56 protein-coding genes and 3 tRNA genes (2 of these 59 cut by a window edge) are annotated in these 56125 nt (G+C 56.5%); 32 read left to right on the top strand and 27 right to left on the bottom strand.

All coding sequences use genetic code 11. The features are described from left to right. The 3 genes from ACMYSP_RS23610 to rnt form a co-directional block, all read left to right on the top strand. On the top strand, window positions 1–197 hold the 3' end of the coding sequence (locus tag ACMYSP_RS23610; RefSeq protein WP_434584481.1) for an alkene reductase. The gene continues 901 nt to the left of window position 1, outside the view; 197 of the gene's 1098 nt are visible here — the last part of the coding sequence; the start codon falls outside the window, past its left edge; the stop codon is at window positions 195–197. Between the two features lie 226 nt (window positions 198–423). After that, window positions 424–831 (top strand): lactoylglutathione lyase, encoded by a 408-nt coding sequence (gene gloA, locus ACMYSP_RS23605; protein ID WP_434584480.1) that lies wholly within the window; start codon window positions 424–426, stop codon window positions 829–831. A 106-nt stretch (window positions 832–937) separates the two neighbouring features. After that, the gene (gene rnt / locus ACMYSP_RS23600; protein WP_032687390.1) at window positions 938–1585 is read left to right on the top strand and encodes a ribonuclease T; all 648 of its coding nucleotides are present in this window, start codon (window positions 938–940) and stop codon (window positions 1583–1585) included. 51 nt (window positions 1586–1636) lie between these two features. On the opposite strand, the gene ACMYSP_RS23595 is transcribed toward rnt, so the two are convergent. Then, a complete protein-coding gene (locus ACMYSP_RS23595) occupies window positions 1637–1984 on the bottom strand; it encodes a Grx4 family monothiol glutaredoxin (RefSeq protein WP_123754599.1) in 348 nt (115 codons plus the stop codon). Window positions 1985–2318: 334 nt separating this feature from the next. Between ACMYSP_RS23595 and ACMYSP_RS23590 the strand changes: the two genes are divergently transcribed. Together ACMYSP_RS23590 and sodB are read left to right on the top strand one after the other, a co-directional pair. Next, a complete protein-coding gene (locus ACMYSP_RS23590; protein WP_434584479.1) occupies window positions 2319–3200 on the top strand; it encodes a C40 family peptidase in 882 nt (293 codons plus the stop codon). A gap of 303 nt (window positions 3201–3503) precedes the next feature. Further along, window positions 3504–4085 (top strand): superoxide dismutase [Fe], encoded by a 582-nt coding sequence (gene sodB / locus ACMYSP_RS23585; protein WP_434584478.1) that lies wholly within the window; start codon window positions 3504–3506, stop codon window positions 4083–4085. 43 nt (window positions 4086–4128) lie between these two features. On the opposite strand, the gene ACMYSP_RS23580 is transcribed toward sodB, so the two are convergent. Beyond that, the gene (locus tag ACMYSP_RS23580) at window positions 4129–5292 is read right to left on the bottom strand and encodes an MFS transporter (protein ID WP_434584477.1); all 1164 of its coding nucleotides are present in this window, start codon (window positions 5290–5292) and stop codon (window positions 4129–4131) included. Window positions 5293–5454: 162 nt separating this feature from the next. Then, window positions 5455–5544: a YnhF family membrane protein gene (locus tag ACMYSP_RS23575; RefSeq protein ID WP_004862736.1), complete on the bottom strand. Its 90-nt coding sequence runs from the start codon at window positions 5542–5544 to the stop codon at window positions 5455–5457. A gap of 295 nt (window positions 5545–5839) precedes the next feature. On the opposite strand from ACMYSP_RS23575, the gene purR reads away from it, so the two are divergent. Beyond that, a complete protein-coding gene (purR, locus tag ACMYSP_RS23570; protein ID WP_434584476.1) occupies window positions 5840–6865 on the top strand; it encodes an HTH-type transcriptional repressor PurR in 1026 nt (341 codons plus the stop codon). A gap of 18 nt (window positions 6866–6883) precedes the next feature. Here the strand turns inward: purR and punR are convergent, their stop codons facing one another. Then, window positions 6884–7795, bottom strand: a complete 912-nt coding sequence (gene punR, locus ACMYSP_RS23565) for a DNA-binding transcriptional activator PunR (RefSeq protein ID WP_434584475.1) — start codon at window positions 7793–7795, stop codon at window positions 6884–6886. Between the two features lie 111 nt (window positions 7796–7906). Here punR and punC point away from each other — a divergent pair, with 111 nt between their 5' ends. Together punC and cfa are read left to right on the top strand one after the other, a co-directional pair. Continuing rightward, on the top strand, window positions 7907–9091 hold the full coding sequence (punC, locus tag ACMYSP_RS23560; RefSeq protein WP_434584474.1) for a purine nucleoside transporter PunC: 1185 nt from the start codon (window positions 7907–7909) through the stop codon (window positions 9089–9091). A gap of 295 nt (window positions 9092–9386) precedes the next feature. Beyond that, window positions 9387–10535, top strand: coding sequence for a cyclopropane fatty acyl phospholipid synthase (gene cfa, locus ACMYSP_RS23555; RefSeq protein WP_434584473.1), 1149 nt, complete (start codon window positions 9387–9389; stop codon window positions 10533–10535). A gap of 116 nt (window positions 10536–10651) precedes the next feature. Here the strand turns inward: cfa and ACMYSP_RS23550 are convergent, their stop codons facing one another. Further along, the gene (locus tag ACMYSP_RS23550; protein WP_434584472.1) at window positions 10652–11287 is read right to left on the bottom strand and encodes a riboflavin synthase subunit alpha; all 636 of its coding nucleotides are present in this window, start codon (window positions 11285–11287) and stop codon (window positions 10652–10654) included. A 228-nt stretch (window positions 11288–11515) separates the two neighbouring features. Here ACMYSP_RS23550 and mdtK point away from each other — a divergent pair, with 228 nt between their 5' ends. The 6 genes from mdtK to ACMYSP_RS23520 all read left to right on the top strand — a co-directional run bounded on the left by mdtK (window position 11516) and on the right by ACMYSP_RS23520 (window position 14944). Further along, the gene (mdtK, locus tag ACMYSP_RS23545; protein ID WP_434584471.1) at window positions 11516–12889 is read left to right on the top strand and encodes an MdtK family multidrug efflux MATE transporter; all 1374 of its coding nucleotides are present in this window, start codon (window positions 11516–11518) and stop codon (window positions 12887–12889) included. Between the two features lie 194 nt (window positions 12890–13083). Further along, window positions 13084–13506: an acid resistance repetitive basic protein Asr gene (gene asr, locus ACMYSP_RS23540; RefSeq protein ID WP_434584470.1), complete on the top strand. Its 423-nt coding sequence runs from the start codon at window positions 13084–13086 to the stop codon at window positions 13504–13506. Between the two features lie 383 nt (window positions 13507–13889). After that, window positions 13890–13966 (top strand) — tRNA-Val (locus ACMYSP_RS23535). Between the two features lie 4 nt (window positions 13967–13970). Next, window positions 13971–14047 (top strand) — tRNA-Val (locus ACMYSP_RS23530). Window positions 14048–14051: 4 nt separating this feature from the next. After that, window positions 14052–14128 (top strand) — tRNA-Val (locus ACMYSP_RS23525). A gap of 249 nt (window positions 14129–14377) precedes the next feature. Next, window positions 14378–14944, top strand: a complete 567-nt coding sequence (locus tag ACMYSP_RS23520; RefSeq protein ID WP_434584469.1) for a DJ-1/PfpI family protein — start codon at window positions 14378–14380, stop codon at window positions 14942–14944. Window positions 14945–15103: 159 nt separating this feature from the next. Here ACMYSP_RS23520 and ACMYSP_RS23515 read toward each other — a convergent pair whose 3' ends face one another. Further along, window positions 15104–15739 carry a carbonic anhydrase gene (locus tag ACMYSP_RS23515; RefSeq protein WP_123754612.1) on the bottom strand — a complete coding sequence of 212 codons (636 nt, stop codon included), beginning with the start codon at window positions 15737–15739 and terminating at the stop codon, window positions 15104–15106. Window positions 15740–15876: 137 nt separating this feature from the next. Next, the gene (locus tag ACMYSP_RS23510) at window positions 15877–16647 is read right to left on the bottom strand and encodes a DeoR/GlpR family DNA-binding transcription regulator (protein WP_434584468.1); all 771 of its coding nucleotides are present in this window, start codon (window positions 16645–16647) and stop codon (window positions 15877–15879) included. Between the two features lie 92 nt (window positions 16648–16739). Between ACMYSP_RS23510 and ACMYSP_RS23505 the strand changes: the two genes are divergently transcribed. Further along, a complete protein-coding gene (locus ACMYSP_RS23505; protein WP_434584467.1) occupies window positions 16740–17123 on the top strand; it encodes a VOC family protein in 384 nt (127 codons plus the stop codon). 237 nt (window positions 17124–17360) lie between these two features. Here ACMYSP_RS23505 and ACMYSP_RS23500 read toward each other — a convergent pair whose 3' ends face one another. Beyond that, a complete protein-coding gene (locus ACMYSP_RS23500) occupies window positions 17361–17864 on the bottom strand; it encodes a DUF1543 domain-containing protein (protein WP_434584466.1) in 504 nt (167 codons plus the stop codon). Window positions 17865–18073: 209 nt separating this feature from the next. Then, on the bottom strand, window positions 18074–18982 hold the full coding sequence (locus tag ACMYSP_RS23495; protein WP_434584465.1) for a DUF535 family protein: 909 nt from the start codon (window positions 18980–18982) through the stop codon (window positions 18074–18076). A 428-nt stretch (window positions 18983–19410) separates the two neighbouring features. Here ACMYSP_RS23495 and ACMYSP_RS23490 point away from each other — a divergent pair, with 428 nt between their 5' ends. Next, a complete protein-coding gene (locus ACMYSP_RS23490; protein ID WP_434584464.1) occupies window positions 19411–19551 on the top strand; it encodes a hypothetical protein in 141 nt (46 codons plus the stop codon). A 46-nt stretch (window positions 19552–19597) separates the two neighbouring features. Here ACMYSP_RS23490 and ACMYSP_RS23485 read toward each other — a convergent pair whose 3' ends face one another. Further along, window positions 19598–20491: a LysR substrate-binding domain-containing protein gene (locus ACMYSP_RS23485; protein WP_434584463.1), complete on the bottom strand. Its 894-nt coding sequence runs from the start codon at window positions 20489–20491 to the stop codon at window positions 19598–19600. A gap of 143 nt (window positions 20492–20634) precedes the next feature. Between ACMYSP_RS23485 and ACMYSP_RS23480 the strand changes: the two genes are divergently transcribed. From ACMYSP_RS23480 to cspF, 8 genes are all read left to right on the top strand, one after another. Then, window positions 20635–21342, top strand: a complete 708-nt coding sequence (locus ACMYSP_RS23480; RefSeq protein WP_434584462.1) for a CoA transferase subunit A — start codon at window positions 20635–20637, stop codon at window positions 21340–21342. Between the two features lie 2 nt (window positions 21343–21344). After that, window positions 21345–22001 (top strand): CoA transferase subunit B, encoded by a 657-nt coding sequence (locus ACMYSP_RS23475; RefSeq protein ID WP_434584461.1) that lies wholly within the window; start codon window positions 21345–21347, stop codon window positions 21999–22001. Window positions 22002–22010: 9 nt separating this feature from the next. After that, window positions 22011–23192 carry an acetyl-CoA C-acetyltransferase gene (locus tag ACMYSP_RS23470; RefSeq protein ID WP_434584460.1) on the top strand — a complete coding sequence of 394 codons (1182 nt, stop codon included), beginning with the start codon at window positions 22011–22013 and terminating at the stop codon, window positions 23190–23192. 11 nt (window positions 23193–23203) lie between these two features. Next, window positions 23204–24127 carry a 3-hydroxyacyl-CoA dehydrogenase family protein gene (locus tag ACMYSP_RS23465; protein ID WP_434584459.1) on the top strand — a complete coding sequence of 308 codons (924 nt, stop codon included), beginning with the start codon at window positions 23204–23206 and terminating at the stop codon, window positions 24125–24127. A gap of 43 nt (window positions 24128–24170) precedes the next feature. Continuing rightward, window positions 24171–25565 (top strand): GntP family permease, encoded by a 1395-nt coding sequence (locus ACMYSP_RS23460; protein WP_434584458.1) that lies wholly within the window; start codon window positions 24171–24173, stop codon window positions 25563–25565. A gap of 36 nt (window positions 25566–25601) precedes the next feature. Then, window positions 25602–26372, top strand: coding sequence for a 3-hydroxybutyrate dehydrogenase (locus tag ACMYSP_RS23455; RefSeq protein WP_434587277.1), 771 nt, complete (start codon window positions 25602–25604; stop codon window positions 26370–26372). Window positions 26373–26427: 55 nt separating this feature from the next. Further along, the gene (locus tag ACMYSP_RS23450) at window positions 26428–26712 is read left to right on the top strand and encodes a YnfU family zinc-binding protein (protein WP_434584457.1); all 285 of its coding nucleotides are present in this window, start codon (window positions 26428–26430) and stop codon (window positions 26710–26712) included. Between the two features lie 196 nt (window positions 26713–26908). Continuing rightward, a complete protein-coding gene (gene cspF, locus ACMYSP_RS23445; protein ID WP_123754639.1) occupies window positions 26909–27121 on the top strand; it encodes a cold shock-like protein CspF in 213 nt (70 codons plus the stop codon). An 88-nt stretch (window positions 27122–27209) separates the two neighbouring features. Here the strand turns inward: cspF and ACMYSP_RS23440 are convergent, their stop codons facing one another. From ACMYSP_RS23440 to ACMYSP_RS23420, 5 genes are all read right to left on the bottom strand, one after another. After that, window positions 27210–28280, bottom strand: coding sequence for an ABC transporter ATP-binding protein (locus tag ACMYSP_RS23440; RefSeq protein ID WP_434584456.1), 1071 nt, complete (start codon window positions 28278–28280; stop codon window positions 27210–27212). Beyond that, window positions 28273–30042: an ABC transporter permease gene (locus ACMYSP_RS23435; protein WP_434584455.1), complete on the bottom strand. Its 1770-nt coding sequence runs from the start codon at window positions 30040–30042 to the stop codon at window positions 28273–28275. Before ACMYSP_RS23435 ends, ACMYSP_RS23440 begins: the two co-directional genes overlap by 8 nt. A 95-nt stretch (window positions 30043–30137) precedes the next feature. Further along, window positions 30138–31226: an ABC transporter substrate-binding protein gene (locus ACMYSP_RS23430; RefSeq protein WP_434584454.1), complete on the bottom strand. Its 1089-nt coding sequence runs from the start codon at window positions 31224–31226 to the stop codon at window positions 30138–30140. A 393-nt stretch (window positions 31227–31619) separates the two neighbouring features. Continuing rightward, on the bottom strand, window positions 31620–32444 hold the full coding sequence (locus ACMYSP_RS23425; protein WP_434584453.1) for a phytanoyl-CoA dioxygenase family protein: 825 nt from the start codon (window positions 32442–32444) through the stop codon (window positions 31620–31622). A gap of 201 nt (window positions 32445–32645) precedes the next feature. Then, complete coding sequence (locus ACMYSP_RS23420) at window positions 32646–33560, bottom strand: LysR substrate-binding domain-containing protein (protein ID WP_434584452.1); 915 nt, start codon at window positions 33558–33560, stop codon at window positions 32646–32648. Between the two features lie 499 nt (window positions 33561–34059). Between ACMYSP_RS23420 and ACMYSP_RS23415 the strand changes: the two genes are divergently transcribed. The 4 genes from ACMYSP_RS23415 to ACMYSP_RS23400 are packed head-to-tail and all read left to right on the top strand — an operon-like array spanning window position 34060 to window position 38048. Beyond that, on the top strand, window positions 34060–35580 hold the full coding sequence (locus ACMYSP_RS23415; RefSeq protein WP_434584451.1) for an amino acid ABC transporter permease/ATP-binding protein: 1521 nt from the start codon (window positions 34060–34062) through the stop codon (window positions 35578–35580). A 23-nt stretch (window positions 35581–35603) separates the two neighbouring features. Continuing rightward, window positions 35604–36476, top strand: a complete 873-nt coding sequence (locus ACMYSP_RS23410; protein ID WP_434584450.1) for a phytanoyl-CoA dioxygenase family protein — start codon at window positions 35604–35606, stop codon at window positions 36474–36476. A gap of 20 nt (window positions 36477–36496) precedes the next feature. Then, window positions 36497–37312, top strand: coding sequence for a transporter substrate-binding domain-containing protein (locus ACMYSP_RS23405; protein ID WP_434584449.1), 816 nt, complete (start codon window positions 36497–36499; stop codon window positions 37310–37312). Window positions 37313–37316: 4 nt separating this feature from the next. Continuing rightward, complete coding sequence (locus tag ACMYSP_RS23400) at window positions 37317–38048, top strand: class II aldolase and adducin N-terminal domain-containing protein (RefSeq protein WP_434584448.1); 732 nt, start codon at window positions 37317–37319, stop codon at window positions 38046–38048. 44 nt (window positions 38049–38092) lie between these two features. On the opposite strand, the gene ACMYSP_RS23395 is transcribed toward ACMYSP_RS23400, so the two are convergent. The 8 genes from ACMYSP_RS23395 to nqrC all read right to left on the bottom strand — a co-directional run bounded on the left by ACMYSP_RS23395 (window position 38093) and on the right by nqrC (window position 46709). After that, window positions 38093–38584 (bottom strand): TlpA family protein disulfide reductase, encoded by a 492-nt coding sequence (locus ACMYSP_RS23395; protein ID WP_434584447.1) that lies wholly within the window; start codon window positions 38582–38584, stop codon window positions 38093–38095. Continuing rightward, window positions 38571–39266, bottom strand: coding sequence for an ABC transporter ATP-binding protein (locus ACMYSP_RS23390; protein ID WP_434584446.1), 696 nt, complete (start codon window positions 39264–39266; stop codon window positions 38571–38573). Before ACMYSP_RS23390 ends, ACMYSP_RS23395 begins: the two co-directional genes overlap by 14 nt. Window positions 39267–39270: 4 nt before the next feature. After that, a complete protein-coding gene (locus tag ACMYSP_RS23385; protein WP_434584445.1) occupies window positions 39271–40401 on the bottom strand; it encodes an ABC transporter permease in 1131 nt (376 codons plus the stop codon). After that, window positions 40391–41674, bottom strand: a complete 1284-nt coding sequence (locus tag ACMYSP_RS23380; protein WP_434584444.1) for an ABC transporter permease — start codon at window positions 41672–41674, stop codon at window positions 40391–40393. The genes ACMYSP_RS23385 and ACMYSP_RS23380 overlap by 11 nt, the downstream gene beginning before the upstream one ends. A gap of 2 nt (window positions 41675–41676) precedes the next feature. After that, a complete protein-coding gene (locus tag ACMYSP_RS23375; RefSeq protein ID WP_434584443.1) occupies window positions 41677–43056 on the bottom strand; it encodes a Fe-S-containing protein in 1380 nt (459 codons plus the stop codon). A 245-nt stretch (window positions 43057–43301) separates the two neighbouring features. Further along, entirely contained in the window at window positions 43302–43829 is a 528-nt protein-coding gene (locus ACMYSP_RS23370) for an iron transporter (RefSeq protein ID WP_434584442.1), read from the bottom strand. A gap of 30 nt (window positions 43830–43859) precedes the next feature. Beyond that, on the bottom strand, window positions 43860–45800 hold the full coding sequence (locus ACMYSP_RS23365; protein WP_434584441.1) for an FTR1 family iron permease: 1941 nt from the start codon (window positions 45798–45800) through the stop codon (window positions 43860–43862). 150 nt (window positions 45801–45950) lie between these two features. After that, window positions 45951–46709: an NADH:ubiquinone reductase (Na(+)-transporting) subunit C gene (gene nqrC, locus ACMYSP_RS23360; protein ID WP_434584440.1), complete on the bottom strand. Its 759-nt coding sequence runs from the start codon at window positions 46707–46709 to the stop codon at window positions 45951–45953. A gap of 363 nt (window positions 46710–47072) precedes the next feature. Here nqrC and ACMYSP_RS23355 point away from each other — a divergent pair, with 363 nt between their 5' ends. Further along, window positions 47073–48032: a helix-turn-helix domain-containing protein gene (locus ACMYSP_RS23355; protein WP_434584438.1), complete on the top strand. Its 960-nt coding sequence runs from the start codon at window positions 47073–47075 to the stop codon at window positions 48030–48032. Between the two features lie 28 nt (window positions 48033–48060). Here ACMYSP_RS23355 and ACMYSP_RS23350 read toward each other — a convergent pair whose 3' ends face one another. Beyond that, entirely contained in the window at window positions 48061–48180 is a 120-nt protein-coding gene (locus ACMYSP_RS23350; protein ID WP_148060390.1) for a small membrane protein, read from the bottom strand. 234 nt (window positions 48181–48414) lie between these two features. On the opposite strand from ACMYSP_RS23350, the gene ACMYSP_RS23345 reads away from it, so the two are divergent. Beyond that, on the top strand, window positions 48415–49497 hold the full coding sequence (locus ACMYSP_RS23345; RefSeq protein ID WP_434584436.1) for a malate/lactate/ureidoglycolate dehydrogenase: 1083 nt from the start codon (window positions 48415–48417) through the stop codon (window positions 49495–49497). Between the two features lie 241 nt (window positions 49498–49738). After that, complete coding sequence (gene fdhF / locus ACMYSP_RS23340; RefSeq protein ID WP_434584434.1) at window positions 49739–51889, top strand: formate dehydrogenase subunit alpha; 2151 nt, start codon at window positions 49739–49741, stop codon at window positions 51887–51889. A gap of 65 nt (window positions 51890–51954) precedes the next feature. Here fdhF and ACMYSP_RS23335 read toward each other — a convergent pair whose 3' ends face one another. After that, window positions 51955–53112, bottom strand: coding sequence for a M20 aminoacylase family protein (locus tag ACMYSP_RS23335; RefSeq protein ID WP_434584432.1), 1158 nt, complete (start codon window positions 53110–53112; stop codon window positions 51955–51957). 310 nt (window positions 53113–53422) lie between these two features. Between ACMYSP_RS23335 and ACMYSP_RS23330 the strand changes: the two genes are divergently transcribed. After that, window positions 53423–54628 (top strand): MFS transporter, encoded by a 1206-nt coding sequence (locus ACMYSP_RS23330; RefSeq protein ID WP_434584430.1) that lies wholly within the window; start codon window positions 53423–53425, stop codon window positions 54626–54628. A gap of 27 nt (window positions 54629–54655) precedes the next feature. On the opposite strand, the gene ACMYSP_RS23325 is transcribed toward ACMYSP_RS23330, so the two are convergent. Then, window positions 54656–55555 carry a MurR/RpiR family transcriptional regulator gene (locus ACMYSP_RS23325; protein WP_434584429.1) on the bottom strand — a complete coding sequence of 300 codons (900 nt, stop codon included), beginning with the start codon at window positions 55553–55555 and terminating at the stop codon, window positions 54656–54658. After that, window positions 55552–56125: the 3' portion of an iron-siderophore ABC transporter substrate-binding protein gene (locus tag ACMYSP_RS23320; protein ID WP_434584427.1), read on the bottom strand. The gene runs 380 nt beyond the window's last position; the window shows 574 of its 954 coding nt (coding positions 381–954); the start codon falls outside the window, past its right edge; its stop codon occupies window positions 55552–55554. The genes ACMYSP_RS23325 and ACMYSP_RS23320 overlap by 4 nt, the downstream gene beginning before the upstream one ends.

Raw genomic sequence — 56125 nt, 5'->3', positions numbered from 1 at the left:
CCGGCGCCTATACCGTGGAAAAAGCCAACGATCTGATCGGCAAAGGGTTAATCGACGCGGTGGCCTTTGGCCGCGACTATATCGCCAACCCGGACCTGGTGGCTCGTTTGCAGCATAAAGCGCCGCTGAACCCGCAGCGCCCGGAAAGCTTCTACGGCGGTGGCGCAGAAGGTTATACCGATTATCCGACACTGTAATCTCCCGGGCTAACGCGGCGGTTTCCCGCCGCCATGCTCCCTTTTGCCCGCTCAGCGTGCGCATTGGGGAGCCGAACGGGATGAGATTGTCAGGGCCGCCTGAAATGGCGGCTTTTTTGCGTTATAGTGCCTCAGTGCTAGCAACACCCTGGCCGTGTTCTGGCACTATTCTGACCATCGTATATACGGCTTCTGTCTGGAGGCTGTAATAAAGGAGTATAAAATCATGCGCTTACTTCACACCATGCTGCGCGTTGGCGATCTGCAGCGTTCTATCGAGTTTTACACCAACGTGCTGGGCATGAAGCTGCTGCGCACCAGCGAAAACACCGAGTATAAATATTCGCTGGCCTTCGTTGGTTACGGTGAAGAAACCGATACCGCCGTCATCGAATTGACCTACAACTGGGGCGTCGACAAGTATGACCTCGGTAACGCCTACGGCCATATTGCGCTGAGCGTAGAGAACGCAGCCCAGGCCTGTGAGCTGATTCGCCAGAACGGCGGCAACGTCACTCGCGAAGCCGGCCCGGTCAAAGGCGGCACGACGGTCATCGCCTTTGTTGAAGATCCTGATGGTTACAAAATCGAACTGATTGAAGAGAAAGACGCTGGCAAAGGTCTCGGTCACTAACCGGCTTCGGGCGCATCGGCGCCCGCTGTTTTCTCCCCCTTCCTGCTGCAAGGCACGGCAAAATTTGCCATAATGCGCGCTACTTTTTTCCAGTGAAGAGAATCTGATGTCCGAGAACGTTCAACTTAATGGTCTGTGCGACCGTTTTCGTGGTTTCTACCCCGTGGTTATTGATGTAGAAACCGCCGGATTTAATGCGAAAACCGATGCCCTGCTTGAGATCGCCGCCATTACCTTAAAAATGGATGAGCAAGGCTGGTTGATGCCGGACGAAACGTTGCATTTTCATGTTGAACCTTTCGAAGGCGCCAATCTTCAGCCTGAAGCGCTGGCCTTTAACGGCATCAATCCGAACGATCCTGAGCGCGGCGCGGTAAGCGAATACGACGCCCTGCACGCCATTTTCAAAATGGTACGCAAAGGGATTAAGGATAACGATTGTAATCGTGCCATCATGGTGGCGCACAACGCCACTTTCGATCTCACCTTTACGATGGCTGCCGCCGAACGTGCCGGACTTAAGCGTAATCCGTTTCACCCGTTTGTGACCTTTGACACCGCAGCGCTGAGCGGCCTGGCGCTGGGTCAGACGGTGCTCTCCAAAGCATGCCTGGCCGCCGGGATGGCGTTTGATGGCAGCAAAGCGCACTCGGCGCTGTACGATACCGAGCAAACCGCTCAGCTGTTTTGTGAAATCGTCAATCGCTGGAAACGGCTTGGCGGCTGGCCGCTGCCGCTCGCCGGGCAAGAATAAAAGACAAAAAAAAGCGACTTCCACGGAAGTCGCTTTTTACTGTTTGCAGGGTTATTCTGCTTTCGGCGCTTCGCTGTTGTACTTAGCCGCCGTTTCTTTGATCAGCTGCTGCAGTTCGCCGCGCTGATACATTTCAATCACGATGTCGCAACCACCAACCAGCTCGCCATCCACCCACAGCTGCGGGAAGGTCGGCCAGTTCGCGTATTTCGGCATTTCCGCGCGAATATCCGGGTTCTGCAGGATATCAACGTAAGCAAAACGTTCGCCACATGCAGAGAGTGCCTGCACTGCCTGGGCGGAAAAACCGCAGCTTGGCAGTTTCGGGGACCCTTTCATGTACAGCAGGATCGGGTTTTCAGCGATTTGACGTTGGATTTTTTCTACAGTCGTGGTCATTGTCATGCTTCCTTAACTTCTATACGGCAGTAATTTTCATTGTAGCGTCCTGGACGCAGGACAGATAATAACATTTTTTTCACTCGCGACAGTTTATCTTCTGTGGCCAGAAGTTGCTTTATAAATATCACTTTGGCACCGCAAATGCAGTAGTGCTGTACATTTCCCGTACAAGGTGGTTAATGTCTGAGATAATTTTTTGCAATTGTTAATCAAACGACACTTTAGATACAAAAGAGTATTAACTATCCCGGTTTTTATGCTTTAGAATCGTTGAGTTTTGTCATTCACCGTCAGGTATGTATATATCTGTCATTAATCAGGGGATTGCTCAGTGGCGCGGCTAAACAAAATCGCGATTTCGCTCTGTGCATTACTGTTTACATCGATCTCATTTACACCACTGGCGCATGCTTCAGGGCATACGCACAGCTCCGCTACGCCAAAAGCGCATCCGGACAAAGGCACGACCGAACGTAAGAAAAAAGCCAGCAGTCAAAAATCCAGGTCCACCACGAAAACCACCAGCAAGCAAACCGCCACCACGTCCCGCAGCAGACACCCTACCCGTACCACCAGCGCCAGCCAAACGGCATTAACCCGCCAGGCCGCCGGTAGCAGCAAAAAATGCGTCCTGCGTAAGGGGTATAAAAAACAATGCGCCAAATCGGTGACGTCGAGCGCAGAGCCGGCACCGGTCATGGCCAGCCTGCAGACTAAATGTGTGGTGCGTAAAGGCTACAAAAAACGCTGTAAACCGGTGACTGAAGCGCAGCCGCTGACGCTGGCGGACGCCCATAAGGCCCGGGTGCAGAAAGCGCAAAGTACCGCCATGTCGAAGCTGATGGATCAGATTGGCAAACCGTATCGCTGGGGTGGAACCTCACCGCGTACCGGTTTCGATTGCAGCGGTCTGGTTTACTACGCCTATAAAGATCTGGTGAAAATTCGCATTCCACGTACCGCCAATGAAATGTACCACCTGCGCGACGCCCGTCCGGTTGACCGCGGTGAACTGCAAAGCGGCGATCTGGTCTTCTTCCGCACCCGTGGGCGCGGCACCGCCGACCACGTTGGCGTCTATGTCGGCAACGGCAAGTTTATCCAGTCACCGCGTACCGGCCGCGATATTCAGATAACCTCATTAAGTGAGGATTACTGGATCCGCCACTACGTCGGCGCTCGCCGGGTCATGACCCCGAAAACCATTCGCTAACCCCCCCTGCCGCGTCTGCGGCAGGTTGCCGGTGGTGCGCAATGAGCATCACATTCCTCCCTCGCCCGCCATGTTTATGTGACCGCCCTTTCCCCGCGACAGGCCGAGGTTTCCTTGATCGTGTTTGTTAAATATACCCTTTATTAATGCAAGGCTTTTAACTCTCTCCGGCAAGTGTTAGCATCCTGATCACAATAAAAACCTGTGGTTTTCGCGACGGCAATCCACAGTACATGCTGTATCCGGATGGTCATACATCCTTTAAATGTGAGAATAAATCAAGAAGTTATAAGGAGAGTAACAATGTCGTTTGAATTACCTGCATTACCATATGCAAAAGACGCCCTGGCGCCGCACATTTCCGCTGAAACCCTGGAATACCACTACGGCAAACATCACCAGGCCTATGTCACTAACCTTAATAATCTGATTAAAGGCACCGGGTTTGAGGGCAAATCGTTAGAAGAGATCGTCCGCACTTCCGAAGGCGGCATCTTCAACAACGCCGCTCAGGTCTGGAACCACACCTTCTACTGGAACTGCCTTGCACCAAATGCTGGCGGTGAGCCGGAAGGTGCTCTGGCAGCAGCCATCAACAACGCTTTCGGCAGCTTTGCTGATTTCAAAGCGAAGTTTACCGATGCCGCTGCGAAAAACTTTGGCGCCGGTTGGACCTGGCTGGTTAAGAATGCCGATGGCAGCCTGAGCATTGTCTCCACCAGCAACGCTGGCACGCCGCTGACCGGCGACGCCACCCCGCTGTTGACGGTGGATGTCTGGGAACATGCTTATTACATCGACTACCGTAACGCCCGCCCTGAATATCTGGCGCACTTCTGGGCGTTGGTAAACTGGAAGTTTGTTGCTGAAAATCTGGCGGCATAAAACGATATCGCAGAAGGGGTAAACCCTTCTGCAAATAGCATCACTACCCGACGAGCACCTCTTCCGGCTGCGAACGGCTACCCACCACTACCAATAGCAGAGCCAGACCGGCGATGATCGCCCCCATCACCGGAACAAACGCGTAACCCAGGCCACCTGAAATCACCGCCCCGCCGGCGGCCGCCCCCAGCGCATTACCCAGATTAAACGCCCCGATGTTGACCGACGAAGAGAGGCCCGGCGCCTCATGTGCCACGCGCATCACCCGCATCTGTAACGGCGGTACCACGGCAAAGGTCGCAGCTCCCCACACCACCATACTGATAGCGGCCCCCAGTTGCGTCTGCGCCAGTAACGGAATCGCCAGCATAATCACCATCAACAACAGCAGAAAGCCCTTCAGCGTCCCAGAGACCGAGCGGTCGGCAAATTTGCCTCCCAGATAGTTGCCCAGCGAAAAGCCCACGCCAATCAGCACCAGCATCGCGGTGACAAACAGCGGCGACGCATGGGTTATGGTATGCAGCACCGGAGAAATGTAGGTATAGAGGGTAAACATTGCCCCCGCGCCAAGCACCGTGGTCAGCAGGGCAGAAAGCACCTGCGGACGCACCAGTACCGACAGCTCCTGTTTAACATTCGGACGCTCGCCGGCGCTGCCTTTAGGCAGAGAGAACCACAGGCTGACCATCGCCACCACGCCCAGTCCGGCGGTGGCAAGGAACGACATCCGCCAGCCGATAGTCTCGCCAAGCCAGGTTGCCGCCGGCACGCCGCCGATATTGGCGATCGTCAGCCCCATAAACATGGTGGCCACCGCGCTGGCCTGCTTGTCTTTCGGAACGACGCTGGCGGCTACCACCGAACCGAGGCCAAAGAAAGCACCATGGTTAAGGCTGGTAATAATGCGTGAAATCAGCAGCGTGGTGTAATCCGGCGCCATGGAAGAGAGGACGTTACCGAGGGTAAAGATAGCCATCAGGAAAATCAGCGCGTTTCTTCGCGCGCGATGAGACAGCAGCAGCGTCATCAGCGGCGCACCAACCATCACACCGATCGCATAGGCGCTGATCAGCATTCCCGCAGCCGGAATAGACACGTCGACGCCTTTGGCAATGACCGGCAGTAATCCCATCGGGGAAAACTCCGTCGTACCAATACCAAATGCGCCTATCGCCAGCGCGAGCAGGGGAAAGTTGATTTTCATTGCATGACTCCACCAGACCGTCATCAGCGACGGTATCTCATCAGAAGTCAAAAGCATGACATCAATCACAGAAAAACAAAAGTAAACGAAATGGCAAAAGATTTTTGCGAAAATGATAATAATGGCGGGAACGGGGGGAAAGTGGCCTCTCCCCCGGGAAAATTAGTGCAGAACTGCGGTCAGCCCGGCGGCAACGATTAGACCTAGAACAATAATCGTTGTTGTCAGCGAAAATTTTAAATCTGTATCCATCAATTTTTCCCCCTGTTTTTCCCACACGAAAAGTGAGCTTGCTCATTTTTGCACAATATCGCATAAAAATCTTCCAGGATTTAGGGTGATACACATTTTTGCTCTTCCCCTTTGCCGCAAGATCGGACAAAATCCCACGCTAATTTGAAAGCGTATCGGCCATTGACCCCTTCCTGTCGTTCTGTGTCGTTTTCCCGACGTGATGCAATGTTGAACATTGTATTCAGGGTGTGTTTAGGCAAACGTTTACGTACCGATTATCAGACGTTCAGGTCAAGGTCTGGAGTGAGAAGTAATGGCAACTATTAAAGATGTAGCGAAGCGCGCAAACGTTTCCACTACAACAGTATCACATGTTATTAACAAAACCCGTTTCGTCGCGGAAGAGACCCGCAATGCAGTCTGGGCAGCGATCAAAGAACTGCACTACTCACCCAGTGCTGTCGCGCGAAGCCTGAAGGTTAATCACACCAAATCGATTGGTCTGCTGGCGACCAGCAGCGAAGCGGCCTATTTTGCTGAAATTATCGAAGCTGTTGAAAAAAGCTGCTTCCAGAAAGGCTATACCCTGATTCTGGGTAATGCGTGGAACGATCTTGAAAAACAGCAGGCCTACCTGTCTATGATGGCGCAAAAGCGCGTCGACGGCCTGCTGGTCATGTGCTCCGAGTATCCGGAATCGGTGCTGAGCATGCTCGAAGAGTACCGCCATATTCCGATGGTGGTAATGGACTGGGGTGAGTCCAAGGCCGACTTTACTGATTCAGTCATCGATAACGCCTTTGAAGGCGGCTATATGGCCGGTCGTTATCTGGTGGAACGCGGCCATCGCGAAATTGGCGTGATCCCTGGTCCGCTCGAACGAAACACCGGTGCCGGACGACTGGCGGGCTTTATGAAAGCCATGGAAGAGGCCCAGATTTCTGTACCGGAGAACTGGATTGAACAGGGTGACTTCGAACCAGAGTCCGGCTATCGCGCGATGCAGCATATCCTGAACCAGCCACACCGTCCGACGGCAGTCTTCTGCGGCGGCGATATCATGGCGATGGGCGCTATTTGCGCGGCAGATGAAATGGGGCTGCGCGTGCCGCAGGATATTTCGCTGATCGGCTATGATAACGTGCGCAACGCCCGCTACTTCAGCCCGGCGCTGACCACTATTCATCAGCCGAAGGACTCCCTCGGCGAAGCCGCGTTTAATATGCTGATGGATCGCATTGTCAACAAGCGTGAAGAGTCCCAGTCTATCGAGGTTCACCCGCGTCTGGTGGAGCGTCGTTCCGTCGTTGACGGGCCGTTTGTCGATTACCGCCGCTAGTCCCCTGCCCGGCGCCGGTTATTCCGGCGCCCGCAACCATTCCCGGTTTAACGTTTCACTATCACCGAGATAATCCAGCATCCACAGCAACGCAGGCGATGCATCGCTCTGTTGCCAGGTCAGGCAGCACGCCGCATCCGGAAACGGATTTTCCAGCTCAAGGGCGGTCCATTCTCCACGGTCGATCCACGGACGGGCAAAGTGCGTCGGTACCATCCCTACGCAAAGCCCGGCGGACAGGCAGGTGGCCGAGGATTCCCAGTCGGGCACCACCACGCGCTTTTGGTTATCCAGCAGCCAGGTCGTGCGTTTTGGTAATGACCGGGAGGTATCCTCTCTGACCAAAGAGGGCCAGTTGCGCAACTCATCATCACTCAACGGGCTGGCCATCTGCGCCAGTGGATGATGGCTGGCTACCACGCAGTGCCAGTTCAGCATGCCCATATCGCGAAAAGCGTAGCGCCCCCCTACTGGAATCGAACGCGTGGCCCCAATCGCCAGCTCCACGCGGCCATCCGCCAACGCATCCCACACGCCGTTGAACACTTCCTGAAAGACAATCAGTTCAACATCGGAAAAGTGACGATAAAAATCGACAATCATCTGACGCATCCGCGCCGGTTTCACGATGTCATCGACGGCAATCGACAGCTGACCGCGCCAGCCATTGGCTATCTGCTGGCACTGCTGACGGGTGATCTGCATTTTTTTGATAACAGAGCGCCCCTCCTGTAAAAACCAGACCCCAGCCGGGGTTAATTCGACATCCCGATGACGGCGTTCAAACAACGGAACTGCCAGCCACTCTTCCAGCTGACGAACGGTGTAGCTGATAGCGGAAGGGACGCGATGAAGCTCCTGCGCTGCTGCGCTAAAGCTGCCGTTGCGGGCGACAGCATCAACAACTTCCAGTGAGTATTCAGACCACATATTCTGCCTACAAAATTTTTGAATGCATGTAGCAAATATTAGCGTTTCACAAGCCAGAATGCACTCCCTACACTCTGCGGCATCATACCGGCATCAGCAGAAGAGAATGTTATGCAACAACCTGGGAAAGGATTTTTAGTTTGGCTGGCGGGACTCAGCGTGCTGGGTTTCCTGGCCACCGACATGTACCTACCGGCCTTCGCCGCGATTCAACGCGACCTCAACACCTCCGCGGCCTCGGTCAGCGCCAGCCTGAGCTTGTTCCTCGCCGGCTTCGCTATCGGACAACTGTTCTGGGGCCCTCTCTCTGACCGTTACGGGCGTAAACCGATTCTGCTGAGCGGCCTGGCGATCTTCGCCATCAGCTGCCTGGGAATGCTGTGGGTCCGCGACGCGACGCTGATGCTGGTGCTGCGTTTTATTCAGGCCATCGGCGTTTGTGCCGCTGCGGTCACCTGGCAGGCGATGGTGACGGACTATTATCCAGCCCAGAAAACAAACCGTATTTTCGCCACCATCATGCCGCTGGTGGGATTATCGCCGGCGCTGGCGCCGCTGCTCGGCAGCTGGCTGCTTAACCATCTGGAATGGCAGGCGATTTTTGCCACCCTTTTCGCCATCGCCCTGCTGCTGATGATCCCGGCCCTGCGCCTGAAGCCGGTGCATAAGCCGGCCGGCGATGTCCAGAAGAAACTGACCTTCCTGACGCTGCTGCGCTCACGTGAATATAGCGGTAACGTGCTGATCTACGCCGCCTGCTCTGCCAGCTTCTTTGCCTGGCTGACCGGCTCGCCGTTTATTCTGCATGACATGGGTTATGGTCCAACGGCTATCGGGCTGAGCTACGTGCCACAAACCATTGCCTTCCTGATTGGGGGTTATGGCTGCCGCGCGGCGCTGCAGAAATGGCAGGGCCAGCAATTGCTGCCGTGGCTACTGGTGGTGTTCGCCGTCAGCGTTGCTGCCACCTGGATGGTCGGGCGCCTTGAAAATGCTTCCATCGTCGGCGTGATGATTCCGTTCTGCGTGATGGCGATTGTTAACGGCGGGATATACCCGATCGTCGTTGCCCAAGCACTGAAACCATTCCCACAGGCTACCGGCCGCGCCGCCGCGCTGCAGAACACCCTGCAGCTCGGGCTGTGCTTCCTGACCAGCCTGCTGGTATCCGCGCTGATCGCCACACCGCTGCTGACCACCACCAGCGTGATGCTGGTTTCTATCGTGCTGGCCGGGATTGGCTACCTCATGCAACGCCAGAGCGCCTGCCTGACGGTAGGCTCATCTCACGCCTGACCTGTTATAAGCATGCTTTGGCCCAGTAATTAGCATGCTAAGAGGTTTTTATTGAAAGCCGGATTTCAGCAGCCTATACTGGATCCGGCATCACATAAATAGACCTTTTATTGTATTTAACGGGAGCAGGATGCGTCTCGTTTCACCATGGATGGCCTTTCGGCAAGGGTTATCGCCCTTCCTCTGTTCTACGTCGGATAGCAGCTTCACGGATATTCCGTGAGATTTCTCACAAAGCCAAAAAAGCGTCTACGCTGTTTTAAGGTTCTGATCACTTGGGCGTGATGGAGAAGCTATGAGTTCATCGTGTATAGAAGAAGTAAGCGTACCAAACGACGACTGGTACCGAATTGTAGCCGAGTTACTCGGTCGCGCGGGCATTGAAATTAATGGTTCCGCTCCCTCCGATTTGCAGATTAAAAACCCGCTTTTCTTTAAACGTGTTTTGCAAGAGGGTTCACTCGGACTCGGCGAGAGTTATATGGACGGCTGGTGGGATTGCGAGCGCCTGGATATATTCTTCCATCGTGTGCTGCGCGCCGGACTGGAAAATCAGCTCCCGCACCATCTTAAAGATACGCTACGTATCGCTGGCGCTCGCCTGTTTAATCTGCAAAGTAAAAAGCGTTCCTGGATTGTCGGGAAAGAACACTACGATCTTGGCAATGACCTTTTCAGCCGGATGCTCGATCCCTATATGCAATATTCCTGCGCCTACTGGAAAGACGCACAATCACTGGAAGAGGCTCAGCAGGCAAAACTGGATCTTATCTGCCGGAAGCTGCAGCTGGAGCCTGGCATGCGGGTTCTGGACATTGGTTGCGGCTGGGGTGGTCTGGCCTATTACATGGCGAAGCACTATAACGTCAGCGTGGTTGGCGTGACCATTTCTGCCGAGCAGCAAAAAATGGCCCAGCAGCGTTGCGAGGGACTGGACGTCACCATTTTGCTCCAGGATTACCGCGACCTTGAGGACAGCTTTGACCGGATTGTCTCCGTCGGCATGTTTGAACACGTCGGCCCGAAAAATTACGCCACCTATTTTAACGTGGTTGACCGCAATCTGAATGCCGATGGTCGTTTCTTACTACACACTATCGGTTCGAAAAAAACCGACCACAGCGTTGACCCGTGGATTAATAAATATATCTTCCCGAACGGCTGTCTGCCGTCAGTTCGTCAGATTGCCCAGGCCAGTGAATCGCACTTCGTGATGGAGGACTGGCATAATATGGGAGCCGACTACGATACCACGCTGATGGCCTGGTGCGCGCGCTTCCTGGCCACCTGGCCGGATATTGCAGATAACTACTCAGAACGATTTAAACGTATGTTCAGTTATTATCTGAACGCCTGCGCCGGAGCTTTTCGTGCGCGCGATATTCAGCTGTGGCAAGTGGTCTTTTCACGCGGGGTTGAAAACGGCCTGCGGGTAGCACGTTAGATTATCCCCCGTTACGACGGGGGATATGCTTTTATTACGTATGCCCGGTATACCCAAAATAATTCGAGCTGCCTGGGTATTGGCTACACCCAGGCAACCTGAAGGATCGAGGTATATTACTCTTCGGCGGCGTTCTGCGCCGCGTCTTTTGCCGCCAGTACGCGTTCTACGGTATCCACCACCGCCTGCGTCTGCGGGTCGATTTCGATATTCACCCGGTCACCCAGTTTTTTTACGCCAAGGGTGGTGCGCGTCAGTGTTTCAGGAATCAGATGCACGCAAAAGCGGGTCGGCGTAACCTCGCCCACCGTCAGACTAATGCCATCTACCCCAACATAACCTTTATAAAGAATATATTTCATCAGCGTCGGGTCCTGAACCTTAAACCAGATCTGACGGTTATTCTCTGAGGTTAAAATTTTGACGACGTCGGCGGTAGTCATAATATGCCCCGACATCAGGTGGCCGCCAATTTCATCACTAAACCGCGCGGCTCGCTCGACGTTGACGTTATCCCCCTCTTTTACCGAACCGAGGTTAGTGATGCGCAGCGTCTCTTTCATCAGATCAAAACTGACGCGCGGGCCGTCGATTTCGGTCACCGTCAGGCAGCAGCCATTGTGCGCCACTGATGCACCGGTCTCGAGACCTTCGAGCATATGCTCAGGTAATTCCACGACATGAGTGCGAAAATTTGGTTTTTCATCAATGGACACCACTTTCGCGGTCCCCTGCACAATGCCAGTAAACATGCTTTGCTCCTGTAGACTTTGGTGACGGTATCATTACCGTTATATCTGCCTGGAACAATAACAGGTGCTAAAACAGGTTGCCAGCGCCCTTCGTGCCCTACCATTTTTTCACTGGCTTAATAGCGTATCCTCGCTACAATAGACTGGAAAACCCCTCTGCTCTTTCTTCTTGCTGCCATTTAAGGCCGCTTTTCAGTTTCAAAATAACAACAATATAAAGGTGTTCACGTGCAGAAGTATTTTATTGAAGCGCGTCAGTTATTAGCACTGGCTATTCCTGTGATCATTGCGCAGGTCGCTCAGACAGCAATGGGCTTTGTCGATACCGTAATGGCGGGTGGCTATAGCGCCACCGATATGGCGGCGGTGGCGATCGGTACGTCCATCTGGCTTCCCGCGATCCTCTTCGGCCATGGCTTGCTGTTGGCGCTCACGCCCGTGGTCGCGCAGATGAATGGCTCCGGACGTCGCGATCGAATTGCACATCAGGTACGGCAAGGGTTCTGGCTGGCGGGGTTCGTTTCACTGCTGGTGATGGTGGTGCTATGGAACGCCGGGTACATTATTAGTTCGATGCACAATATCGATCCGGCACTCGCCGACAAAGCCGTTGGTTATCTGCGCGCACTGCTGTGGGGTGCTCCTGGCTACCTCTTTTTCCAGGTCGCACGTAACCAGTGCGAAGGCCTCGCAAAAACCAAACCGGGGATGGTCATGGGATTTATCGGCCTGCTGGTCAATATTCCCGTTAACTATATTTTTATCTACGGCCACTTTGGCATGCCGGAACTGGGCGGCGTTGGCTGCGGCGTGGCGACGGCTGCCGTGTACTGGGTGATGTTCATTTGCATGATTACCTGGGTGCGTCGGGCTCGATCAATGCGTGACATTCGCAATGAGACCGGCTTCAGCAAACCGGACTTCAGCGTCCTGACGCGCCTGGTGCAATTAGGTCTACCTATCGCACTGGCGCTGTTCTTCGAAGTTACGCTGTTTGCGGTAGTTGCATTGCTGGTCTCTCCGCTGGGTATTGTCGACGTTGCCGGCCATCAGATTGCCCTTAACTTTAGCTCGCTGATGTTTGTACTACCGTTGTCACTGTCGGCGGCAGTCACCATCCGGGTTGGTTTCCGCCTTGGGCAAGGCTCGACGCCGGATGCTCAGGTCTCCGCCAGAACCGGCGTGGGCGTCGGGGTTTGCATGGCTGTGATAACGGCGATTTTCACCGTTGCCATGCGTGAGCAGATTGCCCTGCTGTATAACGACAATCCGGAGGTCGTTACTCTGGCGTCGCACTTGATGCTGCTGGCAGCTATCTATCAGCTCTCCGACTCCGTGCAGGTTATTGGCAGCGGGATCCTGCGTGGTTATAAAGACACGCGGTCGATCTTCTTTATTACCTTCACCGCCTACTGGGTGCTTGGTCTGCCGAGCGGCTATCTGCTGGCCTTAACCGATATCGTTGTTCCGCGGATGGGACCGGCGGGCTTCTGGTGCGGATTTATCATCGGATTAACCTCAGCGGCAATTCTGATGATGCTGCGTATGCGCTTCCTCCAGCGCCAGCCGGCAAACATCATTTTGCAACGCGCAGCGCGCTAATCTCTTAAGGCACCTCGTTTCGGGGTGCCTTTCTTCTTGTCCGTGATGCGGACACATCCTGCCGATATCCCCGTTGTACATTCGGTTACGCGCCGATACCAAACACTCACTGAAGCCACCTGTCGACAAGCCTATAGTGATTTCAACAGCCCCGCAGTGGGGTTCACTGAAGAAACAAATTCGAGGATATTAGAATGAAAAAAGTATTAGCTCTGGTCGTTGCCGCTGCTATGGGTCTGTCTTCCGCTGCTTTCGCTGCTGACGCAGTAAGCACCACTCAGGCTCCGGCTGCTGCTCACAGCACCACTGCCAAAACCACGCATCACAAAAAACACCACAAAGCTGCGGCTAAACCAGCCACCGAGCAGAAAGCTCAGGCTGCCAAAAAACACAAAAAAGCCGAAGCCAAACCTGCGGTAGCGCAGAAAGCGCAGGCCGCTAAGAAACACCACAAAGCGGCAGCTAAACCTGCAGCAGCACAGAAAGCGCAGGCGGCTAAAAAGCACCACAAAGCTGCGACCAAACCTGCAGTAGCACAGAAAGCGCAGGCGGCTAAAAAGCACCACAAAACCACCAAACATCAGGCCGCTAAACCGGCTGCACAGCCAGCCGCATAATTCTTCCGGTCAGTCTGTTTAATGATAAACCGGCGCTATTTCAGCGCCGGTTTTATTTCAGGAGATCACTATGCTGCGGCGCTATCGTTTTGAGCTCATTCTGATCCTGCTAATTCTTTGCGCACTTTTCGCCCTTCGCTTGATGTTCAAATAGCTACCCTCTCCTTTTCTCCTGTTCTGCCGCTTTCTGCGGTGCGTTATCTCCCTGAGGTAGTGAGCAAAAACAGCCAACAGGTTAAGTATTCTCCTTTATCATCAGTAAAATATAAGCAATATGGGCAAAACTTCCGCAATCGCGTGCGTTCTGCAAGAAAAGTGACGTTTGCCTCTTGCCACAACCCCTCCCGATCGCTAATATGCGTCCCCGTTGTCACCACAACATTGCGTTCATAGCTCAGTTGGTTAGAGCACCACCTTGACATGGTGGGGGTCGTTGGTTCGAGTCCAATTGAACGCACCATAATGCGTTTATAGCTCAGTTGGTTAGAGCACCACCTTGACATGGTGGGGGTCGTTGGTTCGAGTCCAATTAAACGCACCATAATGCGTCCGTAGCTCAGTTGGTTAGAGCACCACCTTGACATGGTGGGGGTCGGTGGTTCGAGTCCACTCGGACGCACCATTCTTTCTTGCCCAGACTTTGGTTTGTCAGCAAGTGAATCGTGTGTTTTCGCATTCTCCTTGTTCCTCTCCCCGTTAGCCTCTTACAATTTTCCGTGTTTTACCCTTTGCTTTTCACCGTATTCAGCCACTCTTCATCACACCAACGCTGCGTTTTGTTTCCGCGATCGCGTTGTCCGTTTACCGGTTCGCATTCCCCCAATCGCCAGGCTATACCTTAGGCATCTTGATCCCTACAGGAGCGATAGCGATGAGCAAAAAAATTCTGATGCTGGTTGGTGATTATGCCGAAGATTATGAAACCATGGTGCCGTTTCAGGCATTACAAATGATTGGCCACCAGGTAGACGCGGTCTGCCCTGACAAGGTCAAAGGTGATTACGTTATCACCGCCATTCACGACTTCGACGGCGCCCAGACCTACAGCGAAAAGCCGGGCCACCGTTTTACCCTCAATGCTGATTTCAGCGCCGCCAAAGAGCAGGATTATGATGCTCTGCTGATCCCAGGCGGCAGAGCGCCGGAATATCTGCGCCTCAATGACGAGGTCATCAAACTGGTACAGGCCTTTGATCGGGCGCGCAAACCTATCGCCGCCGTTTGTCATGGTCCGCAGCTGCTGGCAGCCGCCGGCATTCTGAAAGACCGCACCTGTAGTGCCTACCCGGCCTGTGCACCGGAAGTCCGGCTCAGCGGTGGACATTATGCCGATATCGCCATCGATCAGGCCTACGTCGACGACAACCTGGTCACCGCTCCCGCCTGGCCCGCGCATCCGCAGTGGCTGGCTAAATTTGCCGAAGTCCTGCAGCGCTAACCGCTGCGCGGAATACGGTCAATAATAATCCGGGGCCGTCCGACAACGGTCGGCCTGCTGTGTCCGGCAATGTCAGGTTGAGAGGTGTGATGTACTGATGGAGGTCTGGCTGAAGGGAACAGATACACGTACAGGGCTTCCCTGCCCCGGTAAGACGCGTTATTCGAAGTAGACTTCTGGATTTTCTGACAACGACACAAAATTCTTCGTGTTCTTATCCAGCGCGCTAATATCGCCGCTTTCGATATCGTAGACCCAGCCATGCAGACGCAGACCTTTATCACGCAGGCCAACCGCAACAGACGGGTGCGTTTTGATATTGTTCAGCTGAGCGATCACGTTTTCACGCACCATCGCATTCACTTTATCGATTTCGCTGTTCCAGGTTCCCTTTTCCACCACCGCTTTTGCGGCATCGGCGTAGCGCAACCAGTGGGACACCGCCGGCATCGGCTCCAGGCACTGACAGGTCGCCACCGCGGTCATGGCACCACAGTTAGAGTGGCCGCAAATCACAATATCGGTCACGCCCAGCGCGACAACCGCATACTCAATGGTGGCTGACACGCCACCCGGCTCCGGCCCGAAAGAGGGAACGATGTTACCTGCGTTGCGAATAACAAAGAGCTGTCCTGGCTCCTGCTGAGTAACCAGTTCCGGGACAAGGCGGCTGTCGGAACAGGAGATAAACAGCGCTTTGGGATTCTGGCTGGAGGCCAGGCTACGGAAGAGCTCTTTACGTTGCGGAAAGATCTCTTTCTGGAAGTTGAGGAAGCCCTCAATGATATGTTGCATAGCAGTGTCTCTTTTCTCGGTATGAATTATGGTATGACAAAGATCACAGTTCTTCAGTGTATCACCGACGGGCAGAATAGGAATCGTTATTCAAATGGAATCTTTCGTAACAATGCCGGGCGAGCGAGAGCCGATCGTCAGACCGTATAGATCCGGATATCGTGCTCACGGAACGTATCCCGGTACTGTCGGCTGACGTTCTCCTCCACCACCAGTACATCGATCCCGCTGCTATCCGTCACCACAAACCGGGCAACCGCCGGGATTTTATCGGAAGTCAGGCCGACGATTATTTCGCTGCACTGTTGAATCACCGCTTTCTTAAACTCACAATCGGCGTAGTCAAATCCGGTCAGACCCGACTCCGGGGCCATCGCACAGCCGCCGATAAATCCTTGATCAAACAGGATACCCTGTAACTGAGCCACCGCCGAAGCGCCCACACAACCACCCGCTGCCCGTTGAACCTGCCCACCCAACATCACGACGTCATAGCGCGGTTTTTTCAACAACACCGCCGCGATTTCCGGCGAGTTAGTGACCACCGTGAGCGCCAGTTCTGCCGGCAACGCTTCGGCCATCGCCAGATTGGTGGTGCCGGTATCGATAAAAATGCAGCCGCCGGGTTTCACCAGCCTTGCGCACTTCTGCGCGATTCTGAGTTTTGTTGCTGTATTTTTGTCTTTGCGATCGCTGTAATCGCCGGCTTCAGGCAGGTTCATCACCGCGCCGCCGTAGACCTTTTTGCAAAAGCCATCTTTGCTCAGTTCGTGCAGATCGCGGCGTATCGTGTGCTCTGAGACGTTTAAACGGGTCGCCAGCTCGGTACAAACAACCCGACCATTCTCCTGAAGGATCTGACAAATAAGCGCTTGTCGCTGCTGTGGAAAAGCTGCATAATCGAGCACGAAAACCTCTTCATTAATCTTAATCGAGCAATAAAGAGCATGATCAGGCATTCACCCTCACTCTGTCAACCCGCCTTCTCAGGAGAACTACCATGAAAGTCGCCCATATCGCATTATGGACCCATCAGCTTGAGCAGCAGGCCCGCTTCTGGACCGATTTCTTCGACGGTCAGATTAACGAAAAATATTGCAGCCAGACCAATATCGGCTTTGAGTCCTACTTTGTAAAAATCGGTGAGGATATTGCCATTGAATTAATGAGCAAACCGGGGTTGCAGGTTGTCACGCCGGATAATAATCAGACCGGCTGGGTTCATCTGGCTATCTCAGTCAACGGCGCGCAGCAGGTTGATGCACTGGCGAAGCGGGCTGAATCGCAGGGGATTCTGGTTTCTCCGCCGCGTACGACCGGCGACGGTTTTTACGAAGCGGTCATCAAAGACCCGGATGGAAACCTGGTTGAAATCGTTGCCTAGCCATCTTTGCAACGCCTACACACCAGCAGCGCGCAGTGCCGCCAGCCGGCGTCATTAATAAATGGGGCCCTGCGTGCAGCATCTCTCCCCCAGCAAAAATGTCACAACAAAGATATAAAGCCGACATCAGCGGGAGATACAGCGAAAGCAGAGAGAGCCCGCCGGCCCTCTCTGCGCGAGTAACGTTGTGATGCCATGTCGGTGAGGGTTCCACCTGCCGGCACAGAGGACGCGGCCTCAGCTCCCAATCGGTTGATATCCTTGCCACTCGGGTTTCGCCGCCGAGCCTTCGGCATTAGGCTTCAGGTGCAAATACCAGTCACCGACTTTTTCCAGCAGCAGGCAATCATCAACGGCCTGCAGATTATCTTTATGCTGCTGCCCGCTGCCACACAGTAGCGTTTTCAGCGCCTTCTCCTTTGCTTCCCGCGCATCATGTGCCACGAACAGACCGAATTCATGCAGCTCCGCTAGCGTATCCGGGCGATAACCACCGGCATTGACAAAGAACAGCGTTTCGCTGTTATTGGCGGGTGTTTTGGCTAAGGTCACATCGTAGCCATCGGCCCATGCGATCCGACTGTAGCCGTCAACGTGGATTTTATCCGCATCGCCAAACCAGGCTTCGCGCAGCGCGGGCCACGCCTCTTCTGGTGTTCGCGCCACCACAAACTGAATATCATGGACTTCAATATTCGATTTACCCGCATTGCCACCGACATAAAACATAAACAAATGCATTTCCAGTCCTCTGATTACCACATCCGCTATATATCAGACTACATAACGATAATTTCAGCAAGCTTGCCTGGCGCTGGGTGTCAGAAATGTAACAGCCGCAGGCTGGCGGCCAGCATATGACATGCGATATGACTGATTCACGAGGATAGTTTTGGCGGGAAATGGCGGGTCAACAGCCCCCTGCTGACCCGCACATCGGTTACCGTTGATTAACTGGCGGGCGAAGACCCGTTAATTTGCCGCAGGGTGGCCAGCATCTCCAGCTGCGCCAGCTCTTTCAAACCTTCGCGTTTGATAAACTGGCTGCGGTGCTTACTTTTCACCTCGGCGATATTTTTCCTGACCTCCTGCGCCGGTAATTTATACCAGCCGCGACGATGCTTTTCTCCTCCGACTTCCCGCCACAGTGTCGCGTAGCTGGTTTTGACTTTGTCACTTTTCACGTGGAAATCAGAATCGACCGCATACAGCGCATTAATATCGCTATGCTGTAAAAAACCATACAGCAAAGAGATAATTAAATTTTTCGGCCGGGTACCGTGCAATGCTTTTGTCAATAGCTTGATCTCTTCAGAGGAAATATCCTTCCCGCCCTGGATACCACCAATATAAGCCCGACCATCGGCCGTACAGGAAAAACAGATGCTGTAGAGACGTTGCTCACCCTGCAGCATTAGCAGCATCAGTTCCCCCTCCTCCTGAAAAGGCGATGCCAGGAGATTTACCGTGATCCGCGCGCTGTCTTTTAGCGGGATCTCCGCCAGGGTCAGGCCAAATCCGCGGATGTTATACAGCTCCGCCAGCGCCGCTTGACTAAAGGTTTTCTCCATAAAAATCAAAGATCCATGAGCAATATCCAGCTTACTCCTTTTGGACAGGTTTTTATTAAGATAGGCTTTGAACGGCTTATCCTGAAAACGCACCAGCCCTTCGGTGGCCGAGGTTAAACGGGCGCAGGCATATTGTTCACACAACGCCTGGTACGCTTTATATTTTGCGCCTGACAGCGATATTTCTCTGCATTTACGTAATACCTTTTTATATTCGAGTTTAATGTGACAGATTAATTTATTATTTTTTCGCCATTCATTGATAGCGACTATTGTTGTTTGAGTCATTATTGAAGAACCATAGATCAACCATAATCGCGGCCATAATATCATAATCCGCTTAAGTCAACGGTGAATCACTAACTCGTTGTCGTTTCATTTAATATATATACCCGTCATACTTCAAGTTGCATGGGCGTTGGCTTTCCTCGTTCACCCCAGTCACTTACTTCAGTAAGCTCCTGGGGATTCTCTGCGTTGCCGCCTGCCTACAACTCGAATTATTTAGGGTATAGTGAAGCAATCTTTTCTGCGCTTTATAATTAACACCGGTATCCCGTCAATACTTATTAGTGAGGATCTCAGCGCGCCAGCGGCCGGTCATTCAGGTCAGGCCATTATCGCTATGTGCGGTAACCGCTGGTGCAGGGTTCATCCCCTACGGGTTTTGCTCTATAATCTGTCGACAGTCAAAACTGAAGCAAAGTAGGTAACTCATGGAAATTGATCTCGACAACCTGGTGTTCAGCGGTCTGGAAGAAGCGGAAGAGCGTAATGCCGAACGCCTCGAAGACGCCGACAAAAAAGCCCAGGCGATTGTTGCCGATGATGATTGCGGCGACGCCTGCAAAATCTGATTTCTGAACCGGCGGTCAGCGCCGGTTTTTTTTGACCTCAGCCGAATCAGCCCGGCGAAAACGCCCCCTTCAGCGTCTCCAGCAGCGCCTGCGCCGCTTTTGACAGATGCCTGTGCCCGGCATGAATCACCCCAACGCACTTCTCAATCGGCGGATTATCAAGCGGCAAACATACCGCCCCCAGCGCCTGCATCTGTGACTGACATAATGCCGGAACGGCACTGCCACCAAGACCGCTGGCCACCATTCTGCCCACCGTCACCAACTGGTGACTTTCCAGCGCCACATCCAGCTTACGGCCGCTGCGCGCCAGCTCCTCTTCCAGCATCAGGCGAACTGCCGAAGGCCGCTGAAGGGTAATAAAATCGAGGCTCAACAGCTCGGGCCAGGAGAGACGATACTTGCTGGCGAGCGGTGATGTTTTCGGCACAATAGCGATAAACCGGTCAACCCCGAGCGGCGTAAACAGTAAATTGTTGCTCGGTGCCGGTTCGAAGGCGATGCCCATCTCCACCCGCCCCTCGCGGACCATCTCAATCACCTGTTCGTTAATCACATCATGCACCGTCACGTTGATGCCGGCGTAGCGGTCGCGAAAGGTTTTCAACACTTCGGGCAGCACGTTTGCCGCAAAAGAGGGCATTGCCGCCACCGAGATTTTGCCGCGCTGCAGAGTGAAACGCTGGCGCATTGCCTCTTCGGCATTGTCCCAGTCAGCCAGCAGCTGACGGGCCATCGGTAAAAAGATCTCCCCCTCCTGGGTTAACGTCACTTTGCGGGTGCTGCGCTGCAGTAATGCACCGCCGAGCACCTCCTCCAGCCCCTTGATGGTCAGACTCAACGCCGGTTGCGAAAGATTTAGTCGTTCGCTGGCATGGGCAAAATTAAGAGTGTGAGCTACCGCTAAAAACGCGCGTAACTGTTTGACACTCATTCTCATTTTTCATCCTGTTAACTAATTGAAAAAATTTAGTTAACAATAAATTAATAAGAAAACCAAATGAGTGGGTCACAAATTCAAAATTATCAAATCAGTCTTCGCCCCCAATGATAACCCCCATCGCAAGCCAGCAGAGGTGAATCATGGCAGGACTGGATAAGCGCGTCGCCAGCTACGCAGCGGCGCTGGAAGGGCTAACGGATGGAATGACGGTGCTGGCCGGCGGTTTTGGCCTGTGCGGTATCCCGGAAAATTTGATTGGCGAAGTGAAGCGCCGAAACGTGCAGGGGCTGACGGTGGTATCCAACAACTGCGGCGTCGACGGTTTTGGCCTCGGCATCCTGCTGGAGAGCCGCCAGGTACGCAAAGTTGTCGCCTCCTACGTTGGCGAAAACGCCCTGTTTGAGCAACTGGCGCTCAGTGGCGAACTGCAGGTGGAGCTTACGCCACAAGGTACGCTGGCAGAGAAAATCCGCGCCGGCGGCGCGGGGATCCCCGGGTTTTATACCGCCACCGGCTACGGTACGCCGGTCGCTGAAGGTAAAGAAGTCCGCGAGTTTGCCGGCAAACACTACATTCTTGAAGAGGCGATTAGCGGTGATTTCGCTCTGGTCAAAGGCTGGAAAGCCGACTGGTACGGCAACGTTATCTATCGCCATACGGCACAAAACTTTAACCCACTGATGGCCGCCGCCGGTCGGATTACGGTGGTCGAGGTTGAAGAGATCGTTCCTCCTGGTGAACTCCCGCCTTCCGCGATACACACCCCCGGCATCTATGTCGACCGGCTAATTGTCGGCCAGTTCGAAAAGCGCATTGAGCAGCGCACGCTGTGCACAGGGAGCCACTAATCATGCTGACTCGTGAACAAATGGCCATGCGCGTCGCCAGAGAGCTGCACGATGGCGACTACGTCAACCTCGGCATCGGCATCCCGACGCTGGTGGCCAACTATATTCCAGCGGGCATTGACGTGATGCTGCAATCCGAAAACGGCCTGCTCGGCATGGGCGGTTTTCCGGATGAAGCGCAGCTCGACGCGGACATGATCAACGCCGGGAAACAGACGGTGACCGCCCGAACCGGCGCGGCAATTTTCGATTCTGCGCAGTCCTTCGCCATGATCCGTGGCGGGCATGTTGACCTGACCGTCCTCGGAGCCTTCGAAGTCGACGTGGCGGGCAATATCGCCTCATGGATGATCCCCGGGAAAATGGTGAAAGGTATGGGCGGCGCGATGGATCTGGTGGCCGGCGCACAGAACATCATCGTGGTGATGACCCACGCCTCGAAAAACGGCGAATCGAAGCTGCTGGCGCAGTGCACCCTGCCGCTGACCGGCGTCGGCTGCATCCGACGGGTGCTGACCGACCTCGCCCTGCTGGAGATACGCGACGGCGCTTTCGTGCTGCGCGAATATGCCCCTGGCGTCTCACTCGATGAGATTGCCAGCAAAACTGCCGGACGGTTGGTCGTGCCGGACGACGTCTGCGAAATGCGTTTTAACTGAGGAAGCACAATGAATGAAGTCGTAATTGTTGGCGCCGTCCGCACGCCCATAGGCAGTTTTCGCGGGGTCTTCTCAACCCTTTCCGCCGTTGAACTAGGCGCCGAGGTCGTCCGTAGCCTGCTGGCCCGCTGCGCATTACCGGCCGGGGAAGTCGATGAGCTGATTTTCGGCCAGGTCCTGACCGCCGGCTGCGGGCAAAACCCGGCGCGTCAAACGGCATTACGCGCCGGTCTGCCTGTCAGTTGTCCGGCGGTCACGGTCAATCTGGTATGCGGCTCCGGCCTGAAGGCCGTGCAGCAGGCGGCGCAGGCGATCCGCAGCGGCGACGCGCAGGTGGTGATCGCCGGTGGTCAGGAGAGCATGAGCAACGCCCCGTACCTGATCGATGGCGCCCGTGCCGGGCTACGGGTGGGTCATAGCAGCATGCAGGACAGCATGATTCAGGACGGTCTCTGGGATGCCTTCAACGACTACCACATGGGAATGACGGCAGAGAATCTGGCTGACCGCTACGCCATCGACCGCCAGCAGCAGGACGCCTTTGCCGCACATTCCCAGCAAAAAGCAGCGGCGGCAACAGAGGCGGGCCGCTTTTACGACGAGATCGTCCCCGTCATCGTTAAACAGGGCAAACAACCGCCGCAGACCATTACCCGCGATGAGCAACCACGCCCGGATACCACAACGACGCAGCTGGCCCAGCTCCGCCCGGCATTCCGCCAGCACACCGGCTCCGTTACCGCCGGCAACGCCTCGTCCTTAAACGATGGTGCGGCGGCGGTGCTTCTGATGAGCGCCGACAAGGCCCGTGAACATGGGCTGCCGGTGCTGGGCCGCATCGTCAGCACCGCCGTGGTCGGAGTCGACCCGGCGGTGATGGGCATCGGACCGGTCAGCGCCTGCGAGATGGCGCTGGCACGGGCCGGCTGGCAACTGGATGAGGTGGAGTTGATTGAGGCCAATGAAGCCTTTGCCGTTCAGGCGCTGGCGGTGGGCCAGTCGCTTGGCTGGGACAGCCGCAAGGTCAACGTCAACGGCGGCGCCATTGCGCTGGGCCATCCTATCGGCGCCTCCGGCTGCCGGATCCTCGTTACCTTGCTGCATGAAATGCAGCGTCGGCATGCCAGTAAGGGGCTTGCCACGCTGTGCGTCGGCGGCGGACAGGGTATCGCCATGACGATTGCACGCTAACAGGAGTCACTATGTATACACCAACGCTGGCGGTACTCGGTGCCGGTCTTATGGGGATCGGCATCGCCTGCCACTTTGCTCGCCACGGCCATCAGGTAAGGCTTTACGACACCGACCCGGCGCGTCTTGCCGAAGTCCCAACCGTTGCCACGGCCATTCTGCATGAACTGCACGACAGCGGACAGTTCGACATCGCCACGCAACCCGCCGTGCTGGCATGCCTGATCGGCACCCGCCATCTCAGCGAACTGGCGGAGTGCACGCTGTTGATCGAGGCGATCCCCGAACGTCTGGGGCTCAAGCATGCCTTGTACGCGCAGCTGGAATCGCTTATCGCCACAGATGCCATTATTGCCAGCAACACCAGCGGTCTGCCGCCGGACCTTCTTGCAGAAGGCATGACGCATCCGGAGCGCCTGCTGATCGCCCACTTCTGGCATCCGCCGCACTTTATTCCGCTTGTGGAAGTGGTGCCAGGGAGCGCCACTCACACGGAACTGCCGTCGCTGGTCAGCGACTTTTTCACCGCCACCGAACTGGAAGCCGTGGTGCTGAACCGTGCGGCGCCGGGCTTTGTCGGCAATCGCCTGCAGTTCGCCCTGCTGCGTGAAGCATTGCATATCGTCCACAGCGGCATCGCCTCGCCGGAGGTGGTTGACCGGGTGATGCGCGCCTCTCTCGGCCGCCGTTATGCGATGGTCGGGCCGCTGGAAGCGGCGGATATGACCGGTCTGGCGACGGTTCAGGATATTTGTCAGCACCTGCTACCGGAGCTGGCTAGCGGGACGCAGATGATGGATCTGGTGGCGGAGAAGGTCGCCCGGGGCGATACCGGCGCCCGCAGCGGGCAAGGTTTTTACCGCTGGGATAACGCCCGGACGGCTCGCATCCAGTCGCGCCGGGAACACCTGCTGCGCTATGCCCTGAAACCGTAACTTCGCGAACTGTACCCAACAATAACAATGAGAGTGAGGTGTCGTGATGAGTGTTTTGATTGCCCTGGCCGCGCTGGCATTACTGATGCTGGCAGCCTATCGCGGATACAGCGTTATCCTGTTTGCCCCTATCGCCGCCCTCGGCGCGGTGCTGCTCACTGACCCAGGCGCGGTTGGGCCGACCTTTACCGGCCTGTTTATGGAAAAAATGGTTGGCTTCGTCAAACTCTACTTCCCGGTATTCCTGCTGGGAGCGGTGTTCGGCAAGCTGATCGAACTGTCGGGCTTCTCGCGATCCATCGTTGCCGCAGCAATTCAGATCCTCGGGCGCCGTCATGCCATTCCGGTGATCGTGCTGGTGTGCGCCCTGCTGACCTACGGCGGCGTTTCGCTGTTTGTGGTGGCCTTTGCGGTGTATCCGTTTGCCGCCGAACTGTTCCGTCAGAGCGGTATTCCCAAACGGCTGATTCCGGCCACCGTGGCGCTGGGCGCCTTCTCCTTCACCATGGATGCCCTGCCCGGTACCCCGCAGATCCAGAACATTATCCCCACCAGCTTCTTTGGCACCAACGCCTGGGCCGCTCCCTGGCTCGGGCTTATCGGTTCGCTGTTTATCATCACCTTTGGCCTGCTGTGGCTGGAGCGTCAGCGTCGCAAAGCGCAGGCTAAGGGCGAAGGTTACGGCACGGATCTGCAAAATGAGCCAGATACGCCGGATAACATCAACCTGCCCCATCCGCTCATTGCCATTGCCCCTCTGCTGCTGGTGGGGGTACTGAACCTGTTGTTTACCCGCTGGATCCCACAATGGTACGGCACCAGCCACGAACTGGTTCTCCCGGGGCTGGCGAAACCCATCGTGACGGAAGTGGGCAAAATTACGGCGATCTGGGCCGTGGAAGCGGCGCTGATTTCAGGCATCCTGATGGTGCTGGTGTTCGGTTTTCGTAATATCCGCGGTCGTCTGGCGGAAGGCAGCCGTACCGCCGTCAGCGGGGCGATCCTCGCGGCGATGAACACCGCATCAGAATATGGTTTTGGCGCAGTTATCGCCGCCCTGCCGGGTTTTCTGGTGTTATCCAAAGCCCTCACCGCCATTCCCAACCCGTTGCTCAATGAGGCGATCAGCGTAACGGTGCTGGCGGGGATCACCGGTTCCGCCTCCGGTGGGATGAGCATCGCGCTGGCGGCGATGTCAGAGACCTTTATCGCCGCGGCCCACGCCGCCAATATTCCGCTGGAGGTACTGCACCGCGTAGCCTCGATGGCCAGCGGCGGGATGGACACGCTGCCGCATAACGGCGCGGTGATCACCCTGCTGGCGATCACCGGCCTCAGCCATCGTCAGGCCTACGGCGGTATTTTTGCTATCACCCTGATTAAAAGTATGGCGGTACTGTTTGTTATCGCCGTCTTCTATTTAACCGGTATTGTCTGACGGGCACGGTTTAACCGAATCACTAAGGAACATATGATGAATCTGAACGGAAAGGTAGCGTTGGTCACCGGCTCAACCAGCGGCATCGGCTTAGGGATTGCCACCGTGCTGGCGAAAGCCGGCGCGCAGCTGATCCTCAACGGCTTTGGCGACAGCGCCGCCGCACGAGCGGCGGTGGCGCTGGTCGGCAAAACGCCGGGCTACCACGATGCCGACCTACGCGATGTACAGCAGATTGAAGCTATGATGGCCTACGCCAATACCGAGTTTGGCGGCGTCGATATTGTGGTCAATAACGCCGGGATCCAGCATGTCTCGCCGGTGGAGAGTTTCGCCGTCGAGAAGTGGAACGATATTATCGCGATAAATCTCTCCAGCGTCTTTCACACCAGCCGCCTGGCCCTGCCGGGTATGCGGGCGCGTAACTGGGGGCGCATTATTAATATTGCCTCGGTGCACGGGCTGGTGGCCTCGAAGGAGAAGTCGGCCTACGTCGCCGCCAAGCACGGCGTTGTGGGACTGACCAAAACCCTGGCGCTGGAAACCGCCAGAACCGGTGTGACCTGTAATGCGATTTGCCCCGGCTGGGTGTTAACCCCGCTGGTGCAGCAGCAGATAGACAAGCGCATCAATGAAGGTTCGGAACCACAGCAGGCCCGTGAACAGCTGCTGGCAGAAAAACAACCGTCCGGCGAGTTTGTCACCCCGGAACAGTTGGGAGAACTGGCGCTGTTTCTCTGCAGCGACGGCGCCGCTCAGGTACGCGGTGCAGCGTGGAACATGGACGGGGGCTGGGTCGCGCAATAAATAAACGAGGTCGCTCAGGAGGGGTCGGTCTGGCGCCTTCTGAGCGATACCCCTGATGCGATCCTCACAGACCCCGCGATGGCTTATTTTTGCCGGTACACAATCATTCCGAGCTATTTATTTGATAATGCTGTATGGTTTCAGGCCATTAAATCAGGAAGGAAATCATATGTCAGATCGAAAAAATAACAAAACCCGCCGTAATTACCTTGTAAAATGCACCTGTCCACATTGCTCACAGGATTCCGAACACAGCTTCAGCCGCGTACAAAAAGGCTCTCAGCTCATCTGTCCTTACTGCCACAAACTCTTCCAGTCAACAGCGAAAACCGCTGCGTAATCGCCAGATACCAGACGCTGATTGTTCCACGAAATCCAATTTTGATTAGAGTTATCTGATCACCTTGAATACCTGGTGCAATCGGTTGTTACTTTTACTGACAAATACTAGCCTGCGTCGCTAAAAAATAAAACAGATGGCTTTATCGTTTTCTTAATGTATAATATGCCGGTATTTATTTTCACAAGGATTTTATTTGTTCCAAAAAATGACAGGCATTGTCAAAGCGTTTGATAATAAAACCGGCAAAGGCCTTATAATTCCCTCCGATGGTCGTAAAGACGTTCAGGTCCATATTTCAGCATTATCCCCAGGCGAATCAGAAATAATTACTCCAGGTATTCGCGTTGAATTTCGTCGAGTGAACGGCTTGCGCGGCCCAACGGCAGCCAACGTCTATCTTTCATAATCTGCCTTCTGCATTCACCTCGCTCACCGCGGTTAACGCCCGGGCGACAGCATCAACGATTGCCGCCGCCAGGGAAACCGCGACAGCCTTACGATTTAGGGAAAATCCACAGATCATGGGCCGGGAAAGACAGGTGGCAATGGTGCGCATCGCGAAGCACGTTTCCGTAGGCACGAATCGCCAGGTCGTCCCCGTGGGTGCGGAACAGATATTCCCAGCGGTCCCCCAGATACATGCTGGTCAAGAGCGGCAGTTCCAGCATATTGTCCTGCGGCGTGGAGCCCAGCTGCAGACGCTCCACGCGGATCACGGCCGTCGCCTCCTGCCCGACGCTGACCCGATCGCCCGCCATCCCCCATAACGCCCAGCTCGCGCCCTCGATCCGCGCCCGCCCATCAACCACCGCGGTAATCTTGCCGTGCAGACGGTTGTTGCTGCCCATAAACTCGGCGGCGAACAGCGTGGCCGGCGTGCTGTACATCTCCTGCGGCGTCCCCTGTTGTTCAATCACGCCATTATTGAGCAGCAGGATCCGGTCAGAAATCGCCATCGCTTCATTCTGATCGTGGGTGACCATCAGCGCCGATAACCCCAGCGTGATAATCAGCTCGCGCAAAAACACCCGCGCCTCTTCGCGCAATTTGGCATCAAGGTTTGACAGCGGTTCATCAAGCAGTATCACCGGAGGGTTGTAGACCAGCGCCCGACCAATGGCAACACGCTGCTGCTGGCCACCTGATAGCTGATGCGGATGTCGGGCGCCAAGGTGCCCCAGCCCTAACTGGTCGAGCACCGCCTGCACCCGCTGCTTGATTTCACCAGAAGCCACCTTACGCAACCGCAACGGGTAGGCGACATTTTCAAACACCGTCTTGTGCGGCCACAAGGCGTAGGACTGAAACACCAGCCCAAGATTGCGCTCCTCTGCCGGGATTTCGCTGCGCGGATTGCCGTCATAGACCTGATGTTTGCCGATGGTAATGCGCCCGCCGGTGGGTTTCTCCAGCCCGGCGACGGCGCGCAGCAAGGTGGTTTTCCCGCTGCCGGATGGCCCCAGCAGCGACACCACTTCTCCGCGTTTCAGCTCCATCGACACCCCTTTCAACACCGGGTTATCGCCATAGGTCAGATGCAGGTTTTCTACCGATAATTCAATCATGTAATTTCACTCCAAAACGCAGGGCGATCCCCAGTCCAACCACCACCAGCAGAATATTGATAAACGAGAGGGCAGCGACAATATCGATAGCCCCGGCCGCCCAGAGCGACACCAGCATCGAACCGATAGTCTCCGTGCCCGGCGAAAGCAGATAGACGCCGGTGGAATACTCGCGCTCAAAAATCAGGAACATCAGCAGCCAGGAACCAATCAAGCCGTAGCGCGACAGCGGCACCGTGACGTGGCGGGTCACCTGGCCACGCGACGCGCCGGTACTGCGGGCGGCCTCTTCAAGCTCCGGTGCGACCTGTAACAGGGTGGAAGAGATCAGGCGCAGGCCATAGGCCATCCACACCACGGTGTAGGCCAGCCAGACGCTGAAAATGGTATTACGCAAAGCCCGAAGCTGGACAATCAGATGTTCGCGCAGCCAGTCGGCCACCGGCAGCGCCGACAGCCAGCCATTCTTAAGCGACTGATCCAGCCACATCGGCAGGAACAAGAACACCCACAAAAACGCCAGCCCGGCCAGCAGACCCGGCACCGCCCGTGGTACCAACACGCTGTAGTCGAGAAAGCGCGTCACGTTGTCCGCTTTACGGTGCATCGCAATACCGATAAACAGATAGCACACCACCGCCAGCGCGCCGCCAAATACTCCGATCGCCATTGAGTTGACAATGGCCCGCAGCAGATTCGGCTGCTGCCAGATGTTATGGAAGGTGGTTAGCGAGAGCTGGTCCCAAATCGACACACCAACGCCCCAGTTGGAAATAAACGCCCGCAGCGCCACTCCCAGCAGCGGCACGCCAATCGTCACCGTCAGCCAGAAAACCACCACCGCGCCGGCAACCCAACGCCATTTGCCCAACGGCAGCGCCCGCGCCTGCGAGGCTTTGCCTTTCATCGTCACGAAGCGATTGGCGGTGCGCATCAGGCGGCGCTGCAACATCACCAGCGGAATAGTGATGCAGATAAGTACCACCGCCACCGCCGCCATCAGGTGGTAGGACGGCGTGCCGAGTTTATTGGTCAACTTATAGAGGTAGGTAGCCAGAACCATATTGCCTTCAGGGTCGCCCAACACCAGCATCAGGCCGAACACTTCGAGGCCGAGGAAAAACAACAGCACGCAGGCATACAGAATAGACGGACGCACCATTGGCAGGCTGACCGAGGTCATAATCTGTAGCGGCGATGCCCCCACGGTGCGCGCCGCCTCCTCAACATCCGAGCCGACGCTCCGTAATGCGGAAGAAATATACAGATAAGCATGAGGGACGTGGGTCAGTCCGGCAATCACCACGATACTGAACATCGAATAGATGTTCCACGGCACAAAGCCCAGCAGCTGCCCGGCCCATTGCGAGAGAAACCCCACCGGCCCTGCCGCCACCACATAACCAAAGGCCAGCACCATCGGCGAGACAAAAACAGGCACCAGGATCAGCGGTTCAATAAACCGCCGTCCGGGTAAGTCAGTACGCACCATCAAAAACGCGAGGATCCCCCCCAACGGAATCGCGATCGCCACCAGGCCAAACGCCAGAATAAAACCGGACTTGAGCGCGAGATAAAAATCGGGATCGCTGAAAATAAACGCGAAAGCTTCCAGACTGATTTCTTTGGAGCGGGCAAAAAATGGTGCCGAAAGAAAACTCTGCACCACGATAAATAGCAGCGGGATATAAATAACTAATGCGGTGATAAGGACCACGATGCCGCGCGGCAGTCCCTGCATCTTTCTGCGTAATACATTCATAGACCATCCCTTTGAGCCGGTGCGCTGTATAACCAGACGGGCAAAGCGCAGGCACGAAAAAGGCTGTATGGCAAATCATACAGCCTGGCAGGACATTATTTTGCGGCAGCGCTACGCCATTGTTTGATAAATTCCAACCGGTTTTTCGGTTCCAGATATTCCAGCAATGATTCATCGACCGGAATCGGCTTCAGCGCATTGCCCAGCATCTTGGTCATCCCGTCGATATCATTATTTCCTTCAATATCATTGCGAATCGAAGGGATATCGGCCTGGTTCGCCAGAATGCTTTGCCCTTTTTCCGATAACACGTAATCAAACCACAATTTTGCCGCATTAGGATGCGCTGATTCCTGGGTAATGAATGAGACCCGCGATAGCACCAGCACATAATCTTTCGGATACGAAATCCCTAATGACGGGTCCGTTTTGGCGCGCGCTTCAGCATAAGAACCAAGAATGTTGTACCCCAGCAGGTTTTCACCCGAAGAGACCCTTTCCATCATCGTGCCGGTGGAGGACTGCACGGTCAGACCGCCCTTCGCCATCCCAGCCAGATCGCTGAAATAATTAGCGTCAGCTTTGCTGTCCTGCACCGCCAGCATAAATCCCAGCCCGGACTTTTCGATATCGTAAGTGGTCACTTTGCCTTTGAATTTATCGGCCTGAGCGGTGACCAGTTTCGCCAGCGCGGTATGTGAATCCGGGACTTCATTTTGTGGGATCAGCCGCTTGTTATAGATAAAGACCACTGGCTCGTAGGTGGTCCCGTAGGCTTTTTGCTGCCACACCGCCCATTTTGGTAACTTGCCCACTTCAGGAGAGGCATACTGCTCGGCATAGTCAGTTGCCAGTTTTAGCGCCGTATCCATCGATGAACTCCAGACCACATCACCGCTGCCGCCACCGGCTGCCTGTTCGCTGATGTAGCGGTTATAAAGCTCGGTACTGTTCATATCGTTATATTCAACTTTAATCCCAGGATACTGCGCTTCGAACCCTTTAATTAATGGCCCTGCGGCTTTGGTATCCGTGGTCGAATAGACGACAACTTTTCCCTCTTTTATCCCGGCATCGACCACTTTTTGATAATCTGCCGGGTACCCCTGAGGTAATGCAGCCAGCACAGAACAGGAGAAGACTGCTGTCAGTGAAACCACTAAACCGCCAATTTTCCTATGCATAAATCCAACCTTTAATTATCATTTATTAAACACAAATTTAACATATAGTGGGTCGTCCACCTGTTGCAACGCGCGGGTTTGTTTTTTTCCGGCTTTTGTGACGCTGGCGTAATTAAATGAACGGACAAGCACATTGGACGACGATTGGCGAACAGTTGCTGGCGCTTGTCAAATATTAAGACAACCTTAAGCAATTAGGTTTTGTGCAGATGAAATGGCGGAATGGACAGTGCACTGAATAACAACGGACAGGAAAACTGCAATCAGAAAATAATGAACCACGGGATCCCCCGTAGGCCAGAAATACGGTTGTAAACAAAATCTATCGCGGCGGTTAAATAGCATTATCGCGGTAAAACAGGGCCCGACGGCGTTTCGGACCCGTCACTCATATCACGCCACAACCCGCGGCCAAACCTGCGGAAACAGCGGTGACACCAGCGCCTCGCCATCCTGCAACGTCAGCTCCGGGAACGGCGGTGAGGTCACTCCGCCACGATCGACAAAGGTAGCGTCATCGCCGACCCAACGAGCGGAGAACACCCGGCGCGCACGCTGGGTATGATTGCCGCTGGCACCGTGCACCGTGCGGTAATGGAAGGCCACCGCATCTCCCGGCTCCAGCGCCCAGCTGACAATATCGTAGTCCTCCTGATGCGCATCGATATCCGGCAGCTCTTTGAACCGGCCGTGGTTATACAGCTTAGAGCCGTTAAAGCGCGTCGGGCTGAATTCATCTCCCCAACGGTGGGAGCCGCGAATGCAGCGCAGCGAAATCTCCGCTGCTACCGGGTCGAGCGGGATCCAGAAGCTGACGTTCTGCTGCCCTTCCACACAGTAATAGGGCTGGTCGTGATGCCACGGTGTAATGGTGCTCCCGCCAGGCTGCTTCACCAGCGTATGTTCATGGAAGAATTTGGCGGTTTTCGACTGCATCAGCGCGGCGGCAATTTCGGCCGCCGGCGACTGGCGGACAAAGTGTTCAAAGTCGGGGATCCGCGCCCAGTTACAATAATCCTGGAAAAACGGTGCCGAGCCATCTTTCGGCACCACCGTCCGCGCATGGCCATATTCGCTGGGATTGGCCATCAGTTCCGCCACGCCACTGGCCAGGCTCTCAATCCACGGCGTAAATACGCCTTTCAGCAACACCACCCCGTCGCGCTGATAGCTGTCGACGGTCTGCGGACTGATGTGCGGAGCACGCTGATTTTGCATAGCTAACCACCCTCTGTTGATCAATGATGTGAACGCAAACAGGCCTGGCGCACCGGGTATTCCGCTGCCAGGGATCGTTTTCAGGTTATTTAATCAACGTCCGCGGGTAAATTATTATAAAACGAGTCGCTAAATAGAAATTTGTGAGCCTGACCGATGTGACAATTGCTGGCCGCCCGACGGTAGCCGCAGAGACTTTATTTACAGACAGGCCGGCGTTAATTCGATACTGCGGCAATAATCCATAAACAATTGCGTAGGTCGGGTCGGTTCGTTATTCGCAAGGTGCGCCATAATTAATGTCGACGCCGGCATCTCATCTTCAATATCCAGCTGCACCAGCCGTTCTCCGTCATAGGTCATATCACACAACGGCCGGGTGACTAATACCGAAAAGCCTAATCCCTGACCCACCATGCAGCGCACCATTTCTATTGACGGCGAACTGTACGCCACTTCCGGGTGATAGCCCTTCTCTTTAAAGATGGTGATGAAATAGTTTTTACTCGGCACCGCGTCCAGCAAAATCATCGGCTCCTGGCTGAGCTCCTGCAGGGTGACGCGAGGTTTTTGCGCCAGCGGATGGCTGGCCGGCAGCAGCGCATACGGTTTATGCGGTGCGTTGAGCATCTCCTTATTGATCGAATGCCCCAGCTCCAGATCGTACACCAGCGCCAGGTCGAAACGCCCGCGATGCAGGCCATGCATTAACTCATGCTGCTCACCGTCATACAGCTGCAAGGTGATATCGGGATACATTTTTTTAAATCCCGCCACCAGTTTCGGCATATACAACGGCGCGACGGATTCAAAACACCCCACGGAAATGGTGCCGGAAACCAGCTCCTTATCGGCGCGGGAGTTTTGCTCGAACTCGTACGAAAGGCGCAGCAGCTCTTTCGCCTTCTCATAAAAGCGCCGCCCGCAGGAGGTTAAAGAGACCCCTTGAGCATGATGGCGAATAAACAGTTGCTGTTCGAAGGTGCTTTCAAGGTTTTTAATCGCAATTGAGATCGACGGCTGGGCAATATGCAGCTGCCGTGACGCTTCAGCGATGCTTTCGGTCTCTACAACGGTAACAAAATATTTAAGTTGTTTGAGCGTGAATCGCGTCATAGCCTCACCCTTTATGAAATATTGTCCCGCATGGGAATGGCATAGTTTCTTAATAAGCAAGTAGCAAGCATCATGCCACATCACGGTTCCGCGTTTAATCTCCCGCCTGCGCTGTTGGCTATTTCTACCCACCGCGGATAGAAATGCCGCCAGTTGCCACAAAATATATTTCATTGCACCAAATTGAATCACTGCGCACCAAATTAATCATTATTCTGCCCTGCGATCGGGCAAAAAATATTTTTCCCGCCAATTGCGTTGACGGCTATTTGCAATTGTTTTTTTAATGTTTAGTTCTTGTTTCACACTCATTGCTTTAAATTTATTGATATTAATTTGCCTATATAGTTTTTTTAAACTTAAAGACCAAAAATTTACTAATTGCCTCACAGCGAAGACTGCCAGCATAGTGTTATTGCACGATAAAACCTGGCGATGCCCCATTTTTGATCAGCGGTATCCCACTTATCTCCATTAATTATGGCGAGTGAAATAGCCCATGACGTTTAACTGGAACTACATGTTCAGTCTGCTTAATGATGCAGATTTTTGGCAGGCCACCTGGACCGTCATTAAATTAAGTCTGCTGACCTGGGGTTGCAGTATTGTGCTGGGCTTTGTTCTTGCCCTGGGCAAGCAGTCGCCGCGCAAACTGTTTAATGTCCCCGCCCGGCTCTACATCTGGCTGTTTCGCAGCCTGCCGCTGCTGGTGCTGCTGATCTTCGTCTACAACCTGCCCCAGGCGGTGCCGTCAACGGCAATCGTGCTCAACGACCCGTTCTGGGCCGGCCTGCTGGCGATGGTGCTGAGTGAAGCCGCCTATGTCGCCGAGATCCACCGCGGCGGGCTGTTGTCGATACCCAAAGGCCAGGGTGAAGCCGCCCGGGCGCTGGGGTTACGCTATGCCGGTACCCAGTGGCGGGTGATTATTCCCCAGGCGCTGCGCGTCGCCCTGCCGGCGCTGGCGAACGAATATATTGCCGTCGTCAAGCTCAGTTCGCTGGTTTCGGTTATCTCTCTGACCGAAATTTTGATGGTCGGTCAGCGTCTTTATTCACAGAACTTCCTGGTTATGGAAACCATGGCAGCCGTGGCGTTCTACTACGTGCTGATCGTCACCGTCTTTGACTTCTTACTCAAACGCCTGGAAAGCTACCTCGACGTTACCCGCCGCAAGGTCACACGCCCGGTCGACAGCGAGATGCAACAATTGGCGACGCAGACCCGTCCGGTGATGACCCGCAGCACCGTCGATAATGCCCATCCGGCGCTGCAGGCCTCAAAACTGCACAAAGCCTACAACAATGTTGAAGTCCTCGGCGCCGTCAGCCTGCAGGTCCAGCCAGGCGAAGTGGTCTCGGTGATCGGCCCTTCGGGCTCCGGGAAAACCACCCTGATCCGCCTGCTCAACGGCCTTGAGCAGATCGACAACGGCGAGATTCAGATTAACGGCCAGCCGTTTATTCACCTCGAACGTCAGGGGGTGCAGAAACCGCGCTTTATGGAAAATGCCCAGTATCGTCTCAACATCGGCATGGTGTTCCAGAGCTTTAATCTGTTCCCGCACCTGACGGTGCTTGGCAACCTGCTGCTGGCCCCGCGCTACCATCGGCTGGCCTCCGAAGCAGAGCTCAAGCAGCACGCCTGCGAACTGCTGCATAAGGTCGGCATGCTGGATCACGCGTGGAAATATCCGCACCAGCTTTCCGGCGGGCAGCAGCAGCGCGTAGCCATTGCCCGCGCCCTGATGATGCGCCCGCAAATCATGCTATTCGATGAACCCACCTCGGCGCTGGATCCGGAAAAGGTCAATGAGGTGCTCCAGGTAATCGAATCGCTGGCCCATGAAGGTATCACCATGGTGATCGTGACCCATGAGATGAACTTCGCCTTCAAAGTCTCTGACCGAATTGTGTTTATGGAAAAAGGACGCGTGGTGTGCGATGACACGCCGCAGGCGATGCGCGACGGCAACCACCCGCGCGTGGATGCGTTCCTCAAAGATGTCTCCCTGGCTTAACTCTCCGTTGTGAAGGAAAAATTATGATCGCGCAGTGGCAAATCGAACAGTTTCATCAGCAAGGCTTTCTGGTGGTCGAGGCGGTGCTTTCGCCCGACGAGGTCAACGCACTACAGCAGGATTTTGACGGTTGGGTCGAAGAAAGCCGCCAGCATACCGAGGTCTGGGGCGAGACCCTGGATGGCCGCCCGCGCTTCGACCTCGAAGGAGATCATCGTGCCGACCACCCTTCGCTGCGTCGGGTAAGTTCACCAACCGAAATTTCCGCCGCCTTTGAACATGCGGCTCTGCAGTCGCGTATGGCGGCCATTGCCGCCCAGTTGATCGGCGGCAGCGGCACCCGTTTTCATCACAGTAAAATCAACTCGAAGCTGCCGTTTACCGCCACCCAGGTGAAATGGCATCAGGATTTTTTGTTTACGCCGCACAGCAACGACGACATCATCACCGCCCTGCTGATGGTCAGCGAAGTCACGCCGGAAAATGGCCCGCTCAACGTCGTACCGGGCAGTCATAAAGGGCCGCTGTGGTCCCACTGGCAGGCGGGACGGTTTACCGGTTCGGTGGACGATGAGGTGGTGGCCGAGCACTGCCAGCAGCCGCAGGCCTGCTTTGGCCCGTCTGGCTCGGTCTGCTTTATGCATACCCGCCTGCTTCACGCCTCAAGCCCTAATGAAACCGATCTGCCGCGCACCCTGTTTATCAGCGTCTATGCCGCCGAAGACGCTCTGCCGTTCGGCGACAACCCGCTGCCAAGCACCCACGCCGGGCAACTGGTTGCCGGAGAGGAAAGCGGCATGGTACGTAGCGCCGCAAACCAGCTTCGTCTGCCGCAGAAACCGCGCGGCGCCTCATTCTTCGTTCAGCAGGCCGGCCACGATCTCGCCAGCATGTAATGTCATCCCTGGAGGTTTTTATGAAAAAATTGAATGCTCTGCTCCTGTGTACCGCTGGCGCCCTGACCTCGTTCAGCACCTTCGCCTTTCAGCAGCCGGGGAAGATTACCGCCGGTTCGGATATGACTTTTTATCCTTATGAATATATGGAAAACAACAAACCGGCCGGGTTTGATATCGAATTCCTTGCCGGCCTTGCCAAAACCATTGGCCGCGAGGCGGTCAATACCGATACCCGTTTTCCGAACCTGATCCCTGGTCTGCAGGGTGGGCGTTTTGATATCACCAACTCGTCGATGTACATCACCGCCGAACGCCTGAAGGTCATCGATATGGTGCCGTACCTGAAAAGTGGCGAGTCGATTCTGGCGCTCAAAGGCGCCAGCTATCAGCCGAAAACCCCGGAAGCATTCTGCGGCCATAAAATCGGCTCAATGGGCGCTACCTCCTGGCTTGCTCAGCTGCAAAAGCTGTCGGCGGACTACTGCGTGAAGAAAGGCCTGAAGCCTATTATCTTAAGTGAGTACAGCACCGACCCGCAAACCACCCAGGCGCTGCTGTCGCGGGCGGTGGAGGCGCAGATCACCGATGCGGCCGTTGCCCGCGGCGTTGTCGAAAAGCTGGGGGACCGGATCGTTATCTCGTCCGACACCTTAATTTATCCGGTACTCAACGGCTTTGGCGTCAAAAAAGGCAACAGCGAAGTCAAAACTGCGCTTGAGGAAGGGCTGAAGAAATTCAGCGCAACGCCAGAGTATGCGGCGCTGTTGAAAAAATATAATTTCCAGCCGCCGACCGAAGAAGACCTGAAAACCCTGATGCCGAAAGCGGAGTAACCCGATGGCCTACTCTGACGAAGAACAGACGCGCATCGACCTGGCGGCGACGTTTCGCATTATCGCCCACCTCGGCATGCATGAGGCGGTGGCCAACCACTTTAGCGCCGCTCTCTCGGCGGACGGCAAGAAGTTCCTGCTGAATCCGAAGTGGAAACACTTCTCACGGATCCGTGCCAGCGACCTGCTGCTGCTGGATGCCGATGATGAAGCGACCGCCCGGCGCGCGGACGTCGACGCTACCGCGTGGGCGATCCACGGCCAGATTCATCAGCGGCTGCCGGAGGTCCGCGTGGTGCTGCACCTGCACCCGGTCTACACCACCAGCGTCGCCTGCCTGGCGAACCCGCAGATCCTGCCGGTCGAACAGAACAGCGCGCGCTATTTCAATCGCGTGGCGGTGGATACGCTGTACGGCGGGATGGCGGATACCATCGCCGAGGGGGCTCGGCTGGCGGGATTGCTGGCGGATAAACGCCGCCTGTTGATGGGCAACCACGGCGTGCTGGTCACCGGCAGCGACATCGGAGAGGCGTTTGACGACATCTGGACCCTGGAGCGGGCCTGCCAGATTCTGGTGACCGCCTGGTCAACCGGTCAGCCGCTGAAGGTATTGTCTGATGACGTGGCGGAGAAAACCGCCCAGGACTGGGAGAAAATCGCCGACTTTTCCCGCCAGCACTTTGCCGAAATGAAGCAGATGATGATTGATGCCGATCCATCGGTGCTGGACTAACCCGTGCAACGGACGTCCCGGGCAGCGGCCCGGGACAGCCACATTTACCGTTGCGCCAGACGGGCGAACACCGCCTCTAGTTCATCGGGCTTGCGCCATCCCTGATGCAGATCCCGCACCTGCCCGTTGCCGTCAATCACGACTGAGGTCGGCGTGCCGATCACCTGATAGCGCTCCTGAGTCATCCTGAGCTGGTCACGCAAGATCGGATAGCTAATGCCGTGCTTTTCCAGCAGCGGCGTGATATCGACCTGTTCCGGGTCGGTATTGATCCCCACCACCACCACTTTATCCGGCCAGCGCTGGCTGAGCGCCTGTAGGGTGTCCATCTCCGCCAGGCAGCCGCCGCAGCTGGCTGACCAGAAATTGAGATACACCGCTTTCCCCTGCCAGCGCTGAAGCGTGGCGGGATTTCCCTGTAGATCAAAGGCCGACAACGCCGGGGCCGGCTCGCCGCGCGCCAGCGTCTCTTGTTTGCAACCGGCGGGCAGCAGCAGAATCAGCAGCAATACCACCATACTTTTAGGCAGGCGCATGGGCATTGACCTCCTCGCCAAGATATTTACCATGCTGCAGACGCACGATGCGGTCGGCAAATTTCCCCAGCGCCGGGTTATGGGTCACCATCACGATGGTGCGCCCCTGGCGATGCAGGTCGGTGAGCAAGTCCAGCACCCGCTGCTCGTTTTCTTCATCGAGGTTGCCGGTAGGCTCATCGGCAAAAATCACCGGCGGTTCATTTACCAGCGCCCGGGCGATACAGACGCGCTGCTGCTCGCCGCCGGAGAGCTGGCTGGGTAAGTGAGTCATACGATGCTCGAGTCCCACCTGTGCCAGCACCGCTCTGGCCGCCGTTTCGTCGACAACGCTATGGTAGTGCTGCGCCAGCATGATATTTTCCAGTGCCGTCAGAAACGGGATCAGATGGAACTGCTGAAACACCAGGCCAATCTTCTGCGCCCGAAAGCGCCGCCGCCCCTCTTCGTCCAGCGCAGCGGCGTCGGTGCCGTCGAGGATAACCTGGCCTTCACTGACCGTATCCAGGCAGGTCAGGATGTTCATCAGGGTGGTTTTTCCAGAACCGGAGGCTCCCATAATCGCGACAAATTCGCCGCGCGCGATACGTAAATTGATGTCATCCAGGGCGGTGACATCGCCGAATCGCTTACACAGATGACGGGTTTCAATCGCCATCTGGCGTAAAGGCGTGACGGTCATGGGGTTACTCTCCTTTCAATACTTTCGCCAGTTCAACGCTCACCGCGCGGCGCACCGGAACAATGGCCGCCAGCAGGGCAACCAACAAAGACAGCACCAGGGTTATCGGCAGCACCGGCAGGCGCAGCGAAATGGTGGCGTTAAATACCGTGATTCCCAGAAGCTGGGCCAGCAGATAGCCCAGCACCCAACCGCACACTACCGCCGCGAGGGTGATGATGCTGGTCTCCAGCAGCATCTGGCGCACGATATCGGCGTTGCTGGCCCCCAGCGCTTTTTGCAGCGCGAACTCGCGGGCGCGCTCGCCGACGATAGCCATCAGGGTGGTATTGACGCACAACGACGACAGGGCAAGGATAACCAGCGAAACCAGCCCCATCAGCCCTTTGATTTTATCCAGCACCTGCCCTTCGGAGGCTGAGACCTTGCGCACCGGGCGGATCTCAAGGTCGGGGTAACGCTGCTGTAGCTGGCGGGCATAATCCTCAACCTGACCCAGGTCGTTACTGACGCTCAGCAGCCCCTGGCTGATGACCCCAGGCCTGTTCAACCACGCTTGCGCCACGTCGAGGCTGACAATCAGCATATTATCGGTCGCGTCACCGGCCTCAACGATCCCCTTGACCTGCAGCATTTTGCGCCGTTGGTGATCCACCAGCGTCACGCTATCGCCCACCTTGAGCGCCAGCCGCTGGGCCAGCTTAACGCCGACCATCGCGTGGCGGTCGTCAAAGCTGACGCCAATCCAGTTACCGCTGACCTGCCAGTAGGGCACCAGCTGTTGCAGCGACTCGAACCAGACCCCCACCATCACCACCTTTTCCAGCTCGGTGCGTGCGGTGCCGTACAGCCAGGGGCTGGCGCCGTGAATCAACCCGTTTGGCGCGTCGTCGAGAATCGCCTGCAGCGCCGGCTGCGGCATCCGCGAGCCGTGTCCCGGCCCGATGTAAAAGTTCGCGCCGAAGGTCCGCAGCTCTTCACTCATTTTGCTGTTGATATCGAACCACACCGCAGAGAGCGCGGTGACGATAGTGGCGCCAACCGCCAGAGCGGTGAACACCACGGCAACGCGCTGCAAACGCAGACGCAACGCTCGCCACACCAGCAACCACAGCATGTCGCGCTTAACGGCCATACAGCACCTCCACAGGATAAAGCCGCGCAATGCGGCGCGCCGGAAACCAGGTGCCGATAAGCGCAATCAGGACTGCAATCACCAGCACGCACGGCACCACCACCCAGGCAAAATTCAGCGGGGTCGCAAAGAGCATCAGCCCAATCATCTTCGCCAGCCCCCAGCCCGCCACGCAGCCGAGGGCACCGCCCAGCAGGCCGCTCAGCGCCGCCTCAAGATAAAACAGCAGCAGAATTTGCCACTGTCGGGCGCCCAGGGCCTTCATCAGGCCAATCTCTTTGCCACGCTCCATCATCGTACTGGTCATCAGTGAGGCAATGCCCATTGCCGCAGCGGCCAGCGCCGCCAGGGTTACCACCGCCATCAGCAGCTGAATTTTGTCGATCACCACCCCTTCCGACGCCGCGACCTGCCAGACCGGGCGCACTTCCGCGCCGGAAATGGCCTCTTCCAGTTGATGGGCAATCGACGAGACGTACGCCGTGCAGTACCACAGGTCATACTCTTCAGCATTTAGCGCTTCGAGGTTTTCCCGCGCCCGGCGCGACAGCTCATTCTCCGGCACCGTCAGCGCCGACACGCGAATCGCCTGCACTTTTCCCGGCAGGCCCAGCAGCTGCTGGACCACGCTCAGCGGCATGACCAACTGATTATCTTCATCGCCGCCGCTGGAAAGCACCCCGCTGACCACCACCTCCACGCTGCTGTCCGCCACCTGTAGCCGTAGCCGCTTGCCCGGTTGCCAGCCATAATGGCGCGCCAGCGCCTGGCCGACTAAGGTCTGTGGCTGCTGAGCAACCGGCTCCTGCGGCCACTCGCCGGTCACCTGCCAGAACGGGCTGACCGTACGCTGCCCGCTCTGATAGCCCTCTTCATCGGGTATCTCAACCGGCTGGCTGAAAAAGGTGCCGAGCACGCGAATATCATTGCCACCTATGCGCACCTCGCCGCTGAGCATCGGCGCGAAGCCGACAATATTGTTACGCCAGAAGATATCTTTGATGTTCGGCAGTTCCGACTGTTCGAGAAAATCGTCGCTGGCCAGCGGGTTGCTTTGTTCGCTGAACAAGGCCGGTAGTGCCGCCTGCCCCGCTGGCTCAATCAGGATATTGGCACCGTAGGATTTCAGCTCGCGCGACATCTTGTCGCCGATATCAATAGAGACCGCCAGCAGCGCCGAGATCAGGCTGGCGGCCAGGAACACGGTTAACACCGCCAGCCCTTTGCGGCGTAGATTGCGCCCCCATGACTGGTAGATCATTCGTCCCAGCATCGCTATTCCTCCTGCACCGCATCGCCAGCAAAGGTTTCAGGCGCGCTGCGGAAACGGTCATAGTTGGCCTGCGAGGAAAAGAACCAGGTTCGGCCCGCGTAGCTGTATTTATATTCCGCCGCGGTGTTGGTCAGGGAGCTCCCGTCTACCGGGTCGGTCACCTTGATGGTCAGCACTGTCGAGAAGTAATTAGCCCCGACGGCCAGCGCCTTGCCAGGGATCGTCAGTTCCCGCTCATCGTTGCGCCAGTCGTCAATCGGTACCGGGTTACAACCGCCAGGTTTGCCGATTGACGGAATAAAGATATGCACCCCGCAGGCGACGCAGATCACCTGGTTGCCCTCCATGACATACCCCTGATCGCCGCACAGCAGACAGGCGTCAAATACCACGCCGAAGCGCAGCTTGTCGGGATAGCGGTTAATGATAAAGAAACGGACCGCCTTGCCATCGTCGGCGACCCAGACAAAACGGTGCAGCTTACCGTCGCGAACCTGCGCCAGCGGAATATGCACCAGGCCATCGGCAGCAAGCGTCACCGGCTGGGCTTCCGACAGTCTCGGCGGCTGCGAGGCCACCAGATCCCACCACAGCTGGCCGCCGCTAATCAGCACAACGCAACACAAGGTGGTCAGCCACAACCGCACCGCGCCGCGCCGCTCCGCCTGCGCCAGCCGACGGGTAACCGGCGCATCCGCCGCCTTTACCGCGAGGGAAAACCGTCTGAGCGCCGGGAGCCAGCACAAGCACAGCAGCGCGAGGATGGCAGCAGCCGCCCAGTTATAGCCGGCAGCGTTGTTGGTGGCTTTGGCAACAAAACTGAGCAGCGGTTTGAGCAGCGGGACTATCTGCAGCTTCATCAACAGCAGCAGCAGGTTGCCGAGCAGCGGCAGCCACAGCAGCACCATCAGTACGATGGCCAGCGGCCAGTAGGCCCAGCGTATCCGCCGCAGCAACATGGCGCACAGCGCCGCCGCCAGACACAGCAGCGCAAACGCCAGCACCAGCGCGCTCAGGTTCAACAGCAGATCGGTATTGAGCACGTGGGTGGAGGTTAGCCCGCCGAGATTAGGGTCCTGCGCCCAGTGGCGCGCGGCACCAAAAACGAGGATCCACTGCCACAGATAGCGCAGACGCAGCGTGGCCCACCAGAAGCTGAGTAAAAACAGCAGCGACAGCAGGACCTCCCCGGCCACCAGCATCAGCTGTAGCGTCTGACTGCCGCGGATAAACAGCCCGGCCAGCAGACCAACGGCCAGCGCGCTAAGTAAGATCCAGACGAGGGGACGCAGTGATGGCGTATCACCCCGCCCCCACAGCAGTGAGGAGAGCAGCGCGATACAGAAAAAGAGCTGGAGCGTGGTGACGAAAAAGTAACTCATGACTTCGACCCGGTACGGCGGAATACTGTAGTCCGCATCAAGCAACACACCGCAGGACGACCCGAAGGCCATCCTGCGCGACGAAGGCGCAGAGTCTGTCCCAGTAGGCGTAGATTGATGCAGCCAGTTTGGCCACGGACAGCGCGGAACAACCGGAGCGTACACGCAGTACGTAAGGATGGTATTCGCTCCGCTCGCCCTTCAGGGCCAAAATGGCAAATAAAATAGCCTAATGGGCCAGGCTCTTAGTTCAGGCCCACGTACTTAAACTCGTAGCTGACATCAAACGGTTTCCACCAGCGACCCACCCCGGTCTCGCTATCGGTGTGACGATGCATCCCGGCTTTTGACGGCGGTTCAATATGGTAGGTCACTTTATAGTTGCCGACGCCCATCATTTTGATATTGGCGCCATAGTGCGGGCCGTCGCTGGCCACCATCGGCATAAAGGTTCCTTCCTGTTTTTCACCGGTGTCGCTATTGACCAGGGTATAGGCGATGGTCAGATAGGGGATCCATTCGCCGGCGCCAAAACCATTTTTGCCCCCTTCAACCGCATGAATATCGGCCTCAAGATGGATATCCGATTTAGCCGCCGGCAGCCCCATACCGCGCGGTTCCATATCAATCGGCTGCAGGTAAACGGCAGCGATCTCCATCTCATTCATGGTGACCGGTTCACCGGCGGGATACTCTTTAAACGCCAGCGCCGCCGGGGCGGTAAATACGGCGGCCATAGTGGCGCTGATAATCACGGTGTTCTTAAAAGTCATCTGACACATCCTCTCGTCTTTAGATGGTAATTATGATTTTTTTATACTCACGGTCGGCGCCTGGTTGTGGCGGCGCATAATGACCAGCGCCGCCACGGCAGCAACCAGCAAAATAAGCTGTGGTAACAAGGTTTCCAGATAGGGATAGATACCGAGCCAGCTGATTTCCGGTACCCCGCTGATTAAGGTCGGCTGGAACAGTTTGCCCTCCACCAGTTCGAGGACGCCCTTACCGGCGAAGACAAACGCCATCAGGTACATCAGGCCGCCGGTAAAGATGAAGAAGGGTTTCAACGGCAGGCGGACCACCGAGTAGCGCATCACGATCCACGCCACCAGCAGCACCACGCAGCCAATGACGAACCCGCCGCCGATGGCCAGGTGACCGGAAAAGCCCTGGGCATCGCCAAGCAGGGCAAAGTAAAACAGCACCGTCTCCGCCCCTTCGCGGTAGACCGCCAGGAAACTGGTCAGCCACAGCCCGACCAGCGAGCCACGGGAAAGGGAATGACTCAGCTTGCCTTCCAGCCAGGCTTTCCAGTGGCGGGCCTCGACTTTCGACAGCAGCCAGTAGCTCATGGAGAACAGCATCACCACCGCGATCAGCATGGTGACCCCTTCCAGCAGCTCGCGGCTGGCGCCGGAATTGGTGAACAGCAGCTGGAACAGCACCGCCGTCGCCACGCTGGCGATCAGCGCCACCACCACCGACTGGCGAATTAACGGCAGCTTGTCGTGATGATCGTTTTTCACCAGCCAGGCGACGATGGCCGCCACAATCAACAGCGCTTCCAGCCCTTCGCGGACAATGATCATCAGGCTGTAGAGCAGCAGGCTCCACTGGGTTGCCTCGCCCTCACCCAACATGGTCACCGCCTGTTGCAGGTCGGCGTCCAGCGCCGCGGCTTCCGCCGCCAGTTTGTCCTGCGGCTGGCCGGCCTTCATCAGGCTCACCATGCGGGTGAAATGGGCTTCGAGGGCGGTTTTAAACGTCGCGTCGCGGGAGCCGATTTTGTTCTCCATCCCGGTGGCTTCGAAGCGATCGAAATAGGTATCCTGGATATCCAGAATCGCCTGCTGGGCCTCTCCGCGCTGGTAGCGCACCAGCGCCTGCGCCACACTGCGCTGAATCTCCGCCGCCACCGTGGCCCAGTCGGCCCCTGCTGTGCTGTCTGCCACCGGTGCAGGGCCGGTATCTGCCGTCGGGGCGTTTACCGGCTGATCGTCGCGGGTGGTCGGCAGGCCCGGCAGGAGGTCTTCCAGTTCCTGCAACAGGGTGGTGATCTGGTAGGCCACATCGTTGAGGTGACCCGGTTGTGACGTCAGCGCAATCAGGGCGGTAAACTGCTGATTAATCGCCGCCGCCGCTTTTGCCGAACGGTTTTGCCGCACCGACATTTCCATCTCTGAATTTTTAAAACCCTGATAGTGCGCCTGCTGCACCTGTTGGCTGGCGAGGCTGACGTTCCCTGCCTGATAGGCGCTCATCGCCTGTGCCAGCAGATCGTCAATCACCCGGAAACTGTTCTGCCAGTGCAGCGCGATATCGTCGCGCGACAACGCGGTATGCTGCTCCTCCGCCACCAGCCGATGGCCGCCGTCCAGCACCGGCTCCACTTCACGCAGCGCCCGTTTCAGCTCGTCAACCCGCGCCTGAATCGCCGCCAGCGGTTTGCCATCGGCGATCATCCGCCGGATATCGCCGAAACTGCTCTCCATCTCGTAGCTTTTGCGTGCTGAGAAATTGATGCGAATGGGGCCTTCGAGATTTTCAAACACTTCGAAATAGGCGGCCTGCACTTCCCGACGCGCTTCGTTGGTTTTTTGCTGCTGGTAGAGTTCGACGGTGGTATCAAGCCGCTGTTCGATATCGTCGATGAGGGGGGTGTAGCGGGTCTGCGCCATCGCCTGCGCACTGATAAGCAGGAGACTAAACAGCGTTAACAGCAGAAAAGCGCGAGCGGCAGCCATGGTGCATTCCGATAAAAATAATGATAATCGTTATCATTGTTATTTTCGCCAGACTGCACATGACCCAGATCATGAAAATGTCAAACAGTGACAATTTGTGTCAAATAATGCAAAGATCCACCGCTGCCGCGTTAAGGAATCCGCTACCACTCAGCGCGCTAATAGCGTCGGGTCGTGCTGCAGATGGCGCAGGAAATTACCGTATCCCTGGCTGCCCATCCAGAAATTGATACTTTTCTCGACCCCGGAGGAGGTTAAGGTCGCGCCGCTGATACCATCCACGGTGTAGGCATCATGTTCGCCTGATTGGTTCTGTACCACCTGCAACGCCGGGGTCCCCTGGTCATCGCGGAGTTTTTTCCCCACCCACTGCCTGCGCCATTGCGGATCTTCTACCCTCGCCCCTAACAGCGGCGTCTCGTTTTGCTGGTAATAGACCAGGTCGTTGACCGTGCGGCCATCGGTGTTAAGGGCCACCAGCGCATACATCATTGATTTGGCACCCTTACCATGAACCGGCAAGATAATCTGTTGAATACGTTGCTTATTATCACGAACCAGATAGATGTCGACCGGTGAACAACGCTGGCGGATTTGCGCCGGATCGCGCGCTGGCTGGAGGTCGACACAGCGTGGCACCTCACTCTGCTGGCCGACGGGGAGCAATTCACCGCTATCCAGGTCCAGCTGGCGGCTGACAATGTGTGCCTGGTACAACGCGCGCAGCGTTTGCGGATCCTGCTGTCCGCTCCCCAGCAGTCCGGCAACGTTGAGTACCGCAGTGTCGGTCTGTTGGTTTACCGGCCTGGCGTCATTGTCTTTCAACAGCAAAAAATAAGCAGCAACGATGGCAAAACACAAAATACAAATAATCATCAAAGATAAAACAATAATTTTACTTTTACGCATGCGCTGATGATTCCCGTCGGTAGATGATAATGTTGGTATTAGCTTGCGATCGTTTTTGTCTCGCTGTCCAGCCTAATTTTTTAGCGCCATTTTGGTTGCCACCCGCGGATGAATATATTTTATTGCCACCTCAGCATTTTATTTTTAATTAAAAACGCGGTCTGAAAACAGGTGATAAATATTAAAATAACCGCGCCATTGTTATTTTTTCATCATCATCGCGAGCTCGCCGAAATGGTCATCTGTGCGCTAATCGAATTGTAAAAAAATGGCCAAACGCTGGCTTGTTATAGGATTAATCTTATAATACCAGGACACAACAAAGCGCCACCTGCTACCGTCACCCCGGGATAAGAGACAAACATGTCCAGACCTTCGACGCTGTACGTTCCACATGTGTTAAGCGCGGCCGATATTGCGCCGGAAGAGCGCTATCAGCGGATATCGCAAAATCTTAACTGCTACGGTATTAAGGTGGTGAATAATCGCCGGCCGGAAGCGATAATTGCCAACCACAAAACCATCTCTGGGGCTTCCGGCGATTTTTGTAGTGCGATGGGCTCTAAAAACGAGACGATCTTCGATCCACACCAGGTGGATACATCGTCGATCTATATTTCTTTATTACTCCAGGGCAAACAGGTTATCAGCGGCAGAACCCCGGCCACCCGCGCCCAGGTGGATGCCGGAATGCTGATTGTTCACCAGCGCAGCGATTATTACCATTATCAATGTGACGATGTTAAACAGCTATATATCATTCCGCACAGCGATAAAATCAAAACATTATTCAGCGGTAAACTGTCCAGCCCGATAGTTTCACTGGAAAACCACCCATTGGCCCAGTTTTTAAAATCACATATGTTATTGCTGGATGCGCAATCGGACCGTTTATCTCAGCCCGAGACGGCGGTGATCGTCGACGGTCTGCATCACATTGCGCTGCGGGTACTGGCCGATGTGGCCGAGGAAAGAGGACTGCGCTCAAGCGGAAAATTAAGCCACCTCGTCGACAGTGCGCGCTCGTTTATTGCCCTTAACTATCATCAGCACCAGCTGTCACCCGACCTGATTTGCCAGGCGCTGCGCTGTTCCAGAGCCACCCTCGACCGGGCATTCCACGAACAAGGCACGTCGGTGATGGTGGCGATCAAAGAGATTCGGCTGGAAGCGGCCCGCCAGCTGCTGGAAAAGGATCGTCATCTGGCGGTAGAACAGGTCTCCTGGCGCTGCGGCTTTACCAGTCACCCATTATTCAGCAAAAGCTTTCGCGAAAAATATCATGCGTCGCCAAAAGCCTGGCGCGATAACCATTACCAATAAATGGAAGCGTGAGCCGCAGGTTATTGTTCTAGCGGTGGCGAAACGATTTAAACTGCGTGGCTTTACGTTCTTTGATATAGCTCAGTAAGCAATAGACTGAGATCCCCAGCAGCGCGATGGCAACGATAATTAACAGCAGGGTGCTGATATTCATTTTGATATTCTCTTTATCAATTATTCTGACATTTTTATCATAATGATTCTGCCCTGCGCGAACAGCACCCCGGGCCTCAATCCTGTTGTTTGCCCCTCACCGCGCTTACGCGCGCAAACGTTGATCTTCTCCCGATGCTGTAGCAGCATGGCTCAGCAAACACAGAGCCTGCTAAGTCAGGCTTTTAACAAAAAAACAACACCATCAGCTAACTACAGGAGCTTATCAGTGCCAACCGGATATCGTATTCAGGCAACCGATCTGCATCAGTTCGTTACCACGCTGTTCACTCAACTGGGCAGTACCTCTGACGAGGCCGCTCTGGTCGCCGACCATCTGGTGGCGGCCAATCTTGCCGGGCATGATTCACACGGCGTCGGGATGATCCCGAGCTACGTGCGTTCCCACGCCCAGGGCCATCTCCAGCTTAACCAGCACGCCAGCATCATGAAGGACGCCGGTGTGGTGGTGACCCTCGATGGCAACGCCGGCTTTGGTCAGGTGGTCGCCCATGAGGCGATGCAGGCGGGTATTGAAAAGGCCCGGCAGCACGGCATGGCGGCGATCGCCCTGCGCAATGCGCACCATATCGGGCGCATCGGCTACTGGGCCGAACAGTGCGCGGCGGCGGGGTTTATCTCCATCCACTTTGTCAGCGTCGTGGGTGACCCGATGGTCGCGCCGTTTCGTGGCAAAGACAGCCGCTTTGGTACCAACCCGCTATGCGTCGTGTTCCCGCGCAAAGGCCAGCCTCCGCTGCTGCTCGACTACGCCACCAGCGCCATTGCCTTCGGCAAAACCCGCGTCGCCTGGCACAAGGGCGAAGCCGTGGCGCCGGGTTCACTGATTGACGCCCACGGAGAGCCGACCACCGACCCGGCGGTAATGCAGACCTCGCCGTTAGGCGCCCTGCTCACCTTTGCCCAGCATAAAGGCTACGCCCTGGCGACGCTGTGCGAGATCCTCGGCGGCGCCGTCTCCGGCGGCAAAACGACCCATCAGTCGAGCCTGCAGACCTGCGTCGACGCCATTTTCAACTGTATGACCACCATTATTCTCAATCCGGAAACCTTCGACGCGCCGGATATGCAGGGCGAAACCGAGGCCTTTATCGACTGGTGTAAGCAGTCACCTCACGACCAGCAGACCCCGATTCTGGTGCCGGGCGAGTGGGAAGAAGCCAATCGTCAGTCCCGCCTGGCGCAGGGGATCCCGCTCGATGCCGGTAGCTGGCAGGCCATCTGCGAAGCGGCCCGCGAAGCCGGTATGGCCCCCGAGACCCTGGCACAGTTCCAGCAGAAAATGGTCTGATCCCAGCGCAGAGCGCCCTTCAGGGCGTTCTGCTACGTCATCGTCATTAGTGACGACATCATGACGCCTGCCACACTCGCCATTAAAATAATCATATATATCAATATATTATATATTGGCATAACTCCTGCATAACGCTTCGGCCTTCTGCCAGCATCGCGGCGCAAGGATTCCATGACGATGGCGGGCCGGGCCCGGCCTGACCATTGATCTTCATTCACTGTTAACAGGTCTGTTACTGATGAAAAAAGTCACAAGCGTTTGCCCTTATTGCGGGGCGGGTTGCAAACTCAAGCTGGTTGTCGATAACAATAAAATTATCCGCGCGGAAGCGGCCGATGGAGTCACCAACCAGAATCAGCTGTGCCTCAAGGGATACTACGGCTGGGATTTCCTCAATGATACCCAGCTTCTGACGCCGCGCCTGAAGCAGCCGATGATTCGCTACCAGAAGGGCGGGAAATTAACCCCGGTCAGTTGGGAAGAGGCCATTCGCTACACCGCCAACAAGCTGCGGGAGATCAAAGCGCAGCACGGCCCGCGCGCCATAATGACCACCGGCTCGTCCCGTGGTACCGGCAATGAAACCAACTATGTGATGCAAAAATTCGCCCGGGCGGTGCTGAACACCAATAATGTCGACTGCTGCGCCCGCGTCTGTCACGGCCCTTCGGTGGCGGGCTTGCAGGTGGCCCTCGGCAACGGGGCGATGAGTAACTCCATCAGCGATATCGAACACTCAAAATGCCTGCTGGTCTTTGGCTATAACTGCGCAGACTCCCACCCTATCGTCGCCCGCCGGGTGATTAAAGCCCGTGAAAATGGCGCGAAGATCATCGTCTGCGACCCGCGACGCATCGAAACCGCCCGCATCGCCGACCGCCACCTGCAGCTCAACAACGGCAGCAATATGGCGCTGGTGAATGCCTTCGGTCACGTCCTGCTGGAAGAAGACCTCTACAACCATGATTACGTTGACCGCTTTACCGAAGGGCTGGAAGCCTATCGCGACGCGGTACAAGCCTACTCGCCTGAAGCGGTCGAGGCGATCACCGGCGTACCAGCGCAGGAGGTGCGTCAGGCGGTAAGAATGTTTGCTGCCGCACCGTCGGCCACCATTATGTGGGGCATGGGCGTCACCCAGTTCGGCCAGGCGGTGGACGTGGTCAAAGGGCTGGCCAGCCTGGCGCTGCTGACCGGCAACCTCGGGCGCGAACATGTTGGCGTCGGGCCGGTCCGCGGGCAAAACAACGTTCAGGGCGCCTGCGACATGGGGGTACTGCCGAACCTGTTCCCGGGCTACCAGGAGGTCACCGACCCCGCCGTGCGGGCTAAATTCGCCAGCGCCTGGGGCATCGACCCGGCGCTCATGGATGACCAGGTGGGCACCCGTATTACCGAAGTGCCTCATAAAGCCATGGAGGGAGAGATCAAAGCCTACTACATCATGGGCGAGGATCCGCTACAGACCGAAGCCGATCTGGGGCTGGTGCGTAAAGGTATCGAGGCGCTGGATTTTGTCGTGGTGCAGGATATCTTCATGACCAAAACCGCAGAGATCGCCGACGTCCTGCTGCCGGCAACCTCGTGGGGCGAGCACGGCGGCGTCTTCACCTGCGCCGACCGCGGTTTTCAGCGCTTCGAGAAGGCGATCCCGGCACCGGCTAACGTCAAACGCGACTGGGAGATAATCAGCCTGCTGGCGACCGAGATGGGCTACCCGATGCATTACGACAATAACCAGCAAATCTGGGACGAAATGCGCGAACTCTGCCCGCTGTTCTACGGCGTCACCTACGAGAAAATGGGCGACATGAACCACGTTCAGTGGCCCTGTCCGACCCTCGACCACCCCGGCACGCCGTGGCTGTATAAAGAGAACCGTTTCGATACTCCGACCGGCAAAGGCCAGCTGTTTGCTGCCCCGTGGCGGGCGCCTGCAGAAACGCCGGATGCCGGCTATCCGCTGGTGCTCTGCACCGTGCGCGAAGTGGGCCACTACTCCTGCCGTTCCATGACCGGCAACTGCGCGGCGTTGCAATCCCTTGCAGATGAACCTGGTCGGGTGCAGATCAGCCGCGCCGACGCCGAACAGCTGGGGATCGCCGACCGGCAGCTGGTGTGGGTCAGCTCGCGACGCGGGAAGGTGATCACCCGTGCCGACATCAGCGATCGCATCAATCGCGGCGCCGTCTATATGACCTATCAATGGTGGGTCGGCGCCTGTAATGAACTGACTCAGGACAACCTTGATCCAATCTCAAAAACGCCGGAAACCAAGTACTGTGCGGTGAAAATCGACGCTATCGAGGACCAGCTGTGGGCCGAGCAGTACGCCTGGCGCGCCTACAGCGATATGAAGGCCCGTCTGAAGGCGGCGGTCAGCGCCTGACGGTACGGCTGACATAAAAAAGGGAGAGGACTCGCCTCTCCCTGTTTCCTCCGCCGCTGCGCGTTTCAGCGAACCGGCAGCAGCGATTCCACCAGGCTTGTCCACATCGCCACGCCAGGGGCTATCAGATCGTCGTTAAAATCGTAGCCGGCGTTGTGCAGCGGCTTTGACGGTATGTCACCATCGGTGCCGATCCAGAAATAGGCTCCCGGGCAGGCTTCCAGCATGCAGGCAAAATCTTCCGACGCCATCGACGGGTTGATCTGCCCGTTCACTGCCGCTTCACCCAGTGCGGCTATCGCCACCTCTCGCACTTTCTGCGCCTGCGCGGGATGGTTCCGGGTCACCGGATAACCGGGATACCAGACAATCTCCCCCTGCACGTCAGAAACCTGCGGCTGGGTCTCGACATAGTGCGCGATCAGCCCTTTCACCCGGGCGCGAACCTGGTTGCTCAGGCAGCGGAACGTCCCGCGCAGCACGACCTTATCCGGCAGTACGTTAATCGCTTCACCACCGTTAATTTGGGTAATGCTGACCACAGCCGACTCCTGCGGCGACAGGCGGCGTGACGGGATGGTCTGCAGCACCATGATCAGCTGCGCCGCAGCGACGATCGGGTCGGCACCGCTTTCCGGCATCGCCGCGTGGCAGCTCTTGCCGGTCAGGGTGATTTCAAAGGCGTCCAGCGAAGCCATCATCGCCCCCTCGTTGACCGCCACGTGGCCTAACGGCAGGCCCGGCCAGTTGTGCAGCGCGTAGATGGCGTCCATCGGGAAGCGCTCAAACAGCCCCTCTTCGACCATTTTGCGCGCGCCGCCGAGATTCTCCTCCGCCGGCTGAAAGACAAAGTGCACCGTGCCGCGAAAACGGCGGGTCTGCGCCAGATGCGACGCCGTCGCCAGCAGCATGGCGGTATGTCCGTCGTGGCCGCAGGCGTGCATCACGCCAGGATTGCGCGATTTATAGCTGAGATCGCCGGATTCGGTCATCGGTAACGCGTCCATATCGGCCCGTAGCCCGATAACCGGCCCAGGACCGTTCTCCAGGGTGGCGACCACGCCGGTCCCCGCCAGCCCGGTATGCACCTGCAGGCCAAAAGAGGTCAGTAATTCAGCGACGCGGCGCGCGGTGTGCTGTTCCTGATAGCCAAGCTCCGGGCAGGCATGAAATTCACGTCGCCAGCGAATGGCCTCAGCGATCGATGATGGCGATACTGCCATGTCTTGCTCCTTTCCTGCACAGCTTCAACGCTGAACGAATAGCTGAACGAATAATAATGCGGGCCACGATTGTTATACCCGCCAGCACGCCTCCGCCCCCGCGGAGTGCCCTAATGGTTATATCCTTTCGCCAGCGCGCTGACAACACTCCCCCACGGAGTAAACCCGGCGTTTTGCCAGCGGCTGGCGCTGGCGTATCAATAATAGTAGTCATTTCAACGGTGACATCCGCCATACGATTAATTAATATGCAGGCCTGTCGGCAATCTGCCGGATTATCCACCTGTTGACTTCCGTTATCGGGAATAAAATGTTTAACCAAGACCAGAATCGCCTTGCCCCCACGCTGGCGATGATCATGGCCGCGTCATTAGTGGGATTTATCACCGGTTATACGGTGCCGTTAATCAGCCTTGAGCTTGCCCAGCAACAGACCGACACCGTCTACGTCGGCCTGCTGGCCGCGCTGCCGCCTGCGGGCATGATGCTCTCGTCGTTCCTCTCCCCTGCGCTGTGCCGTCGTTTTGAGATGGGCCACCTGCTGATCGCCAGCCTTCTGCTGTTAGCGCTGGCGACGATAGCCTCCTGCCTGACGGTAGATCTGATGCAGCTGCTGCTGCCTCGTTTTCTGACCGGTATCGCGTCCGGGGTGATTATCGTCCTCGGCGAAAGCTGGATCACCGGCGGCGCGGCAGGTAAAAACCGCGCAACGCTGACCGGCATTTATGCCTCGGCCTTCACCGGCTGCCAACTGGCCGGGCCGCTGCTGATCTCCGCCGGCAGCGAATATCAAATCTGGGTGCTGGTGGCGGTCGTCGTCCTCACTGCCGCCTGCCTGCTGATGCTGCGCCATCTGCCAACCGGCAGCCGCGAAACCCTGTCAGAGCGCGCCAGCTGGCGCAGCCTCGGCGCGTTCTTGCCGGTACTGGCCTCCGGGGTATTCTGCTTTGCCTTCTTTGATGCCAGCATTCTGGCGCTGCTGCCGCTGTACGGCATGGATAAAGGGCTGAACGAAGCGATGGCGGTGCTGCTGGTGACCATCGTCTTAACCGGCGATGCCCTGTTCCAGGCACCGCTGGGCTGGGTGGCCGACCGCTTCGGCATCCGTCGGGTGCATCTCAGCTGCGCCGCGGTGTTCTGCCTCGCCCTGCTGGCGCTGCCGTTCCTGCTGGTATCGCCCGTTCAGCTGATTGCCGGCTGCCTGGTGCTCGGTGCCGCGGCGGGAGCGCTGTACACCCTCTCGCTGGTGCGGGCCGGGAAGACCTTCAACGGGCAAAAGCTGATCATGATAAATGCGCTGCTGGGATTCTTCTGGTCGGCGGGTAGCGTGGCCGGACCGGTCATCAGCAGTCTGGTGATCAGCGTGTCGGGCTATGACGGGTTACTGATCACCCTGCTGGCCAGCGGCGGGCTGTTCCTGCTGATTCAGTGTCTGGGGAAAACCGAACAGTCGCTGCTGGCGGCAGCCAATGAGGATAGCGACGACGACGATGATGCAGAGCCGGCCACCGCGTAATCGCCGCGGGTTACGCGGGAGCTCCGCTTAGCCGCGCTTGCCGCCGGACTTGCCAATCGCCTTGTGCAGCTCGTTAATGCGCTTCATCGACTTGATGGTGCGTTGCGGCGAGGTGGTCGCCACCGACAGCACCAGCATCTCAAGACACACCAGCACCGTACCGTGCAGCGGCACCCGGCCATTATCGCCGCCGCGCGGGACGTCAATCACCACCTGGGCCTCCTGGCTAAAGCGCGACTCCACCGCCTGGGTCAGCAAAATTGTCGGGATCCCCAGCCGTCGGGCTTCCCGCAGCGCGGTCATCCCTTCACGATGCGGCGATTTTTGCCCCATCATTATCATCACGTCCCCGCGTTGCAGGTTGATCAGCTGCTCGGCCAGGCTGAATCCGGTCCGGTTCATGACGTAAGAAGGTAAGCCGATGCGGCTAAACAGTCGCCCGGTATACTCCGCCAGAATCCCCGAGGCTCCGATACCGAAAATCGCCACCTGCCGCGCCTCGCTGAGCAGCGCCACCGCCTGGGCGACGGCGGCCCGGTTGGCGGGACGGGACAGCACCTCGCAGGCGCGCTGATGCCCCTCAAGCACAAAATCGATGCTCGAATTGACGTCGCTTGAGAGGGCATTGACCGTGGAGAGCATCTTCTCCGACGAGGTGGCCGAGGGGCCGAACCAGCGCTCCATGGTCTGCTTCAGCTCGCGCAGTCCGGCAAATCCCAGCGCCTGAATCGCCCGCACCACCGTGGCGTCCGAGGTGTGGGTGGCGGCGGCAATCTCCATCGCCGTGCGCTCCAGCACCACTTCGCGGTTTTCGTTGATATAGCTGACCACCGCCAGCAGACGCGGCGACAGCTGGTGCGCCCGGGCGCGGAAACGGTCGCCAAACAGGTCAACCCGCCCTTTCTCTTTTTTCACCGTAGCTTTCATTTCAGCCCCGCCGGCAGAGGCCGTCCGGCAATATGCGATTGCACCTGCGCCACCATCAGACTCAGAGCGGCAAACGAATTAGAGATAACCTCTTCGCGCGGCAGCAGGATATAGCGCCCGGTACGACAGGCGCGCATAAAGTCACACCAGCCGGGCATCACCGCCTCCATCGCCTGCAGCTCGTCCTGCGGTTTCCCTCCGGTATCCGAGCGCCAGGTGGCAAAGACAAAGTCGGCATCCAGCTCCGGCAGCTGTTCGGCGCTGACGTCAATGCGCTGTCCGTCGGGGATCTTGTCGATCAGCGGCGGGAAACGGAAGCCGGCATCGCGCAGCACCCGTCCCAAGGCATGATATGAGTGGTGTACGGTCACTTTGCCATTGTTGGCCTGAATCACCGACACGCTGATATTTTGGGTGTCGACCATCGCTTTAAGCTGGGCGATCTGTGCCTGATAGCGCCGTTCGAGGATCGCCAGCCGCGCTTCGCTGCCGGTCAGCTGCGCCAGCTTGCTGTAAATACGCGGCGCGCTGCCCTGCAGGTGGTCAATACTGACCGTCGGAGCAATCTTC

Origin of the sequence: Klebsiella sp. R390 (assembly GCF_051131745.1) — a bacterium.
Taxonomy (GTDB): domain Bacteria; phylum Pseudomonadota; class Gammaproteobacteria; order Enterobacterales; family Enterobacteriaceae; genus Klebsiella.
The sequence above is the reverse complement of the archived record's forward strand: the minus strand, read 5'-3'. Positions and strand labels throughout refer to the sequence as shown.

What these genes read in the sequence shown, in the direction of transcription:
- ACMYSP_RS23485 (WP_434584463.1), bottom strand. Translation starts at nt 20,491, where the DNA reads ATGAGAATGAGTGTCAAACAGTTACGCGCGTTTTTAGCGGTAGCTCAC.
- ACMYSP_RS23415 (WP_434584451.1), top strand. Translation starts at nt 34,060, where the DNA reads ATGACGTTTAACTGGAACTACATGTTCAGTCTGCTTAATGATGCAGAT.
- ACMYSP_RS23595 (WP_123754599.1), bottom strand. Translation starts at nt 1,984, where the DNA reads ATGACCACGACTGTAGAAAAAATCCAACGTCAAATCGCTGAAAACCCG.
- ACMYSP_RS23410 (WP_434584450.1), top strand. Translation starts at nt 35,604, where the DNA reads ATGATCGCGCAGTGGCAAATCGAACAGTTTCATCAGCAAGGCTTTCTG.
- ACMYSP_RS23495 (WP_434584465.1), bottom strand. Translation starts at nt 18,982, where the DNA reads ATGACTCAAACAACAATAGTCGCTATCAATGAATGGCGAAAAAATAAT.
- ACMYSP_RS23505 (WP_434584467.1), top strand. Translation starts at nt 16,740, where the DNA reads ATGAAAGTCGCCCATATCGCATTATGGACCCATCAGCTTGAGCAGCAG.
- ACMYSP_RS23480 (WP_434584462.1), top strand. Translation starts at nt 20,635, where the DNA reads ATGGCAGGACTGGATAAGCGCGTCGCCAGCTACGCAGCGGCGCTGGAA.
- ACMYSP_RS23390 (WP_434584446.1), bottom strand. Translation starts at nt 39,266, where the DNA reads ATGACCGTCACGCCTTTACGCCAGATGGCGATTGAAACCCGTCATCTG.
- punC (WP_434584474.1), top strand. Translation starts at nt 7,907, where the DNA reads ATGCAACAACCTGGGAAAGGATTTTTAGTTTGGCTGGCGGGACTCAGC.
- rnt (WP_032687390.1), top strand. Translation starts at nt 938, where the DNA reads ATGTCCGAGAACGTTCAACTTAATGGTCTGTGCGACCGTTTTCGTGGT.
- punR (WP_434584475.1), bottom strand. Translation starts at nt 7,795, where the DNA reads ATGTGGTCTGAATACTCACTGGAAGTTGTTGATGCTGTCGCCCGCAAC.
- ACMYSP_RS23375 (WP_434584443.1), bottom strand. Translation starts at nt 43,056, where the DNA reads ATGAGTTACTTTTTCGTCACCACGCTCCAGCTCTTTTTCTGTATCGCG.
- ACMYSP_RS23435 (WP_434584455.1), bottom strand. Translation starts at nt 30,042, where the DNA reads ATGAATGTATTACGCAGAAAGATGCAGGGACTGCCGCGCGGCATCGTG.
- ACMYSP_RS23400 (WP_434584448.1), top strand. Translation starts at nt 37,317, where the DNA reads ATGGCCTACTCTGACGAAGAACAGACGCGCATCGACCTGGCGGCGACG.
- ACMYSP_RS23325 (WP_434584429.1), bottom strand. Translation starts at nt 55,555, where the DNA reads ATGAAAGCTACGGTGAAAAAAGAGAAAGGGCGGGTTGACCTGTTTGGC.
- ACMYSP_RS23500 (WP_434584466.1), bottom strand. Translation starts at nt 17,864, where the DNA reads ATGCATTTGTTTATGTTTTATGTCGGTGGCAATGCGGGTAAATCGAAT.
- cfa (WP_434584473.1), top strand. Translation starts at nt 9,387, where the DNA reads ATGAGTTCATCGTGTATAGAAGAAGTAAGCGTACCAAACGACGACTGG.
- ACMYSP_RS23370 (WP_434584442.1), bottom strand. Translation starts at nt 43,829, where the DNA reads ATGACTTTTAAGAACACCGTGATTATCAGCGCCACTATGGCCGCCGTA.
- gloA (WP_434584480.1), top strand. Translation starts at nt 424, where the DNA reads ATGCGCTTACTTCACACCATGCTGCGCGTTGGCGATCTGCAGCGTTCT.
- nqrC (WP_434584440.1), bottom strand. Translation starts at nt 46,709, where the DNA reads ATGCGTAAAAGTAAAATTATTGTTTTATCTTTGATGATTATTTGTATT.
- ACMYSP_RS23430 (WP_434584454.1), bottom strand. Translation starts at nt 31,226, where the DNA reads ATGCATAGGAAAATTGGCGGTTTAGTGGTTTCACTGACAGCAGTCTTC.
- ACMYSP_RS23380 (WP_434584444.1), bottom strand. Translation starts at nt 41,674, where the DNA reads ATGCTGGGACGAATGATCTACCAGTCATGGGGGCGCAATCTACGCCGC.
- ACMYSP_RS23440 (WP_434584456.1), bottom strand. Translation starts at nt 28,280, where the DNA reads ATGATTGAATTATCGGTAGAAAACCTGCATCTGACCTATGGCGATAAC.
- fdhF (WP_434584434.1), top strand. Translation starts at nt 49,739, where the DNA reads ATGAAAAAAGTCACAAGCGTTTGCCCTTATTGCGGGGCGGGTTGCAAA.
- ACMYSP_RS23465 (WP_434584459.1), top strand. Translation starts at nt 23,204, where the DNA reads ATGTATACACCAACGCTGGCGGTACTCGGTGCCGGTCTTATGGGGATC.
- ACMYSP_RS23520 (WP_434584469.1), top strand. Translation starts at nt 14,378, where the DNA reads ATGAGCAAAAAAATTCTGATGCTGGTTGGTGATTATGCCGAAGATTAT.
- ACMYSP_RS23385 (WP_434584445.1), bottom strand. Translation starts at nt 40,401, where the DNA reads ATGGCCGTTAAGCGCGACATGCTGTGGTTGCTGGTGTGGCGAGCGTTG.
- ACMYSP_RS23335 (WP_434584432.1), bottom strand. Translation starts at nt 53,112, where the DNA reads ATGGCAGTATCGCCATCATCGATCGCTGAGGCCATTCGCTGGCGACGT.
- purR (WP_434584476.1), top strand. Translation starts at nt 5,840, where the DNA reads ATGGCAACTATTAAAGATGTAGCGAAGCGCGCAAACGTTTCCACTACA.
- ACMYSP_RS23405 (WP_434584449.1), top strand. Translation starts at nt 36,497, where the DNA reads ATGAAAAAATTGAATGCTCTGCTCCTGTGTACCGCTGGCGCCCTGACC.
- ACMYSP_RS23455 (WP_434587277.1), top strand. Translation starts at nt 25,602, where the DNA reads ATGAATCTGAACGGAAAGGTAGCGTTGGTCACCGGCTCAACCAGCGGC.
- ACMYSP_RS23550 (WP_434584472.1), bottom strand. Translation starts at nt 11,287, where the DNA reads ATGTTTACTGGCATTGTGCAGGGGACCGCGAAAGTGGTGTCCATTGAT.
- ACMYSP_RS23490 (WP_434584464.1), top strand. Translation starts at nt 19,411, where the DNA reads ATGGAAATTGATCTCGACAACCTGGTGTTCAGCGGTCTGGAAGAAGCG.
- ACMYSP_RS23355 (WP_434584438.1), top strand. Translation starts at nt 47,073, where the DNA reads ATGTCCAGACCTTCGACGCTGTACGTTCCACATGTGTTAAGCGCGGCC.
- ACMYSP_RS23580 (WP_434584477.1), bottom strand. Translation starts at nt 5,292, where the DNA reads ATGAAAATCAACTTTCCCCTGCTCGCGCTGGCGATAGGCGCATTTGGT.
- ACMYSP_RS23470 (WP_434584460.1), top strand. Translation starts at nt 22,011, where the DNA reads ATGAATGAAGTCGTAATTGTTGGCGCCGTCCGCACGCCCATAGGCAGT.
- ACMYSP_RS23475 (WP_434584461.1), top strand. Translation starts at nt 21,345, where the DNA reads ATGCTGACTCGTGAACAAATGGCCATGCGCGTCGCCAGAGAGCTGCAC.
- ACMYSP_RS23575 (WP_004862736.1), bottom strand. Translation starts at nt 5,544, where the DNA reads ATGGATACAGATTTAAAATTTTCGCTGACAACAACGATTATTGTTCTA.
- sodB (WP_434584478.1), top strand. Translation starts at nt 3,504, where the DNA reads ATGTCGTTTGAATTACCTGCATTACCATATGCAAAAGACGCCCTGGCG.
- ACMYSP_RS23515 (WP_123754612.1), bottom strand. Translation starts at nt 15,739, where the DNA reads ATGCAACATATCATTGAGGGCTTCCTCAACTTCCAGAAAGAGATCTTT.
- ACMYSP_RS23395 (WP_434584447.1), bottom strand. Translation starts at nt 38,584, where the DNA reads ATGCGCCTGCCTAAAAGTATGGTGGTATTGCTGCTGATTCTGCTGCTG.
- ACMYSP_RS23425 (WP_434584453.1), bottom strand. Translation starts at nt 32,444, where the DNA reads ATGCAAAATCAGCGTGCTCCGCACATCAGTCCGCAGACCGTCGACAGC.
- ACMYSP_RS23330 (WP_434584430.1), top strand. Translation starts at nt 53,423, where the DNA reads ATGTTTAACCAAGACCAGAATCGCCTTGCCCCCACGCTGGCGATGATC.
- ACMYSP_RS23450 (WP_434584457.1), top strand. Translation starts at nt 26,428, where the DNA reads ATGCGATCCTCACAGACCCCGCGATGGCTTATTTTTGCCGGTACACAA.
- asr (WP_434584470.1), top strand. Translation starts at nt 13,084, where the DNA reads ATGAAAAAAGTATTAGCTCTGGTCGTTGCCGCTGCTATGGGTCTGTCT.
- ACMYSP_RS23365 (WP_434584441.1), bottom strand. Translation starts at nt 45,800, where the DNA reads ATGGCTGCCGCTCGCGCTTTTCTGCTGTTAACGCTGTTTAGTCTCCTG.
- ACMYSP_RS23420 (WP_434584452.1), bottom strand. Translation starts at nt 33,560, where the DNA reads ATGACGCGATTCACGCTCAAACAACTTAAATATTTTGTTACCGTTGTA.